Annotated in this window: 50 protein-coding genes and 1 pseudogene (1 of these 51 only partly in view); 25 read left to right on the plus strand and 26 right to left on the minus strand. The window is 72.8% G+C overall.

All coding sequences use genetic code 11. The features are described from left to right. Positions 1-240: 240 nt before the first annotated feature. Complete coding sequence (locus tag ACZ4VT_RS28575) at positions 241-759, minus strand: EF-hand domain-containing protein (protein WP_467953891.1); 519 nt, start codon at positions 757-759, stop codon at positions 241-243. A gap of 302 nt (positions 760-1,061) precedes the next feature. Between ACZ4VT_RS28575 and ACZ4VT_RS28580 the strand changes: the two genes are divergently transcribed. Further along, positions 1,062-1,625 carry a sigma-70 family RNA polymerase sigma factor gene (locus tag ACZ4VT_RS28580; protein ID WP_361771257.1) on the plus strand — a complete coding sequence of 188 codons (564 nt, stop codon included), beginning with the start codon at positions 1,062-1,064 and terminating at the stop codon, positions 1,623-1,625. Then, positions 1,622-2,899 carry a maleylpyruvate isomerase N-terminal domain-containing protein gene (locus ACZ4VT_RS28585; RefSeq protein ID WP_467953893.1) on the plus strand — a complete coding sequence of 426 codons (1,278 nt, stop codon included), beginning with the start codon at positions 1,622-1,624 and terminating at the stop codon, positions 2,897-2,899. Before ACZ4VT_RS28580 ends, ACZ4VT_RS28585 begins: the two co-directional genes overlap by 4 nt. Positions 2,900-3,400: 501 nt before the next feature. Here ACZ4VT_RS28585 and ACZ4VT_RS28590 read toward each other — a convergent pair. The 3 genes from ACZ4VT_RS28590 to tgmA are packed head-to-tail and all read right to left on the minus strand — an operon-like array spanning position 3,401 to position 5,552. Continuing rightward, positions 3,401-4,297: a methyltransferase domain-containing protein gene (locus ACZ4VT_RS28590; RefSeq protein ID WP_467953895.1), complete on the minus strand. Its 897-nt coding sequence runs from the start codon at positions 4,295-4,297 to the stop codon at positions 3,401-3,403. After that, entirely contained in the window at positions 4,294-5,244 is a 951-nt protein-coding gene (gene tgmB / locus ACZ4VT_RS28595; RefSeq protein ID WP_467953897.1) for an ATP-grasp ribosomal peptide maturase, read from the minus strand. The genes ACZ4VT_RS28590 and tgmB overlap by 4 nt, the downstream gene beginning before the upstream one ends. Further along, complete coding sequence (gene tgmA / locus ACZ4VT_RS28600; protein ID WP_467954037.1) at positions 5,241-5,552, minus strand: putative ATP-grasp-modified RiPP; 312 nt, start codon at positions 5,550-5,552, stop codon at positions 5,241-5,243. Before tgmA ends, tgmB begins: the two co-directional genes overlap by 4 nt. A gap of 442 nt (positions 5,553-5,994) precedes the next feature. Between tgmA and ACZ4VT_RS28605 the strand changes: the two genes are divergently transcribed. Continuing rightward, complete coding sequence (locus tag ACZ4VT_RS28605; RefSeq protein ID WP_467953899.1) at positions 5,995-7,239, plus strand: XRE family transcriptional regulator; 1,245 nt, start codon at positions 5,995-5,997, stop codon at positions 7,237-7,239. Between the two features lie 7 nt (positions 7,240-7,246). Next, positions 7,247-7,792 carry a GNAT family N-acetyltransferase gene (locus ACZ4VT_RS28610; protein WP_467953901.1) on the plus strand — a complete coding sequence of 182 codons (546 nt, stop codon included), beginning with the start codon at positions 7,247-7,249 and terminating at the stop codon, positions 7,790-7,792. 21 nt (positions 7,793-7,813) lie between these two features. Here ACZ4VT_RS28610 and ACZ4VT_RS28615 read toward each other — a convergent pair whose 3' ends face one another. Next, complete coding sequence (locus ACZ4VT_RS28615) at positions 7,814-9,367, minus strand: AMP-binding protein (protein WP_467953903.1); 1,554 nt, start codon at positions 9,365-9,367, stop codon at positions 7,814-7,816. Positions 9,368-9,503: 136 nt separating this feature from the next. On the opposite strand from ACZ4VT_RS28615, the gene ACZ4VT_RS28620 reads away from it, so the two are divergent. From ACZ4VT_RS28620 to ACZ4VT_RS28640, 5 genes are all read left to right on the plus strand, one after another. Beyond that, positions 9,504-10,697 (plus strand): amidohydrolase family protein, encoded by a 1,194-nt coding sequence (locus tag ACZ4VT_RS28620; RefSeq protein WP_030706750.1) that lies wholly within the window; start codon positions 9,504-9,506, stop codon positions 10,695-10,697. After that, entirely contained in the window at positions 10,697-11,851 is a 1,155-nt protein-coding gene (locus tag ACZ4VT_RS28625) for an acyl-CoA dehydrogenase family protein (RefSeq protein WP_467953905.1), read from the plus strand. Before ACZ4VT_RS28620 ends, ACZ4VT_RS28625 begins: the two co-directional genes overlap by 1 nt. A gap of 4 nt (positions 11,852-11,855) precedes the next feature. Further along, on the plus strand, positions 11,856-12,779 hold the full coding sequence (locus ACZ4VT_RS28630; RefSeq protein WP_467953907.1) for an acyl-CoA dehydrogenase family protein: 924 nt from the start codon (positions 11,856-11,858) through the stop codon (positions 12,777-12,779). 345 nt (positions 12,780-13,124) lie between these two features. Then, positions 13,125-13,589 carry an ATP-binding protein gene (locus ACZ4VT_RS28635; protein WP_030706753.1) on the plus strand — a complete coding sequence of 155 codons (465 nt, stop codon included), beginning with the start codon at positions 13,125-13,127 and terminating at the stop codon, positions 13,587-13,589. A 287-nt stretch (positions 13,590-13,876) separates the two neighbouring features. Continuing rightward, complete coding sequence (locus ACZ4VT_RS28640) at positions 13,877-15,517, plus strand: alpha/beta hydrolase (protein WP_467953910.1); 1,641 nt, start codon at positions 13,877-13,879, stop codon at positions 15,515-15,517. A gap of 92 nt (positions 15,518-15,609) precedes the next feature. Here the strand turns inward: ACZ4VT_RS28640 and ACZ4VT_RS28645 are convergent, their stop codons facing one another. Beyond that, positions 15,610-16,299, minus strand: a complete 690-nt coding sequence (locus ACZ4VT_RS28645; protein ID WP_467953912.1) for a hypothetical protein — start codon at positions 16,297-16,299, stop codon at positions 15,610-15,612. Between the two features lie 110 nt (positions 16,300-16,409). After that, a complete protein-coding gene (locus ACZ4VT_RS28650) occupies positions 16,410-17,336 on the minus strand; it encodes a cyclase family protein (protein WP_467953914.1) in 927 nt (308 codons plus the stop codon). 117 nt (positions 17,337-17,453) lie between these two features. Between ACZ4VT_RS28650 and ACZ4VT_RS28655 the strand changes: the two genes are divergently transcribed. Genes ACZ4VT_RS28655 through ACZ4VT_RS28665 form a run of 3 tightly spaced genes read left to right on the plus strand, consistent with a single transcriptional unit; the run spans position 17,454 to position 20,727 of the window. Further along, entirely contained in the window at positions 17,454-18,365 is a 912-nt protein-coding gene (locus ACZ4VT_RS28655) for an SDR family oxidoreductase (RefSeq protein WP_467953916.1), read from the plus strand. A gap of 14 nt (positions 18,366-18,379) precedes the next feature. Beyond that, positions 18,380-19,663, plus strand: coding sequence for an acyl-CoA dehydrogenase family protein (locus ACZ4VT_RS28660; RefSeq protein WP_467953918.1), 1,284 nt, complete (start codon positions 18,380-18,382; stop codon positions 19,661-19,663). Then, the gene (locus ACZ4VT_RS28665) at positions 19,660-20,727 is read left to right on the plus strand and encodes a Zn-dependent alcohol dehydrogenase (protein ID WP_467953920.1); all 1,068 of its coding nucleotides are present in this window, start codon (positions 19,660-19,662) and stop codon (positions 20,725-20,727) included. The genes ACZ4VT_RS28660 and ACZ4VT_RS28665 overlap by 4 nt, the downstream gene beginning before the upstream one ends. Before the next feature lie 68 nt (positions 20,728-20,795). Here ACZ4VT_RS28665 and ACZ4VT_RS28670 read toward each other — a convergent pair whose 3' ends face one another. After that, entirely contained in the window at positions 20,796-21,413 is a 618-nt protein-coding gene (locus ACZ4VT_RS28670) for a flavin reductase family protein (RefSeq protein ID WP_467954039.1), read from the minus strand. A gap of 72 nt (positions 21,414-21,485) precedes the next feature. On the opposite strand from ACZ4VT_RS28670, the gene ACZ4VT_RS28675 reads away from it, so the two are divergent. Continuing rightward, the gene (locus ACZ4VT_RS28675) at positions 21,486-21,932 is read left to right on the plus strand and encodes a hypothetical protein (RefSeq protein ID WP_467953922.1); all 447 of its coding nucleotides are present in this window, start codon (positions 21,486-21,488) and stop codon (positions 21,930-21,932) included. 152 nt (positions 21,933-22,084) lie between these two features. Next, entirely contained in the window at positions 22,085-22,876 is a 792-nt protein-coding gene (locus ACZ4VT_RS28680) for a VOC family protein (protein ID WP_467953924.1), read from the plus strand. A 1-nt stretch (position 22,877) separates the two neighbouring features. On the opposite strand, the gene ACZ4VT_RS28685 is transcribed toward ACZ4VT_RS28680, so the two are convergent. The 5 genes from ACZ4VT_RS28685 to ACZ4VT_RS28705 all read right to left on the minus strand — a co-directional run bounded on the left by ACZ4VT_RS28685 (position 22,878) and on the right by ACZ4VT_RS28705 (position 29,677). Continuing rightward, positions 22,878-23,681, minus strand: coding sequence for an enoyl-CoA hydratase/isomerase family protein (locus ACZ4VT_RS28685; protein ID WP_467953926.1), 804 nt, complete (start codon positions 23,679-23,681; stop codon positions 22,878-22,880). A 166-nt stretch (positions 23,682-23,847) separates the two neighbouring features. After that, positions 23,848-26,082 (minus strand): acetate--CoA ligase family protein, encoded by a 2,235-nt coding sequence (locus ACZ4VT_RS28690; protein WP_467953928.1) that lies wholly within the window; start codon positions 26,080-26,082, stop codon positions 23,848-23,850. A gap of 153 nt (positions 26,083-26,235) precedes the next feature. Continuing rightward, the gene (locus ACZ4VT_RS28695) at positions 26,236-27,768 is read right to left on the minus strand and encodes an MFS transporter (RefSeq protein WP_467953930.1); all 1,533 of its coding nucleotides are present in this window, start codon (positions 27,766-27,768) and stop codon (positions 26,236-26,238) included. Between the two features lie 101 nt (positions 27,769-27,869). Continuing rightward, entirely contained in the window at positions 27,870-28,361 is a 492-nt protein-coding gene (locus ACZ4VT_RS28700) for a MarR family winged helix-turn-helix transcriptional regulator (RefSeq protein WP_467953932.1), read from the minus strand. Between the two features lie 125 nt (positions 28,362-28,486). Beyond that, a complete protein-coding gene (locus tag ACZ4VT_RS28705) occupies positions 28,487-29,677 on the minus strand; it encodes a flavin-containing monooxygenase (protein WP_467953934.1) in 1,191 nt (396 codons plus the stop codon). A 237-nt stretch (positions 29,678-29,914) separates the two neighbouring features. On the opposite strand from ACZ4VT_RS28705, the gene ACZ4VT_RS28710 reads away from it, so the two are divergent. Together ACZ4VT_RS28710 and ACZ4VT_RS28715 are read left to right on the plus strand one after the other, a co-directional pair. Then, positions 29,915-30,367: a DoxX family protein gene (locus ACZ4VT_RS28710; RefSeq protein ID WP_319726867.1), complete on the plus strand. Its 453-nt coding sequence runs from the start codon at positions 29,915-29,917 to the stop codon at positions 30,365-30,367. Further along, positions 30,364-30,837 carry a Zn-ribbon domain-containing OB-fold protein gene (locus ACZ4VT_RS28715; RefSeq protein WP_467953936.1) on the plus strand — a complete coding sequence of 158 codons (474 nt, stop codon included), beginning with the start codon at positions 30,364-30,366 and terminating at the stop codon, positions 30,835-30,837. The genes ACZ4VT_RS28710 and ACZ4VT_RS28715 overlap by 4 nt, the downstream gene beginning before the upstream one ends. Here the strand turns inward: ACZ4VT_RS28715 and ACZ4VT_RS28720 are convergent. Next, positions 30,780-31,448, minus strand: coding sequence for a pyridoxine/pyridoxamine 5'-phosphate oxidase (locus ACZ4VT_RS28720; protein ID WP_467953938.1), 669 nt, complete (start codon positions 31,446-31,448; stop codon positions 30,780-30,782). The two genes, ACZ4VT_RS28715 and ACZ4VT_RS28720, sit on opposite strands and share 58 nt — an antisense overlap. 93 nt (positions 31,449-31,541) lie before the next feature. Between ACZ4VT_RS28720 and ACZ4VT_RS28725 the strand changes: the two genes are divergently transcribed. Then, on the plus strand, positions 31,542-31,739 hold the full coding sequence (locus ACZ4VT_RS28725) for a DUF4287 domain-containing protein (RefSeq protein WP_467953940.1): 198 nt from the start codon (positions 31,542-31,544) through the stop codon (positions 31,737-31,739). Between the two features lie 468 nt (positions 31,740-32,207). On the opposite strand, the gene ACZ4VT_RS28730 is transcribed toward ACZ4VT_RS28725, so the two are convergent. After that, positions 32,208-33,401, minus strand: a complete 1,194-nt coding sequence (locus tag ACZ4VT_RS28730; protein WP_467953942.1) for a thiolase C-terminal domain-containing protein — start codon at positions 33,399-33,401, stop codon at positions 32,208-32,210. Between the two features lie 172 nt (positions 33,402-33,573). Here ACZ4VT_RS28730 and ACZ4VT_RS28735 point away from each other — a divergent pair, with 172 nt between their 5' ends. Then, positions 33,574-34,836, plus strand: a complete 1,263-nt coding sequence (locus ACZ4VT_RS28735; RefSeq protein ID WP_467953943.1) for an acyl-CoA dehydrogenase family protein — start codon at positions 33,574-33,576, stop codon at positions 34,834-34,836. Then, positions 34,836-35,318 (plus strand): nitroreductase family deazaflavin-dependent oxidoreductase, encoded by a 483-nt coding sequence (locus tag ACZ4VT_RS28740; RefSeq protein WP_467953944.1) that lies wholly within the window; start codon positions 34,836-34,838, stop codon positions 35,316-35,318. Before ACZ4VT_RS28735 ends, ACZ4VT_RS28740 begins: the two co-directional genes overlap by 1 nt. Positions 35,319-35,412: 94 nt before the next feature. Here ACZ4VT_RS28740 and ACZ4VT_RS28745 read toward each other — a convergent pair whose 3' ends face one another. Then, positions 35,413-36,060, minus strand: a complete 648-nt coding sequence (locus ACZ4VT_RS28745) for a TetR family transcriptional regulator (protein ID WP_467953946.1) — start codon at positions 36,058-36,060, stop codon at positions 35,413-35,415. Positions 36,061-36,356: 296 nt separating this feature from the next. On the opposite strand from ACZ4VT_RS28745, the gene ACZ4VT_RS28750 reads away from it, so the two are divergent. From ACZ4VT_RS28750 to ACZ4VT_RS28760, 3 genes are all read left to right on the plus strand, one after another. Further along, entirely contained in the window at positions 36,357-37,151 is a 795-nt protein-coding gene (locus ACZ4VT_RS28750; RefSeq protein WP_467953948.1) for a VOC family protein, read from the plus strand. Between the two features lie 207 nt (positions 37,152-37,358). After that, positions 37,359-39,755, plus strand: coding sequence for a protein serine/threonine kinase AfsK (gene afsK, locus ACZ4VT_RS28755; RefSeq protein ID WP_467953950.1), 2,397 nt, complete (start codon positions 37,359-37,361; stop codon positions 39,753-39,755). Positions 39,756-39,823: 68 nt separating this feature from the next. Next, positions 39,824-40,321, plus strand: a complete 498-nt coding sequence (locus tag ACZ4VT_RS28760) for a peptidylprolyl isomerase (protein WP_467953952.1) — start codon at positions 39,824-39,826, stop codon at positions 40,319-40,321. An 87-nt stretch (positions 40,322-40,408) separates the two neighbouring features. Here ACZ4VT_RS28760 and ACZ4VT_RS28765 read toward each other — a convergent pair whose 3' ends face one another. Then, positions 40,409-40,924 carry a hypothetical protein gene (locus ACZ4VT_RS28765; RefSeq protein WP_467953954.1) on the minus strand — a complete coding sequence of 172 codons (516 nt, stop codon included), beginning with the start codon at positions 40,922-40,924 and terminating at the stop codon, positions 40,409-40,411. A gap of 283 nt (positions 40,925-41,207) precedes the next feature. Between ACZ4VT_RS28765 and ACZ4VT_RS28770 the strand changes: the two genes are divergently transcribed. Continuing rightward, complete coding sequence (locus ACZ4VT_RS28770; RefSeq protein ID WP_467953956.1) at positions 41,208-41,705, plus strand: hypothetical protein; 498 nt, start codon at positions 41,208-41,210, stop codon at positions 41,703-41,705. A gap of 33 nt (positions 41,706-41,738) precedes the next feature. On the opposite strand, the gene ACZ4VT_RS28775 is transcribed toward ACZ4VT_RS28770, so the two are convergent. The 3 genes from ACZ4VT_RS28775 to ACZ4VT_RS28785 are packed head-to-tail and all read right to left on the minus strand — an operon-like array spanning position 41,739 to position 44,138. After that, entirely contained in the window at positions 41,739-42,515 is a 777-nt protein-coding gene (locus tag ACZ4VT_RS28775; RefSeq protein WP_467953957.1) for an enoyl-CoA hydratase/isomerase family protein, read from the minus strand. After that, positions 42,512-42,979, minus strand: a complete 468-nt coding sequence (locus ACZ4VT_RS28780; RefSeq protein ID WP_467953958.1) for a Zn-ribbon domain-containing OB-fold protein — start codon at positions 42,977-42,979, stop codon at positions 42,512-42,514. Before ACZ4VT_RS28780 ends, ACZ4VT_RS28775 begins: the two co-directional genes overlap by 4 nt. A 7-nt stretch (positions 42,980-42,986) precedes the next feature. Then, a complete protein-coding gene (locus ACZ4VT_RS28785; RefSeq protein WP_467953960.1) occupies positions 42,987-44,138 on the minus strand; it encodes a lipid-transfer protein in 1,152 nt (383 codons plus the stop codon). Positions 44,139-44,232: 94 nt separating this feature from the next. Here ACZ4VT_RS28785 and ACZ4VT_RS28790 point away from each other — a divergent pair, with 94 nt between their 5' ends. Continuing rightward, entirely contained in the window at positions 44,233-45,843 is a 1,611-nt protein-coding gene (locus ACZ4VT_RS28790) for a FadD3 family acyl-CoA ligase (RefSeq protein ID WP_467953961.1), read from the plus strand. Between the two features lie 14 nt (positions 45,844-45,857). On the opposite strand, the gene ACZ4VT_RS28795 is transcribed toward ACZ4VT_RS28790, so the two are convergent. From ACZ4VT_RS28795 to afsR, 4 genes are all read right to left on the minus strand, one after another. Continuing rightward, positions 45,858-46,679: an LppU/SCO3897 family protein gene (locus tag ACZ4VT_RS28795; protein WP_467953963.1), complete on the minus strand. Its 822-nt coding sequence runs from the start codon at positions 46,677-46,679 to the stop codon at positions 45,858-45,860. Positions 46,680-46,775: 96 nt separating this feature from the next. Continuing rightward, the gene (locus ACZ4VT_RS28800) at positions 46,776-47,504 is read right to left on the minus strand and encodes a class I SAM-dependent methyltransferase (protein WP_467953965.1); all 729 of its coding nucleotides are present in this window, start codon (positions 47,502-47,504) and stop codon (positions 46,776-46,778) included. A 180-nt stretch (positions 47,505-47,684) separates the two neighbouring features. After that, positions 47,685-47,903 carry a hypothetical protein gene (locus ACZ4VT_RS28805; protein ID WP_467953966.1) on the minus strand — a complete coding sequence of 73 codons (219 nt, stop codon included), beginning with the start codon at positions 47,901-47,903 and terminating at the stop codon, positions 47,685-47,687. Positions 47,904-48,075: 172 nt separating this feature from the next. Beyond that, positions 48,076-51,192, minus strand: a complete 3,117-nt coding sequence (afsR, locus tag ACZ4VT_RS28810) for an SARP-family global regulator AfsR (RefSeq protein WP_467953968.1) — start codon at positions 51,190-51,192, stop codon at positions 48,076-48,078. A 132-nt stretch (positions 51,193-51,324) separates the two neighbouring features. Between afsR and ACZ4VT_RS28815 the strand changes: the two genes are divergently transcribed. Beyond that, positions 51,325-52,563 carry an amidohydrolase family protein gene (locus tag ACZ4VT_RS28815; protein ID WP_467953970.1) on the plus strand — a complete coding sequence of 413 codons (1,239 nt, stop codon included), beginning with the start codon at positions 51,325-51,327 and terminating at the stop codon, positions 52,561-52,563. A 233-nt stretch (positions 52,564-52,796) separates the two neighbouring features. Here ACZ4VT_RS28815 and ACZ4VT_RS28820 read toward each other — a convergent pair. Together ACZ4VT_RS28820 and ACZ4VT_RS28825 are read right to left on the minus strand one after the other, a co-directional pair. Next, positions 52,797-53,813: pseudogene (locus ACZ4VT_RS28820) on the minus strand (MFS transporter); the annotation flags it as partial. Between the two features lie 126 nt (positions 53,814-53,939). Next, positions 53,940-55,086, minus strand: partial view of a ricin-type beta-trefoil lectin domain protein gene (locus ACZ4VT_RS28825; RefSeq protein WP_467953972.1) — the 3' portion only. It continues 224 nt past the right edge of the window; the window shows 1,147 of its 1,371 coding nt (coding positions 225-1,371); the start codon falls outside the window, past its right edge — the gene reads right to left on this strand; its stop codon occupies positions 53,940-53,942.

The following is a 55,086-nucleotide window of genomic DNA, read 5'->3' on the forward strand; positions in this document are numbered from 1 at the left end:
CCCCCCCCCCCCCCCCCCCCCCCCCCCCCCCCCCCCCCCCCCCCCCCCCCCCCCCCCCCCCCCCCCCCCCCCCCCCCCCCCCCCCCCCCCCCCGAAGCCGGTCCGCAGGGCCGGATACCGGTGAGGCACAGTGGGCCCGTGCGGCGCCGTTGCGGGGGCGCCGCCCCCGGACCCCCGCGCCTCAAACGCCGGCGGGGCTGAACGTGCGCGGCCATGCCGGAGGACCAGGCCGGGTTCGCGCTACGCGTCAGGGGCTTCCACCCCGCAGTACGACGCGAACGCCGACAGGATCTCGTCCTCCGAGATGCGGCCGTCGCCGTCGGCGTCGAGGGCGGTGGCCAGCCGGGGGGCCAGGTCCGGCGCGGTGCCCAGGACGCGCAGGACGCGGGCGGCGGCCTGCGGGGTCGCCCCCGCGCCGTCCTCGTCCGCCACCGCGATCACGGCCCGCAGGAACGGCCGCGCGATCTCCGCGAACCGCTCCGGGTTGTCCCGCAGCCGCTTCGCCGCCCCGGTGATGAACTCCTCGCGGGACACCCGCTGGTCCCCGTCGACGTCCGCGATGCCGGCCATCCCCTGCCAGAACGCCTCGGCCCCCGCGAAGACGGCCTGGCCCCGGTCCGACCGGGCGGCGGTGCCGAATTCGGCCAGGACGGCCTTCGCGGCCGCGCTGAAGTCCTCCCGGTCGATATACCCGGACCCGTCCTGGTCGAAGGTGGCGAATCGGGCGGCGATCTTGCGCTCGTATTCTGCGCTGTCCATGTTCGGCGTTCCGCCTTCACGTATGCGATGGGGTTCAGTTCAAGACAAGGCAGGAGCGTAAGGCCTACGTGGCCAGCGCGTTAAGCGAAGTGGTCAAGGAGGCTGCCGCATCGAACCCGCGCACGGGGAGCGCGGTGGGGCGCGTACGCCTGTCCCCATGTGCCGTCGGCCGTACCACCGTTCACGCCCTGCCACGCCTCTATCACGGAGGGCGCACTTCCAGGGTGAGCTTCTCCCAAAAGGGGCGCGATCCACCATGTGCCCACTACATTCGTTGGGTCGACACACGGCTGGGGGCACTTATGCCGAAGGACGTACCACCGCGCTGGGACCGCCGCATGCAGCAACGCCTGGCCCGCGGCGAGGCCGCCGCGCTCGGAGAGCTGTACGACCGCTTCGCCTCGCTCGTGCACAGCCTGGCGCACCGGGTGCTGGGCGACGAGAAGGCGGCGGACCGGATCACCCGCGAGGTCTTCGGCTACATCTGGGAGAACCCGGACGCCTACGACCCCAAGCAGGGCTCCATGCGCTCCTGGGTCGCCCGGATCACCCAGGGCCAGGCGGTGGCCCGGCTGCGCCAGGCCGAACTGGGCCGGGGCTCCCGCGAGGAGCTGGAGCAGAAGGTGCGCAGCGCCAACGCGGCCGCCCGCGCGGACTACATCGTCACCTCCATGCCCGCGCCGCTGCGCGCCGCGCTCGAACTCGCGTACTTCAAGCGGCGGGACTACCGGCAGGCCGCCGCCGACCTGCAGATCAGCGAGGACGAGGCGCGCCGCCGGCTGCGCCTCGGCCTGCAGCTGCTGTCGACCGCCAACGCCCTCCCGCAGGAGGACACCGCCCAGTCCGGATACGGAACGCCCCGATGAACGGACCTGCCGAGTCGCCCGACGACGGATACGAGCGTCCCGGCGGCCAGGCGCGGATACCGGGTCCGCGCGGCGCCGCCGACGACCTGGACCCGGGGTACGCGCCGCAGCCGACGCGTACGCCGAGGCCGGTGCCGGAACCCGTGCCCGAGCCGTTCCCCGAGCCGGTGGCGCCGCCCTCGCACGCCGTGCTGAAGTCCCTGCTCGGCGCGTGGGCGCTGGCGGCCTGCTCCGCCGAGGAGACCCAGGCGGTCGAGGACCACCTCACCGAGTGCGCCCCCTGCGCGGAGGAGGCGTTGCGGCTGCGGGACGCGGTGGGGCTGCTCCACCCGGAGGAGACCCTCGACCTGAAACCGCTGTTGCGCTCGCGCGTCCTGGAGGACTGCCTGGGCAAGCGGCCGGCGCGCATCCCGGTTCCGGTGTGGGCGAGCCCGTACGACACCGAGACCGCGCGGCTCGACGCGCTGCTGCAGGACTTCGGGGACTCGGAGTGGCACACCCCGGTGCGCCTGAAGTGGTTCGAGGAGGAGCGGCGCCGCTCACAGCGGACGACGGTGGCGGGGGTCATCGGGCACCTGATGACGGTGGACGGGCTGATCGCCAACGCGCTGGGGCTGGACGACCCGCTGGGCCCGGACGCGCCGCCGGGCGGTCCGACCGCGCGGACGGAGCACTTCTGGAACGCGTCGGCGTACCCGCCGACGCGGCAGGTCCGCGACCCGTGGCGGGAGCAGGGGCACACGCTGGTGCGTACGGTGTCCTTCGCCGGCCGGGGCGTCGCCGAGCTGGCCGTGGACTACGGAAGCTTCGCACTGCCGCTCGGGGACGCGTTCCTGGAGCGGGCCTTCGAGTGCTGGGTGCACGCGTGGGACATCGCGGAGGCGGTGGACTATCCGTACGAGCCGCCGTCCGGGCCGCACCTGCACGGGATGATCGACCTGGCGGCGCGGCTGCTGCCGGGTGCGCTGGCGCAGCGGCGGCGCGCGGGCCTGGCGGCGCCGGCGCGGGGCCTGGTCGCGGCGGGCGCGCCCGGGCGGACCCTGCACCTGGAGATCGAGGGCGCGGGTGGCGGAGGCTGGGACATCGCCCTGGACTCGCCGGCGGCGAAGCCGTCGCCGGAGCGCACGGTGGCGGAGATCGCCCTGGACGGCATCGAGTTCTGCCAGCTGGCGGCCGGCCACATCTCCCCGCAGGAGGCGGCGGTGGGCCAGCACGGCGACCGCGAGGCGATCCGCGACGTCCTCTTCGCGGCGGCGTCCCTGAGCCGCCTGTAGCGGGGCGCCCGGGGCACGACTCGCGCGCGTCGGGTACGGGGCCCCGCGTGCGGGGTTTCCGCCCCCTAGCCCCCCACTCGCGTGCGGTGGTTGCCCACCCGCCCCCTCGGCGGCAGGGCGGGGGCTGAGGCTTGCCAGCCGGGATCGGGGGCGGGTGGATTGCGCTTCGGCGGTGCGGGCCTGTGCGGCTTCGCCTTCGGGGCGGCCCTTCGGGCGAGATCAGAGGTGCTCATGGGTTTCCCCGGCGGGCTGGTTGCAACCAGTGCAGTCAGGGGCGCCACGTGATGGTTTGGGCCTCAGGCGTGACGGTGATGGCAAACCTGTCGAGAGAGGGTGATCCGTCGTCATGCCAGCGGGTGACGTATTCAGCGATCCGGTCCCACAGGTTGTCCGGTCCACCCTGCCGTACAAGCCATCGGCCTCCGTCCCGCCGCAGTGCTGCCCACCCGCCCGCTTCGACGTCGAGGAGGAGGTGTTCCGTTCGGCCGTCGCGGTCCAGGGTCATGCGCTGAGTGCGGGGAGCCGCGAGCTGGGCGACGAACCGTGTGTCCCAGTCGTCGAGTACGTGGGGGCCGAGGTCCGTGGGCTGTTCGTCGGCTTGGTCGAGGCCGGGGAGGAGGCCGAGCGGCGGAGGTGTCTGCGGGCGGGCGAGCATAAAGGAGTTCCGGCCGTCGAGAAACCGGCCCACAGCGGTGCCGTCTTCGCCAACTGTGAGGCAAGCGAGTTCTGAGGAGTACATCCAGCCGCCGACGGCGGTGAGGATGATGCCGCAGGCGTGGTCTGATCCACCCACTCGTACGGAATGGTGACCGTTCCGCAGTAGGCGATTGTCCTGTCGTACGGTCCGCCGTCCTTCCACCCGGAGAGACCGTCGCCGACGACCACGGTGGGCGCGTAGCCACAGCGGCCCAGGGCGTTGCGGGCGCGGGCGGCGATGTCCGGGTCGATCTCCACGGCGGTGACGTGGTCGCTGCCGAGACGGTGGCAGGCGAGGCCGCTGGAGTAGCCTGTGCCGATGCCGACGAGGAGAAGCCGGTGCCCTGCCTCCACCTGTAGGTCTTCGAACATTCGCACCACCAGGGACGGCAGAGTGCTCGACGACGTCGGCAGTCGTGTGATTTCCCCGCGCAGGTCCCCGGGGACGATCGTGCCTGCGATCTGTGTGACGAGGGAGCTGTCCGCGTAGCAGGACGTCAGCCACGACGGAGTTTCAGGCATCACCGGCGCCCACGCAGTGGGGCGGCCGGGTACATCGATGCGTTCGAAGTACCCGCCGCTCAGGAACTCGTGACGTGGGACCGTCTCGACCGCCGTCCGCCAGGGGGTCGTACGCAAGTGGCCGGCTCTGGCGAGCCGTTCGGCGAGCTGGAGCCGCAGTTCTGCGGCGTCTTCGTTCATGCGCTGTTCCTTTCCAGGAGATCAGCCATGGCCGCGACCATGGGCAAGCCGGTTTCGGGCTCCAGCCATGCCCACTGTCCGGACGGGTTGCATTCGAGGAACCACCACGTCCCGGCGTGATCGATGGCGAAGTCGAAAGCGCCGAAGACCAGCCCGAACAACGACATGTAGCGGAACAGTGCTGTGGTGACTTGGGGAGGGGGCTGTACGACGCTGTAGGTCAGCTGGTCGTAGTCGGTGCGCCAGTCCAACAGGTCGGAGTCGATGCGGACCGCGAAGACCCGGTCGCCGATCACGGTCACCCGCATGTCGGCCACTTTGTGGACGCGCTGTTGAAACAGGTGGGCTGTGCCGGACACCCGGCCGTCGATCTCGTCGGCCGTCACTTCCTTCACCTCGACCGTGCATGAGACTCTGTCGATGCGGTAGAGCGGCGTCGACAGAGGTTTGTAGATCACCGGCCCCTCTTCCTCGATGAAGCCGCGGGCGGCGTCCGGGTCGGATGTGATGAGCGTGGCCGGGACTCGGAACCCGGCCGTGACGGCGGCCGCGAGACCAGAGGGCTTGAACTCGGCGTCGCCGATGCGGTGCGGGTGATTGACGTACAGGCAGCCTGACAAGGAGGCGATCACGCCACCGAGGCCGTACCGGGCTTGGGTGAGCGCGAACCGCGCGTCGTGCTCGGGCAGGTGGGGGAAGGCGAATCCGGACGGCCGTCGGTAGTAGAGGGACCGGATCCGTGTCAGGTCCACTGTCCGGGTCGGGGTGGTCAGGGACCCCTCAATGCCATCAGATGTGATGTATGCCGCGAACGACAAGGTGGCGGGAAACTGCCCGGAGTCGAGCCGCACGACAGGGACGCCCCGGTCGTGGAGCTCGCGAATCACCAGGTCGGCCGTGGGGTCGTCGTTTATGGTGACGACCATCACCGGGCCGGAATGGCTCACTGGTCGTTGTCATTCCCGGTGTCCTGGTCGCCGCCGCCGGAACCGCCACCGCTGCTGCCGTCGGATGGGTTTCCGGTGTTGGTCGCGGGGTTGGTGCCGGTGCTGGTCCCGTGCGCGGGCATCGCCATCGGCCGGCCATCCGCTCCGTAATAGCGGGCGGTCTGCGTGTCTGCGTCGATCGCGACGCGTCCGTAGGCGGTGGTCGCGGCGGGGTACGGGGTCATGCGCCGGACACCCCAGGGGACGGGCGTGGCATGTCCCGTGGGCAGAGCATCACTGGAGGGCATGCGGTCTACGTGATTGAACACCGTCTTCTCCTTCATGTCCTGGGAACCGTCCTGAGGACGGGCTGGTGAACGTCCATGCCGCGCTGTGCACGCGTTTTGAGGACGACGAGGCTTGCGGGATCGGTGGTGATCCACTGGTCTGCGAGGAGGACGTCAGCGGGGCGGAGGATCCATACGGCGCCTGATGCGACGTCGGTGACAATCGCCTCCCGGCCGTCTTCGTCCCTGACCAGATCCCCGACCCATGCCCGGCCCCGAGTGACGACAGGGTCGTTGTTTGCGTGATCGTTCCTCACTGTGTCCAGGCCTCCTGCCAAATCAGCGGCTGTGCTGGATTCAGTGAACCGTTCTCTCGATGGCTCTGAGTAGGACGATCCATGGAGATCAACAACGCTGCAGCTAGGGCGATTTGACGTTCCGTTGACCTGACGTGACACCAGCGCCGGGGCTACCGTGAGCCGACATGGACGCAGTGCCGAACCACGCGTTGGCGGCATGGATGAAGGAGCAGGGTTACAGCTCCCGGGAGCTTGCCGATCGGGTCAATCGTGCGGTGGGTGAGCTGACCGGGAAGCTGGGTGGGCTGGATGATTCCAGCATCCGGGCATGGCGGTCGGGCCGTGTTCGCTGCCCGAAGGGGGCGCAGCGCGCGGCGTTGGAGTTGATCAGCGGACGCAGTGCCCTGGCTTTGGGATTCGTGTGCCGTACTCGCACCAAGGACCAGGAGCCACCCGTGGACCGCCGTACCTTCATTGCCGCCGCCGCCGCGACAGCTGTGTTGGGCGGGGCCGTCCCACGGCGGGTGGGCATGGCGGATGTGGCGCTGATTCAGCAGCGGTTCTCCGACATCATCGCGTCCGATCACCGGCATGGCGGGCAGCTCGGTATCGAGAATCAGGCAGCGAGGCTCGCCGACGAGGCGCTGGCGCTTCAGGCGATCGGAACGGCATCGCAGCGTGTCAGGGCCAGCCTGTACGCGTCGGCGGCGAGCTTTCGTTCTTCTGCGATGTGGGCGGCGATCGATGGGCGTCGGTTCGGTGACGCGGCAAACCACATGCGGGAGGCTCAGTCACTGGCGGAGTTGTCGGGTGATCCGGCGATCAAGTTCCGGATCTGGTCACATGCGGGAACGATGTATCGGCACTTGGGGCGGCCGGCGGAAGCGGCGGCAGCGAATGACGTTGGCCGCGGTCTGGGCCTCACTCGCCGGGATCCGATGTTCGCATCGCTCGGGCTGGCCAGGCATGCGGCGATCCAGGCAGCGGTCGGGGACCGGGCCGCGGCGCGACGGTCGTTCGGGCAAGCCAAGGAAGCCATGGACCGGGCCGACCCGGGTGAGGTTCGGCCTGTGTGGCTGACCGCTTTCTACGATGCGGCCGAGATCGATTCGCTGGCTCTGTCCGCGTACTCCTCGCTCGGAGACTGGGCGGCGGCGGAGGCCTGCGGGCACCGGTGCCTTGCCGTACTGCGGCCACACATGGTTCGGTCGAGGGCGATCACCACCGCCCGCCTCGCGCGGGCGCAGCTTGAGCAGAGGGAGGTTGAATCGGCTGTGACGACCGCGGTGGGCGTTGCCGCCGATGCGGCCGCCGGTCACCCCCGGGTGTCGGCGATGCTCGTGGCTTTCGGCAACCGGCTGAACCAGATCGCCCCCGGAAGCAGCCACGCGGATGCGTGGCGGTCCCACACGGTCCGATTGAAGGTGTGAGTCCACGATGACTGTTCCGGAGTCCCGCATACGCCGACACGGCACGTTGACGCCCGATCTGCGGGCGGCGCTCGCCGACGTGTACGCGCAGGTGCGCGCGGACCTTCTCGACCACCCGAACTACCGGGTGGATGTCTTCGTTGAGCGGCTGGAGCGGCATGCCGCCGAACCGGGGTGGGCCGTGGCCGTGGCGTACGAGCTGGGCGGCGCGGCCGTCGGGTACGCCTACGCGAACACGGTTGGCCCCAGGGACCGCTGGTGGAAGCGGATGGCCGTTCCCGTTACCCCGCGCTTCACCGCGCGGGACACCGTCGCGGTGAAGGAGATCGGCGTGACCCCCGCACACCGTGGCGTCGGGCTGGCCCGCCGGATGCATGACGCCCTCCTTGCCGGGCGGGCGGAGCCCTACGCCACGCTGATGGTGAATCCGGCTGCCGGGGACGGGAAGGTCATGAGGTTGTACGAGGGCTGGGGGTATCGCGAGATCGGCGCGGTGCAGCCGGGCCCGGACGCACCGTGGCTGGTGTGCATGGGGCGCTCCCTCCGCGTGTGAGACGAGCCGCCCCGCCTCCCGTCAGGCGTAGCGTTCGCGGAGTTTGTACTTGAGGATCTTGCGCAGGGCCTCGTTGCGGGGGAGGGAGTCCAGGAGCTCCAGCTGTTCCGGGAGCTTGTGGGTGGCCAGGCCTTCCGCGCGGAGGTACGCCGTCAGCTGGGGCAGGGTCAAGGGGGCGGTGCCCGGGCGCTGTTCGATCACCGCGCAGACGCGCTCGCCGCGGGCCGGGTCGGGGAGGCCGATGACCGCGACGTCCGCGACGCCCGGGAGGCGGTGGAGCAGGTCCTCGATCTCCTTCGCCGAGATGTTCTCGCCCTTGCGGATGATGACGTCCTTGCTGCGGCCGGTGAGGACCAGGTAGCCCTCGTGGGTCAGGTGGCCGAGGTCGCCCGTGATCAGGTAGCCGTCGGTGTCGAATGCCTCCGCCGACTGGTCGCGGTTCAGGTAGCCCTGGCAGACGGCCTCGCCCCGGAGCCGGACCTCGCCGTCCGTGTTCGGGGGGAGCGGGGTGCCGTCGGGGGTGGTGATGCGGATGGACATGCCCGCCGGGGGGCGGCCCTCGGTGGTCGCCAGGTGGTCGGGGGTGTCGTCCGGGGAGCCCATGGTGATCATGGGGACCTCGGTCATGCCGTAGCCGTGGGTCAGCTGGCAGCCCATTTCGCGGACGACGGCGTGGTAGATCTCCGGCGGCTTCGGGGCGCCGCCGCCCGCGAGGAGGCGGAGGGTGGGGACGGGCTTCGACGAGGGGTCCTTGCGCTGTTCGGTCAGGAACAGGGAGTAGAAGGCGGTCGATCCGCCGGCCACCGTGACCCCGTGGCGGCGGTAGCCGTCCAGCGCGTCGGGCATCGCGAACTTCTCGAAGAGGACCGCGGGGAAGCCGTACAGGAGCAGCATCACCAGGTAGTCCGGGCCGCCTATGTGCGCGTACGGGAAGGCCATCGAGCCGACGTCGTACGGGGTCAGGTGCAGGGCGTGCGCGAGGCAGGAGCCGCCCGCGATGAGGGAGCGGTCGGTGTGCAGGACGCCCTTGGGGTCGGAGGTGGTGCCGGAGGTCCAGTAGATCCACCGGACGTCCGTGCCGGAGGGCGGCGGCGCGGGGAGTACGGAGGGGTCGCCGTCCGGGAGGCCGGCGTAGGCCTCGAACACGCCGCGCGCGCCGAGCCGGCGCGCCATCGCGGGGTGGTCGAAGCCGCGCCAGACCCCGGGGACGGCGAGGAACTCGGCCTTGGACTCGCGGAGCGCGAAGCCGACCTCGCGGTCGCGGTAGAAGGGGATGACCGGGCTCTGGACGGCGCCGATCCGGGCGAGGGCGACGGAGAGCAGCACGGTCTCGATGCGGGTGGGGAGCTGCCAGGCGACGACCGTGCCGGGGCGGACGCCCATGCCGTGGAGGCCGGCGGCGACGCGGTCGGAGCGGTCGCGCAGTTCCCCGAAGGTCAGCCGGCGGTCGTGCGCCGGGTCCTCGGCGGCCTCGATCAGGACGGTGGCGTCCGGGGTCAGTGCGGCCCGGCGGGTGATCAGTTCCCACAGGGTGCGGGAGCGGCTCAGTTCTGTCGCGGTCGCGGTGTCCGTCATCCCAGACCTCCCCATAGCTGACGGTTAGTCAGATCAAGCGCAGAGCGTAGGGCTCCGGCGCTTGTCGGTCCAGGGGTGGCGGGGCTAGCTTGTTTCTGACGATCCATCAGATTGGCACGCGATTGGGGAGACGGCCATGGGACTGGAACTGCCTCGGATCATCAGCGTCGACGACCACGTGATCGAACCCGCACACCTCTTCGACGTCTGGCTGCCCGCCAAGTACCGCGACCGCGGACCCAAGGCACTCACCGCCGGCATCGGCGAGCTGGCGTACACGGGCGGCAAGTACGTGATCACCATGGATCCCGACGGCCCGCCGACCGACTGGTGGATCTACGAGGACCTGAAGTTCCCGTACAAGCGCAACATCGCCGCCGTCGGCTTCGACCGCGACGACATGACCCTGGAGGGGATCACCCGCGAGGAGATGCGCCGCGGCTGCTGGGACCCGAAGGCGCGCCTCGCCGACATGGACCTCAACCACGTCGAGGCCTCGCTCTGCTTCCCCACCTTCCCGCGCTTCTGCGGGCAGACCTTCGCCGAGGCCCACGACAAGGAGGTGGCCCTCGCCTGCGTGCGCGCCTACAACGACTGGATGGTCGAGGAGTGGTGCGGCGACAGCGGCGGCCGGCTGATCCCGCTGTGCATCATCCCGCTCTGGGACATCGACCTGGCCGTCGCGGAGATCCGGCGCAACGCCGCACGCGGGGTGCGCGCCGTGACCTTCTCCGAGATCCCCACCCACCTGGGCCTGCCGTCGATCCACTCCGGCTACTGGGACCCCTTCTTCGCCGTCTGCCAGGAGACCGGCACGGTGGTCAACATGCACATCGGGTCCAGCTCCCAGATGCCCGCCGCCTCCCCCGACGCGCCGCCCGCCGTCCAGGCCTCGCTCAGCTTCAACAACGCCATGGCCTCGATGATGGACTTCCTCTTCAGCGGCGTCCTGGTGAAGTTCCCGACGCTCAAGCTCGCCTACAGCGAGGGCCAGATGGGCTGGATCCCGTACGCCCTGGAGCGCGCCGACGACGTCTGGGAGGAGCACCGGGCCTGGGGCGGCGTCCGCGACCTGATCCCCGAGCCGCCGTCCACCTACTACTACCGGCAGATCTTCTGCTGCTTCTTCCGCGACAAGCACGGGATCGCCTCGATCGACGTCGTCGGACGCGACAACGCCACCTTCGAGACCGACTACCCGCACGTGGACTCGACCTTCCCGCACACCAAGGAGGTCGCCCTCGACCACGTGAAGGGACTCGACGAGCTGACGATCCACAAGCTGATGCGCGGCAACGCCATCCGCATGCTCGGCCTGGACCTCGTCTGATGGATCTGACCTGCACCGAGGAGGAAGAGGACTTCCGGGCACGGCTGCGCGCATGGCTCGGCAAGGTGCTGCCCGAGCTGCCCGCCAAGCCGTCCCCGGACGACTGGCCCGGCCGGCGGGCGTACGACCTCGGCTGGCAGCGCAGGCTGTACGAGGCCGGGTACGCGGGCCTGCACTGGCCGGTGGACGCCGGCGGGCGCGGGGCCACCCCGACCCAGCACCTGATCTTCCTGGAGGAGACGGAGCGCGCCGGCGCCCCGTACGTCGGCGCGAACTTCGTCGGGCTGCTGCACGCCGGTCCGACGATCGCCGCCGAGGGCAGCGCCGGGCAGCGGGCACGCTGGCTGCCGCCCGTGCTGCGCGGGGACGAGGTGTGGTGCCAGGGGTTCAGCGAGCCGGACGCGGGCTCGGACCTCGCCTCCCTGCGCACGCGGGCGGTCCGCGACGGCGACGACTACGTGGTCACCGGGTCGAAGATCTGGACCTCGCACGCGGAGGTCGCCGACTGGTGCGAGCTGCTGGTGCGGACGGACCCGCAGGCCCCCAAGCACCGCGGGATCTCCTGGCTGGCCATGCCGATGGACGCGCCGGGGGTCACCGTACGGCCGCTGCGCACGCTCGCCGGGTCGACCGAGTTCGCGGAGGTGTTCCTCGACGAGGTGCGGGTCCCGGTCGCGAACCGGGTCGGGGCCGAGAACGACGGCTGGCGCGTCACCATGGTCACCCTCTCCTTCGAGCGGGGCACCGCCTTCGTCGGCGAGGTCGTCGCCTGCCGCCGCACCCTGGGCGAGCTGGCGCGCACGGCGAAGGCGAACGGCCGCTGGGACGATCCGGTGCTGCGGCGCAGGCTGGGGCGGCTGTACGGGGAGTTCGGCGCGCTGTGGCGGCTCACGCAGTGGAACGTCAGCGAGTCGGAGGGCTCCGGCGGGGTCCCCGGCATCGGCGGCTCGGTCTTCAAGCTCGCGTACTCGCACGCGCGGCAGGACCTGTACGAGGTGGCGGCGGAGGTGCTGGGCGCCGGCTCCCTCTCCCTGGAGGAGGAATGGACGCTGGACCGGCTCTCCTCGCTCTCGTACACGATCGCGGCGGGCACCTCGCAGATCCAGCAGAACATCGTCGCCGAGCGGATCCTCGGCCTCCCGAAGGGCCGGTGAGGGCATGCACTTCCAGCCGACGGAGGAGCAGCGGGACCTGCGGGCGGGCGTACGGGAACTGCTGGCGGGGCGGTACGGGCGTGAGGCGCTGCGGGCTTCGGTGGACACGGGCGTCGCCGTGGACCGCGGGCTGTGGCGGGAGCTGGGCGAGGCGGGCTTCTTCGCGCTGCGGCTGCCCGAGTCCGCCGGGGGCGTCGGCCTCGGTCTCCCGGAGGCGGTGCTCGTCTTCGAGGAGGCCGGGCGGGCGCTGCTGCCGGGGCCGCTGGTGGCCACGCACCTGGCCGCCGGGGTGGTCCCGGGGGCAGCGGTGGGGACGGCGGTGGTGACCGCCTTCGACCTGGGCGGCGGCCCGGGGGGCGGCCCGGGAGGCGGCCTGGTCGCGCACCTGGGGGAGGCGGACGCGGTGCTGGGGGCTTCCGGGATGCCGGCCGGGTCACCGGTGCGCTCGGTGGACCCGCTGACGCCGCTGCACCGGGTGGCGTCGCCGCCCGGGGACGTGTCGGAGTACCGCTCGGCGGGCGCGCTGCTGACGGCGGCGCTACAGGTCGGCAGCGCGCTGCGGACGGTGGAGCTGGCGGTCCGGTACGCGGGCGAGCGCGAGCAGTTCGGGCAGCCGATCGGGGCGTTCCAGGCGGTCAAGCACCTGTGCGCGCGGATGCTGGTGCGGGCGGAGGTGGCCCGTACGGCGGTCTACGCGGCGGCGGTGACCGGTGATCCGGGGGAAGTGGCGGCGGCCAAGCTGCTGGCGGACGGCGCGGCGGTACGGGGTGCCCGGGACTGTCTGCAGGTGCACGGGGGGATGGGCTTCACGTGGGAGGCGGACGTGCACCTGCACCTGAAGCGGGCGTGGGTGCGGGCCGAGCAGTGGCGCACGGCGGGGGAGGCGGAGGAACTGCTGGCGGCGGAGCTGCTGGACGCGGCGGAGTAGCCGTTCGCGGTCGTCGCGGGGTACGGGAGGGACGGCGCGGGGCACGGGAGGGACGCTGCGGGACGCATGTCCGATTACAGAGAGTTGATATCGGTTTGTGTCCTTCGCCCCCGCCGTTACGGACCGGAGTCGGGGGCCTGCTCCGGTACGCTCCCACAGATGCGAGCGGTTGAGCGGCGCGAGCGTCGCACAGTATGCACCACGCCCACTCCTTCGCGCGGGAATATGCCCGAAGCGCTTGTTGTGGTGACTGTATGTCAACCATGCTGCTCCGCAAGGGGATCACAGTGGGTGATCCCATCCTGTCGCGAGGCGAAGTGTCCGCCGGTTCGGATGGTGTGAGCGGTGCAGGTGCTTCAGGTTCAGCTGGAGGTAGGCGCGGACCCAGCCGAGGTCGGCCGGGCCCGCCGATGGGCACGGTCCCGGTTGGCGGGGTCGGGCATAGGGGATGACGAGCCGCTCGCCGAGACGCTGATCCTGCTGATCTCCGAGCTGGTCACCAACGCCGTCGTGCACACGGGCTGCCCGGCGGTGCTGCGGATGCTGTTCGGGGGACCCGGGGTGCGGGTCGAGGTGGCCGACGCGAGCGACCGGGCGCCGGCCCGCCGGCGGGCGGCCGGTGACGACACCGGCGGCCGCGGCCTGGAGCTGGTGGACGGCCTGGCGGACCGCTGGGGCTGGCAGCGCGAGGGTGCGGGCAAACGCATCTGGTGCGAGATCGACCGCGCGGAGAAGGCGGCGTCGGACTGCGCCTCCGACGGCCCGTCGGAAGTTCACCCCCCGACCCGGGAACCACGCTTGTACCTCTAACGAGGTGTTGACGTTCCGTCACATCTTGATCACCCTGGTGTGGAGCGATTCGACGCGAGGGGACGCCAAGGACACGCCTTGACGAGTGCGGGTCGCGGGGTGGCGGCTGCCGTGCCGCGCTCGGGGCGTGCATGCGCGCCGCCGCCACCCGCAGAACCTGCCGCGCCTCCTCCTGGGGGAGGAGGCCGGACCGGGCCGCGGGTCCCGGGCGCCGGGGGAGGGCGGGACCCGCGACCTCGTGCCCGTGGCAGATGTGCCGTGCCGGCGCCGGTTCCTAGCCTCGGGGCATGCGATCACACGAAGCGGCCGATGCGCCGCCCACCGCCGACCGAACCCTCGGCCCCGCCGCTCGTCGCGCGTTCTCCGTGGGTCTCGTCCTCGCCGCCTGCCTCGCCACCACCCCCGCCCTCGCCGTCGCTGCCGAGGCCGCGTCCGCCGGGGCCGCGCCCGCGTCCGCGTCCGCCGCGAACCGTTCCGGCGCGGGGCTCGACCGGTACTACCAGCAGCGGCCGGCCTGGGGCAGCTGCGTCACGGGCCCCGACGACACCACGGGCCCTGATCTGGACAAGGCGGGTGTGCAGTGCGCGGACGTGACCGTGCCGCTGGACTACGCCGCCCCCCGGGGCCGCACGATCACCGTGGCGATATCCCGGCTCAAGGCCACCGACACCCGTCACCGCATCGGCGCGATCCTGCTGAACACGGGCGGCCCCGGCGGCCCCGCACGGGCATACCCGCCGACGGCCCGCGCGGCGATGAAGGAAGTCGGGGCCCGCTACGACATCGTCGGCTTCGACCCGCGCTTCGTCGGGCGCAGCACCCCGCTGGACTGCGGCTGGCCCCTCGGTATGACCTGGCTGTCGGCCGGCTCCGACCGGGCGGGCTTCGACCGGCAGGTCGCCCTGCAGAAGAGCCTGGCCGACAAGTGCCGGGCCACCGGTGCCTCCGTGCTCCCGCACATCAGCACCCGCAACACCGCCCGCGACATGGACGTCATCCGCGGCGCGCTCGGCGAGCGGAAGATCTCCTACCTGGGCTACTCCTACGGCACCTACCTGGGCACGGTCTACACCCAGATGTTCCCCGGCCGCCACGACCGGATGGTGCTCGACGGGGCGATCGACCCGGGCGACTACCGCCCCCGACTGCTGGAAGGCACGGAGCGCGAGAACGAGAAGGCACTGTCCGACTGGGCGGGCTGGGCGGCGGAGCGCCACGGCACCTACGGCCTCGGCCGCACCCGCGCCGAGGTGCTCGCCTCCGTCGACCGCGTCGTCGCGGCGGCCGCGCGCGGCCCGCTGACCATCGGTTCGGGCGCCGACGCCTTCCGGATCGACGACAGTCAGGTGCCGCTCCTGCTGTTCTCGGGCATCGCGGACGACACCGAGCCCGCGCGGGCGTCCTTCGGCGAGCTGCTGTCCGTACTGGTCGAGGCCGCCGGCGGGGCGCCCACCACGCTGCCCGCGGGGTTCGCCGGGGAGCTCCGGTACGTGCTGCGCGGGGAGGGCGAGCCCACGGGAGCGCAGTCCGCGATCATCTGCGGGGACGTGGCCGCCGGGCGCGATCCCGAGCAGTACTGGCGGGACATCGAGCGCAGCCGCGCCGCGCATCCCCTGTTCGGCCCGCTGACCCGCAACATCAACCCGTGCGCCTTCTGGGACCGGCCGCGCGAGGAGCCCACCCGGGTGCGGCATGACGCCTCCGTGCTGATCGTGGCCGCCACCGGCGATCCGCGCACCACGTACAAGGGCAGCGTCGAGCTGCGCCGGCAGCTGCCGAGCTCCAGGCTGATCACCCTGGAGGGCGCGAACCGGCATGCTCTCTACGGGAGTTACGCCAACGCCTGCGTGGACGACCAGGTCAACAGGTACCTGGCCACCGGCAAACTGCCGGCGAAGGACCGGACCTGCGTCAAGGAGACCGACTGAGACCGACTGAGACCGACTGAGGCCGGCGTCGGCGGCCACGGCCACCCGCTGTCCCGGGCATCGCGCCGGGACAGCGGGCAGGCAGACAGCTGCTAGCCGTCCGTGCAGATGACGTCGTACGGGCGGCCGATGGCCATGGTGAGTTCGATGGGGTCGGTGGTGCCGGAGGGGCACTCGGCCTTGGTCTTGACGAGGCCGAGGACCTTCTGGGCGCCCGAGCCGCCGCAGGCGACCTCCTTGGCCTGGTTGGTCACGCAGTCGCCCTTCACCAGCTGGCCGCCGCCGGCGCCCGCGTCACCAGGGTGGTCGTTCGACAGGTTGCGGCCGCAGACGGTGTTGGTGGGGATGCCGCTCGACTTGGAGCTGCCGTAGGAGATGCTCACGTCGATCATCAGGTCCGTGCCGGGCGGGCACTGGATCGCGCCCGGGAGGATGCTCGCCTCCTTGATGTCGATGGCCTTGAAGGTGGCGCCGGAGTCGGAGCAGCCCGTCCGCTTGTACCCGTCGGGGGCCTTGGCCGGGTCGGGTCCGCCGCAGTCGCCGACCTTCCACGCGCTGGAGGTGTCGGAGGAGGACTCGGGGGAACCGGGGTCCTTGGCCGTGGGCTTGGCGGAGGGGGACGCCGAGGTGGACGCCGACGGCTTGCCGTCGTCCTTGCGGAACGTCTGCAAGGCGAAGTAGCCGCCGATGACGATCACGGCGAGGACGATGACGGCGACGGCGTTGCCGCCCGAGCGGCGCCTGGGGGCGGGCGGTGGCGTTACCTGGTACGGGTTGGCCATGCGGGCTTCTCCTGCGGGGAAGGTGGTGGGGACGGGTGTGACGCGCGCGTACGGGGACGCGTCATGTCCACCTCATGGTTCCACTGCGCACGGCACCCGCGCGGCCGGGGTCAGAGGACGGCCACCGGGGCCACCGGGGTGCCCGTACCGCCGACGAAGGGTTCCGGCATCGCGGAGAGGAGGAAGGAGTACCGGTTTTCTTCTGCACAGGCTGTGGACAACTTTTCGAGGTCCCAGTTCTGGCCCTGGTGCATGCCCATCTCGACCAGGTCGAGGGCGTGCACCGGCAGCCACAGGTCGTCGATCTCCGGCGGGAAGATCTCGAAGGTGAGGGTGTCGTTGGCGACGGCCGCCACGTCCCGGGCGTGGAACCACTCCGGGGTGCGCACCGAGAGGCCGGGCGAGGGGAAGCCGTAGCCGTGTCTGTCACCCGCCAGGTAGACCTGGATCTGGCCGGTGCGGACCAGGACGATGTCGCCCGCGCGGACCGTGACCCCGCCGAACTCCTCGGCCTCCGCCAGGTCTTCCGGGGTCACCGCGTGGCCCCCCTCCAGCCGGTCCAGGCCCTTCGCTCGGGCCACGTCCAGGAGGACCCCGCGCGAGACGATGGGGCCGGCCTTGTCGATGCCGCTGTACTCGGCGCGGCCGTGCGCCGTGATGGTGCCGGCCGGGCGGCCGTTGTAGATCTTCCCCGAGTGCGAGACGTGAGTGAGGGCGTCCCAGTGGGTGCCCGCCTGGAGGCCCATGCTCACGGCGTCGTCGCTGCACGCCACCGTGCCCGGGCCGAAGATCTCCTGGTTGATCTGCACCATCGTGTGCAGCGGGTTGATCCGGCCCGGGATCATGCCGACCTGCACCCCGTCCTCCTTGAGGGGGAGGGCGAGCGGGATGCGGCGGCCGCTGCGGATCTCCGCCGCGGCGGCCCGGACGACCTCGTCCGTGATCAGGTTCAGGGTGCCGATCTCGTCGTCGGCGCCCCATCGTCCCCAGTTGTTGACGCGCTTGGCGATGTCGTGGAAGGCGGCGGGCAGGGTCATGGGCGTCGACAGCTCCTTGCGTGGATACGGCAACGACGGCAACGAGGGCTTGTGCAGGTGCGTCTGACTACCCATAGAATCTAACGGTCCGTCAGAAAACGCGGGAAGGGGCCGGACGTGGGGAACTTCTTGGCAGGCAAGGTCGTCGCCGTCACCGGCGCCGGCCGGGGCATCGGGCGGGCCGTGGCACTCGCCGCGGCCGCCGAGGGCGCCAAGGTCGTCGTCAACGACTACGGCGTGGGGATCGGGGGCGGCGAACCGACCAGCGAGGTCGCCGACGGCGTGGTGAAGGAGATCCAGGCCGCCGGCGGCGGGGCCGTCGCCGTCGCCGACGACATCTCCACCATGGCGGGCGGCCAGCGCATCGTCGACACCGCGCTCACCGAGTTCGGCCGCATCGACGGCGTCGTGTGCGTGGCCGGCATCCTGCGCGAACGGATGCTGTTCAACATGTCCGAGGAGGAGTGGGACCCGGTGGTCGCCACCCACCTCAAGGGCACCTTCACCGTCTTCCGCGCCGCCTCCGCCGTCATGCGCAGGCAGGGCTCGGGCACCCTGATCGGCTTCACCAGCGGCAACCACCAGGGCTCGGTCGCCCAGGCCAACTACAGCGCGGCCAAGGGCGGGATCATCTCCCTCGTCCGGTCCGCGGCACTGGGCCTGGCCAAGTACGGGGTGACGGCCAACGCCGTCGCACCCGTCGCCCGTACCCGCATGTCGGCGAACGTGCCCATGGAGCTCAAGGAGATCGGCGAGCCGGAGGACGTGGCCGCGCTGGTCATCTACCTGCTCAGCGACCGCGCCAAGGCCGAGGACATCACCGGGCAGGTCTACACGATCGCCGGGCCGAAGATCGCCGTCTGGGCGCAGCCGCGCGAGCTGCGCGCCGCGTACGCCGAGGGCTCCTGGACCCCCGAGAAGATCGCCGACTTCCTGCCCGGGACGGTGGGCACCGACCCGATGCCGATGCTGGCGCAGCTGGAGGCCATGGCCAGGGCGGCGGCCGCCAAGGACCGCCCCAACGCGTAGGGGGCCTGAGCGGGATGGACTTCAGCTTCGGGGCCGAGGACGAGGAGCTGCGCGGGCACGCCCGGGCGTGGCTGACGGAGCACCTCGTGGGCCCGTACGCGCAAGTGCTCGGCCTCGGCGGGCCGGGCAGCGAACACGAGGGGGTCGAGGCGCGGCGCGCGTGGGAGCGCGAGCTGGGCCGCGGCGGCTGGATCGGGCAGGGCTGGGAGGTCCCGGCCGGGGCGTACGGGCAGCGGCGGCTCACGCTGACCGGCCAGGTGGTGTGGGCCGAGGAGTACGCGGCGCTGCGCGCGCCCGGCCGGGTCGGCCACATCGGGGAGAACCTCCTCGCGCCCACGCTGATCGCGTACGGCAGCCAGGAGCAGCGGGACCGCTTCCTGCCCGGCATCGCGCGGGGCGAGGAGCTGTGGTGCCAGGGCTACAGCGAGCCGGGGGCCGGCTCCGACCTCGCGGGGATCCGTACGGCCGCGGTACGGGACCCGGCCGACGGGCTGTACCGGGTCACCGGGCAGAAGATCTGGACCTCCCTGGCCCGGGACGCCGACTGGTGCTTCGTCCTGGCCCGCACCGAGCCCGGATCGCGGCGCCACCGGGGGCTGTCGTTCCTGCTCGTACGGATGGACCAGCCGGGGCGGGTCGAGGTACGGCCGATCCGGCAGATGTCGGGGACCTCGGAGTTCAACGAGGTGTTCTTCGACGGGGCGGTGGCGGCGGAGGCCGTCGGCGGGGAGGGCGACGGCTGGAGCGTGGCCATGGGCCTGCTCGCCCTGGAACGCGGGGTCTCGACGCTGGTGCAGCAGATCGGCTTCGCGGCCGAACTGGAGCGGGTGCTGGCGGCGTACGCGGCGCGGGCGGCTCCGGGCACGCGGGCTCCGGGCACGGCGGCTCCGGGCACGCGGGCTCCGGGCACGGCGGTTCCGGGCACGGCGGTTCCGGGCACGGCGGATCCCGTTTTGCGGGACCGGCTCGTGCGGCAGTGGGCCGAGCTGCGCACCATGCGGTGGAACGCCCTCCGCACGCTCGGCGCCACCGACGACGCGGGCGCGCCCAGCGTGGCCAAGCTGCTGTGGGGCGGCTGGCACCGGCGGCTCGGGGAGCTGGCTGTGGAGGTCCGCGGTGCGGCGGCCACCGCCGGGCCGGCGGCCTGGGCGCCCGGGCTCCCGTACGAACTCGGACTCGACGAGGAACAGCGGCTCTTCCTGTTCACCCGCGCCGACACGATCTACGGCGGCTCGGACGAGATCCAGCGGAACATCATCGCCGAGCGCGTGCTCGGCCTGCCTAAGGAGTCCAGGTGAGAGGCGTCGTATTCGACGGCAAGCAGGCCCAGGTGGTCGACGACCTGGAGATCCGGGACCCGGGACCGGGCGAGGTGCTGGTCGCGATCGGCGCGGCCGGGCTGTGCCACAGCGACCTGTCCGTCATCGACGGGACGATCCCGTTCCCGCCGCCGGTGGTGCTCGGGCACGAGGGCGCGGGCATCGTGGAGGCCGTGGGCGCGGGGGTCACCCACGTGGCGCCGGGCGATCACGTGTCGCTGTCCACCCTGGCCAACTGCGGGGCGTGCGCGGACTGCGACCGGGGCCGGCCGACGATGTGCCGCAAGGCGATCGGGATGCCCGGGCAGCCGTTCTCGCGGGGCGGGAAGCCACTGTTCCAGTTCGCCTCCAACTCCGCTTTCGCGGAGCACACGATCGTCAAGGCCGTCCAGGCCGTGAAGATCCCCGCCGACATCCCGCTGACCTCGGCGGCGCTCATCGGCTGCGGGGTCCTCACGGGAGTGGGCGCGGTGCTGAACCGGGCCCGCGTCGACCGCGGCGAGTCGGTGGTCGTCATCGGCACCGGCGGCATCGGGCTGAACGTGCTCCAGGGGGCCCGGATAGCGGGGGCCACGACGATCGTCGCCGTGGACGCGAACCCGGCGAAGGAGGCGGTGGCCCGCCAGTTCGGGGCCACGCACTTCATCGACGCGTCCGCGGTGGCCGACTCCCCGGCGGCGGTGCGCGAGATCCTGCCGACCGGCGCCGACCACGCCTTCGAGTGCGTGGGCAACGTCAAGCTGATCCGGCAGGCCGTGGACCTCCTGGACCGGCACGGTCAGGCGATCCTGCTGGGCGTGCCCGGATTCACGGAGGAGGCGTCCTTCCTCGTCTCCTCCATGTACCTGGACAAGACGATCATGGGTTGCCGGTACGGGTCCTCCCGCCCGCAGCGTGACATCGCGCTGTACGCCGAGCTCTACCGGCAGGGCCGGCTGCTGCTGGACGAGCTGGTGACGGAGGTCTACCCGGTGGAGGACTTCGCCAAGGCCGTCGACGACGCCCACCACGGGCGGGTGGCGCGCGGGGTGCTCACCTTCTGACCGCGGAAAGGGTGGCTCCGGGCCGCGCCCGGAGCCACCCTTTCGCGTCTTCGCGCCCGATCGCCGTGTCAGTCGGCCAGGCGGCCGAAGCGGCCCTTGTGGAAGAGGAGCGGGTCGCCCTCGCCGGCCGCGCCCATGGCGACGACCCGGCCCACGACGATGAGGTGGTCCCCGCCGGTGTGCACGGCCTGGACGCGGCAGTCGATCCAGGCGGGCACGGCGTCGAGCTGCGGTGATCCGGTGACGGGGGCGGGGGTGTGGCCCACCCCGGCGAACTTGTCCGCGCCGCTGACCGCGAAGGACCGGCACAGCTCGCCCTGCTCGGCGCCGAGGATGTTGACGCAGAACACCCCGGCGCGGGCGATCCGCGGCCAGGTGGTCGACGTACGGGCCACCATGAAGGTGACCAGGGGCGGGTCGAGGGACAGCGAGGCGAAGGACTGGCAGGCGAAGCCGGCCGGGCCGTCCTCGTCCTCGCCGGGCGGCGCGGTGATGACGGTGACCCCGCTGGCGAAGTTCCCGAGCACGGCCCGGAACTCGGCGGGGCTGACCGGGGCGCGCTCGTCCTCGCCGACGGCGCGCAGATCGGGGCGCGGCAGGGCGTCGACGGGCTCGGGTTCCCGCTCCGCCGCGGCGGAGGTGGGGGAGCCGACTGACCTGAGGTATCGGACGACGGTGGCCGCCATCCCTGCATGTCCCATCACACCGACGATTGAAGCTGACGGTTCGTCAGATAGGAAGAGGCGGGCGCCGGCGCGTTGACGGATCGCGCTGACCTCGGGCCTTCACGCCGGGCGCCAACGACCCTCGTCGAGGACACCTTCGCCCTCATCGCCGACGCGGGCGATCACGGCCACGCCGACCTCAGGCTGTTGACGGTCCTGCGCCTCTGGGGCGAGATCCTGGTCTCCGCCGAGTACGGGCGGCTGTGGGGGCGCATGGAGCCCCTGCTGGTGCGCGACGGCGAGAACCACTCGCGCTTCTACTACCCGCACCACCATCACGATGCCAAGAAGCACGCGCTGGAGACCGTGAACATGCTGGTCACCAGCCACTGCGACCGGCTGGGCAACCGGCTGCGGCAGTTGATCGGCGACGGCGCGGCCACCGCCGACTGCTTCAGGGAGGCGGAGCTGCGCGCGCTGCGGCTCAAGGTCAGCTTCTACGACCAGTTCCTGCCGGCGCTGGAGCGGGTCGGCAGCTGAAGCGGGAGCCTGGCGCGAGCCGCCCCGGCCCCTTTTTCCCCCACACGAGTGAAACCCCCCGCCCCCGTGGGTCCGTACGCCGGGCCGGGGGTGGAGGCTCGGCATCGTGGCAGCGAACCTCGTACCGCTGCCGTACTCCCGGGAGGACCCCCATGCTCGGCACCGACTTCCGTACCGGATCACCCAACTGGCTCGACCTCGGCAGCCCCGACACGACCGCGGCGGCCGCCTTCTACGGCGCCGTCCTCGGCTGGGACTTCGCCTCCGCCGGGCCCGAGGCCGGTGGCTACGGCTTCTTCCAGGTGAACGGGAAGACCGTCGCCGCGCTCGGACCGCTCACCGAGGAAGGGGCCACGTCCGCCTGGATGCACCACTTCATGACCCCCGACATCGAGGCCACCGCCGCGGCCGTCCGCGACGGCGGCGGCACGGTCCGGATGGAGCCCGGCGACGTCATGGGGGAGGGCCGGCTCGCGCACTTCACCGACCCGCAGGGCGCGGAGTTCGCCTGCTGGCAACCCGGGAACACCGCCGGGTTCGAGGTTGCCTCCGACGAGAACACGCTGGTGTGGGCGGAGCTCCACGTGCCGGACCCGGTCGCGGACATCGGCTTCTATGCCGAGCTGTTCGGGTGGCGGTACGCCGAGATGGAGGTGCCCGGGATGACGTACCGCGTCCTGAGCACCGCCGACGGGGACCAGGAGGACGCCTCCTTCGGCGGGGTCGCCCCGCTCGGCGAGGGCGCGGGCAGCGGGGAGGAGAAGGCGCGCTGGGTGCCGTACTTCCACGTGGCGGACGTCGACGAGACCATCGCGAAGGCGCAGAAGAACGGCGGGTCGGTACTCATGCCGGCGGCGGACGTACCGGACGTCGGGCGACTCGCGTGGCTGGCCGACCCCTTCGGCGCGGTGTTCGCGCTGCTCAAGCCCACCCCCGGGATGTAGCTCACCGGCCCAGGTACTTGGGCGTGCGGCGCTCCACGAAGCTCGCCACGCCCTCGTTCGCGTCGGCCGTGGTCATGTTGACCTCCTGAGCGGTGGCCTCGGCGGCCAGGGCCGTCGCCCGGTCACCGTCCAGGGAGGCGTTGACCAGCTGTTTCGTCAGGGCGAGGGCCCGGGTGGGGCCCTGCGCGAGCCGCTCCGCCCACGCGCGGGCGGTCGCCTCCAGCTCCTCGGCCGGCACCACCTTGTTGACCAGGCCGAGGCGCTCGGCGTCGGCCGCCGGGAGGGCGTCGCCGAAGAACATCAGCTCCTTGGCCTTCTGCGGCCCGACGAGACGGGGCAGCAGGTACGCGCCGCCGCCGTCGGGGACCAGGCCGCGGCGGACGAACACCTCGATGAACCGGGCGGGTTCGGCGGCGATGACGAGGTCGCAGGCGAGGGCGAGGTGCGCGCCGATGCCGGCGGCCGTGCCGTTGACGGCCGCGAGGACGGGCTTCTCGCAGTCCAGCACCGCGGTGATCAGGCGCTGCGCGCCGAGGCGGATCATGCGGGCCACGTCGCCGGCGACGCGCTCGGCGGCGGGGGCGCCGCCGCCGCGGAGGTCCGCGCCCGCGCAGAAGCCCTTGCCGGTGGCGGTGAGGACGACGGCGCGCACCGCCGGGTCGGCGGAGGCTTCGGCGAGCAGCGCGATGACGCGCTCGCGCTGGTCCCAGGTGACCGCGTTCATGGCCGCGGGGCGGTTGAGGGTGATCCACGAGACGTTGTTCTCGGTGCGGTGGAGGACTTCGTCCTCCGTGATGCCGGTCATGGGTGAGCTCCCGTTCGTCTTGAGCCCCGCCGGCGATCGAGGCGCGGGGTCTGGGGCGGAGCCCCGGGAAACGGCGGGGCTGGATCTTTCAGCCCCGCCGGCGTTTGAGGAGCGGCTCCGGGCGGAGCCCGGCGGGGTCTGGGGCGGAGCCCCGGGAGACGGCGGGTCAGCGGCAGATGGCGAGGGCGTCCAGGGCCACCGCCCCCTGGCCGCGGGGGAGGACCATCAGGGGGTTGATGTCCAGCTCGGAGAGCGCGTCCCCGAGTTCCAGCGCCATCCGCTGGATCCGCAGGACGACCTCCACCAGCGCGTCCACGTCGGCCGGGGGCGCCCCCCGTACGCCTTCCAGCAGGGCGTGCCCGCGCAGTTCCGTGAGCATCGCGCGGGCCTGGTCCTCGCCGAACGGCGGGACGCGGACCGCCGCGTCGTGCAGGACCTCGACCAGGACCCCGCCGAGGCCCACCGTCACCGTCGGGCCGAAGAGGTCGTCCTGGGTGACGCCGACGACCATTTCGACCCCCCGCTCCACCATCTGGCAGACCAGGATCCCGTCGAGCGGCACGTTCTCGTACCGCGCGATGTCGGTCAGCTCCCGGTACGCGTCGCGGATCTGGCTCGCGGAGGTCAGGCCGATCTTCACCAGGCCGAGTTCCGTCTTGTGCCCCAGCTGCGGGCCCGAGGCCTTCATCACCACCGGGTAGCCGACCAGGCCGGCCGCGCGGACGGCCGCCGCCGCGCTCGTCACGAGCTGCTCGCGGGGGACCCGTATCCCGTAGGCGCGCAGCAGCTGTTTCGCCGCGTGCTCGCTGAGCTGCTGGCCGGGCCGCATGAGGGCCTGCGCCTTGCGGTACGAGGGTGAGGGCGTGCGTGGTGCGTCCTCGAAGGGGGAGCGGTAGCCGGCGGTGAAGCGGTGGTGGCCGAGGTAGGCGCGCACGGCGGTGATGCAGTTGCCGAAGGTGCGGAAGGTGGCCACGCGGGAGGAGCCGAGGAGGGTGGTGCGGTAGGCCTCCTCGGTGCCGACGGGAGAGCCCCAGATCACGCAGATCAGCTTGTCCGAGGTTTCCGCCGCGTCCACCAGGTCCTGGGCGAGCTTGTCGCTCATCGGGGGGAAGGGGCCCGTGATGGGGCAGATCAGGACGCCGACGGACGGGTCGGCGAGGATCGCGTCGATGATCTTGCGGCCGCGCCAGTCGCCGACCGGGTGGCCGCCGTTGTCGACGGGGTTGGCGACGTTCAGGTACTCCGGGATCCACTGGTGGAGTTCCTGCTGCCTGGCCTCGGAGAGGGTGGGCAGGCTCAGGCCCGCCTCCGTCGCCAGGTCGGAGAAGTGGGCTCCGGTGCCGCCGGAGATGGAGTAGACGACGACTCCGTCGGCCTGCGGTTTGCGGGCCCGGGCGAGCAGGGCGGCGGTGTCCTGGAGCTCGTCCAGGCCGTCGACGCGGATCACGCCGAACTGGCGCATGGCGGCGTCCACGACGGTGTCGGCGCCGGTCAGCTTTCCGGTGTGGGAGGCGGCCATGCGGGCGCCGGTCTCGGTGCGGCCGACCTTGACGGCGACGACGGGGACGCCGTTGCGCGCGGCGCGGTCGGCGGCGAGGAGGAAGGACCGGCCGTCCTTGAGGCCTTCGACGTAGCAGGCGATGGCTCCGACCTCGGGCTGCTCGGCGAAGTAGGAGATGAAGTCGGAGGTCTCCAGGTCGGCCTCGTTGCCGGTGGGTGCCCAGTGGGAGAGGCGGATGCCGAGCTCCTGGAGGGTGTAGACGGGCCGGCCCTGGTGGCCGGACTGGGTGATCAGGGCGATGGCCGGGCCGTCGAGGTCGTCGCGGAACTCCTCGAAGGCGTTGAGGTTGGTGTTGGGGCCGAGGAGGCGCAGGCCGGAGCGCTGGACGGCGGCGCCGAGCCGGTCCTGGGCGGCGGCGCCCGCGTCGCCGGTCTCGGCGAAGCCGGAGGCGAAGGCGACGGCGAACTTCACCTTGGTCTCGGCCAGTTCCTCGATGACGGGGAGCGGGTCGGCGACGAGGAGGACGGCGAGGTCCACCTGTTCGGGCAGGTCGGCCACGGAGGGGTGGCAGGTCAGCCCGAAGACGGTGGGGCGGGTGGGGTGCACGGGGTGGATCCGGGCGCCGACGCGTTCCGCCCAGGCGATGAGCTGGCGGGTGATGCCGGTGTTAGGTCTGCCCTCGGCGTCGGAGGCGCCGATGACGGCCACGGACTCGGGCCGGAAGAACCGGTCCAGGTCGGGCACGTCGGCGTGCAGCGGCCGGCCGCTGACGTCGACGGCGACCGCGTCGTCGGCGGAGGGGGCCGCCGACGAGTGGACGGCCGTCCTGGGGGACTCCCCGCAGGCCTCGACACGTGCGCGGAAGTCGGTGGTGAGGGTGCCGTGAGTAGATCCAAGCATCGTTCCGCCCGCTCCTGCTCGATGAACCTTGATGGAACACTGGAACTCAATAACTGACGTGTAGTCAGATTACTGAACTGACGTGCCGTCAGGAACAGGGCTGCGCAGGAAAGCTGGTGGAGGTGATGTGGTGAACGGTGTCAGATCACGGTGTCAGATCCCCGCGGGGTCGGTCCAGGGCGCGGTTCGGCCAACGGCGTCCTGCCCGGCGGTCGCCTCCCGCGGGGCGTCCTTCGGGCGGTGCAGGACCGTGAAGGCGATGGCCAGGGCGGCGACGAGGAGGGCCGCCCCGACCGCGAAGGCCAGGTGGTAGCCGCCGGTCAGGGCCTCGGGGGCGGGGCGTCCGGCCTCGGTGAGGGCCTCGGTGCGGGAGGCGGCGAGGGTGGAGAGGACCGCGATGCCGAGGGCCATGCCGATCTGCTGGGTGGTGTTGAAGAGCCCGGAGGCGAGGCCCGCGTCCTCCTCCTTGGCGCCGGACATGCCCAGGGAGGTCAAGGCGGGCAGGGCGAGGCCGAATCCGGCGGCCAGAAGCATCACGGGCAGCAGGTCGGTGAGGTAGTCCGCCTGTTCGGCCCGGCCGGGCACGCGGATCAGCAGGCCGAGTGCGCCGATCAGGAGCGCCAGACCGGCCAGCAGGACGGCGCGCTCGCCGAACCGGGCGTTGAGGCGGGCCGAGACGGTCAGGGAGACGAGGCCGATGACGGCCGCGGCCGGCAGCATCGCGAGACCCGTCTCGCCGGCGCTGTAGCCGAGGACGTTCTGCATGTAGAGGGCGACGAGGATCTGGAAGGAGAAGAGGGCGGCGACCATCAGCATCTGGACCAGGTTGGCGCCGGAGACGCTGCGCGAGCGGAGGATCCGCAGGGGCATGAGCGGGTTCGCGGCGGTGGCCTGGCGCAGGAGGAAGCCGGCGAGCAGGGCGAGCGCGAGGGCGCCGGAGCCGAGGGTGTGGGGCGAGGTCGCCCCGTACTCCTCGATCTTGACGACCGTGTAGATGCCGAGCATCAGGCCGGCGGTGACGAGCAGCGCGCCGAGGGTGTCCGCGCCGGCCTTCAGGCCGAGCCCGCGGTCGCCGGGCAGGGCGGGAAGGGCGAGGAGGAGGGTCGCGACGCCGATGGGCAGGTTGATGAAGAAGATCCAGTTCCAGGTGAGCGCGTCGGTGAGCACACCGCCGAGGACCTGCCCGATCGATGCGCCGGCCGCTCCGGTGAAGCTGAACACGGCGATGGCCTTGGCCCGTTCGCGCGGTTCGGTGAAGAGCGTGACCAGGATGCCGAGGCTGACGGCGGAGGCCATCGCGCTGCCGGCGCCCTGGAGGAAGCGGGCGGCGATCAGGAGGCCGGGGGAGGTGGCGGCGCCGGCGAGGAGCGAGGCCGCGGTGAAGGCCCCGGTGCCCGCGAGGAACATCCGCTTGCGGCCGATCAGGTCGCCGAGGCGGCCGGCCAGGAGCAGCAGCGAACCGAAGGCGATGAGGTAGGCGTTGACGACCCAGCTCAGCCCGGCCGGGGTGAAGTCCAGATCGCTCTGGATGGCCGGCATGGCGACGGTCACGATGCTGCCGTCGAGGACCGTCATCAGCATGCCGGTGGCCAGGACGCCGAGGGCGAGCCGGCGTGAGCGCGAGGCGGTGGGTGCGGCCGCGGAGGTGGGTGCGGCCGCGGAGGTGGTGGAGGTGGTCGAGGGCATTGCGGTCTCTCCTGTCGTTGGGAGGCAACAGGAAGGACCGTAGCAGATAGTTTTGTTGCAGACTATCTCTTACGGATCGGAGTGTGCGGGGTGGTGTGGTGTCAGCCCTTCTGGCGTGCCCGCCGGGCCGGCCGCGGCCCCTCCTCGGGTGTCTGCAGGTGCCCCGCGACCAGGCGGTTCAGCGCGCGGAGCAGCACGTCGCGCTCGTCGTCCGGCAGGGCGCCGAGGGCGCTCCCGTGGACCCGGTCGACGATCTTCTGGCTCTCCTTCGCGACCTTGGCCCCCTCCTCGGTCACCGCGATGATCCGCGCCCGCCGGTCCGTGCCGGACGGCCTGCGCTCGGCCAGGCCGGCCTTCTCCAGCGCGTCCACCGTCACCACCATCGTGGTCTTGTCCATGTCCCCGATCTCGGCGAGCTGCGCCTGGGTGCGCTCCTCCTCCAGCGCATGGACGAGCACGCAGTGCATGCGCGGGGTGAGCCCGATCTCGCCGAGCCGCGCGCTCATCTGGGTCCGCAGCACGTGGCTGGTGTGGTCCAGGAGGAACGACAGGTCCGGTTCGGTGCGGGTGCGGGTGCGCGTCATGGCGGTCATGTCCGTCAGGGTAACGAAAGTCGATCCGTCGCGGATTATCGACAAACGGACGACTGGGTTCTGGCGGCCGGCGCCATCGGCCGGCCCCATCGGTCGGCCCCATCGGTCGGCCCCATCGACGGGCTCTATCGGGGCGGTGCCTGGTGACGCGACTGCTTGACCACGGCCTTGGCGATCTTCTTCGCGTCCAGGGCCATCTCCCGGAACATCCCGCTGATGGGATTGGTGAAGCCGGTGAAGTACAGCCCGCGCGCCTGCCGTGCGGTGCGGGCGCCGTGCGTACGGGGCCGCCCGCGCTCGTCGAGCACCCCGAGGCCGCCGACCAGCCCCTCCAGGGCGCGGCGGTACCCGGTGGCCGCGATCACCGCGTCCGGGCTGATCCGCGAGCCGTCCGCGAGCACCACCTCGGCGCCGTCGAAGGACGCGACGGCGGCCACCGGCTCCACCTTGCCGCTGCGGACCGCGTCGACCAGGCCGACGTCCTGGACCGGGATCGACCCCTCCTTGACCCTGCTGTACAGGCCGGTCTCCGGGCGCGGGAGTCCGAACGCCGACAGGTCCGGGACCGAGGTCCTGGCGACGAGCGCGGACAGCCGGTCCACGAGCCCCACGGGCAGCTGGCGCACGAGGATCCCGCTGCGCTGGGCCGGCCAGCCGGCGGTGGAGCGGCGCATGATGTGCGGGACGGTGCGCACGGCGAGCCGCACGCGGGCCGCGCCGCCCTCGACGAGGTCGACGGCTATCTCGGCGCCGGTGTTGCCGACGCCGACGACGAGGACGTCCTGGCCGGCGTACGGCTGGGGATTGCGGTAGTCGGCGGCGTGCAGCAGCCGGCCTGCGTACGCGTCCCGGCCCGGCCAGTCGGGGATCGCCGGGGTGTGGTTGTACCCGGTGGCGACGACGACGGCCGCGGCGGCCAGCACCCGCCCGCCGCTGGCGTGCAGGGTCCAGCCGTCCTCGCCCTCCGGGGCGGGCTCGATCCGGGTCACCTCGACGCCGGTCACGAGCTCCAGCTCGTGGAACTCGACGTACTTCTCCAGGTAGCGCACGACGTTGTCCCGGGAGACCCAGCGCCCGAAGCGGCGCGGCATCGGCAGGCCGGGGAGGGCGGAGAGGCGGCGCGTGGTGTGCAGGTGCAGCCGGTCGTAGTGCCGCCGCCAGGACGTGCCGACCGCGTCGGACTTCTCGACGACCACCGCGCGGACCCCGCGGGCGCGCAGTGCGGCGGCCGCGGCGAGGCCGCCGGGGCCGGCCCCGATGACGTACACGGGGCGGGGCTGGGTGGTCATGTCGGGTGCTGCGGGGACTCCAGGCATGAGGTGTGATCGTATCGCCACGCTGAGTTGATGGGTCTCGGACAAGGAGGGAATCGATTGCGGAACGGTCACGGCCGGCGTGCGTCGGACCGGAATCGGGAAACGCGGCCCGATGTACCCGCCGGGCCGGATGGCGGCCTTGGCTCCTGCCGAGGTCGCCGGGGCCTTGCGGGATCGCCTCGCATCCGCTGAACTGACGTACCGTCAGGTCAATGATGAGAGGGGTGGGGGCTGCCGATGCAGACCATCTGGCTCAGTGGGGCCGAATGGCTCGCCGTACTCCGGATAGGCCTCGGCCTGTGGTGGCTGGAGAGCTGGCGGCACAAGGACAAGAAGGGCTGGTTCGAACGCGGCACCGGCATCGCGTGGGCCGCCGACGTCGCGAACAAGCACCGCTGGACCTTCGTCAAGGGCGGCTTCGAACTCGTCGTCGCACCCCGCCCGAAGGCGATGGCGTACATCGTCGTCTATGCGGAACTGGCGCTCGGGCTGGGCCTGGTGCTCGGTTTCCTGACCCCGGTCGCCCTGGTCGGCGGGCTGCTGCTGAACCTGCTCTACCTGGTGCTGATGATCCACGACTGGGCCGAGCAGGGCCAGAACGCGATGATGGCGCTCATCTCGCTCGTCGCGCTCCTCGCCATGTCCTGGCAGACCTGGTCCCTCGACGCGGCGATCGGACTCTTCCTGTGAGCGGCGGCGCGGCGCGCTACGACCTCCCCGAGGCCGACGACTTCACCCGCCCCTACTGGGACGCGGCGGCCGAGGGCCGGCTCCTGCTGCGCCGCTGCGGGCACTGCGGGCGGGCGCACCACTACCCGCGCGAGTTCTGCCCGTACTGCTGGGCCGGCGAGGACCGCGTGACGTGGGAGACGGCGAGCGGCCGGGCGACCCTCTACACCTGGTCGGTGATCCACCGCAACGACCTCCCGCCCTTCGGCACGCGCGTCCCCTACACGGCGGCGGTGGTCGACCTGGCGGAGGGCCCGCGGATGATGACCGAGGTGGTGTCCTGCGAGGCGGCGGACCTGCGCATCGGCATGCCGCTGACGGTCACCTTCCGGGAGGCGGCGGACGGGGTGTGGGTCGCGGTCTTCCGGCCGGATCAGGGCCAGAGCAGCTCGCGGACCCAGGAGCCGTCGGCGGCGTCGGTGCGGCGGTAGCGCAGGCGGGTGTGGCGGCGGGCGGGGTCGCCCTGGAAGAACTCCACCTCGTCGGCGTCCAGCACGTACCGGGTCCAGGTCGGAGCCGGTGCGTCCGGCTCGGCCCCGGCCCGATCCCAGGCCCGCTCCGAGGCCCGGACCAGATCCTCGGCCGACTCCAGCACCTCGCTCTGCCGGCCCGTGAGCGCGGCGGCGAGCGCCCCGCGCGAGCGGACCGCCAGGTCCGCGCGGCTCTCCTCGGGCCCGCACGCGCTGACCCGGCCCCGGATCCGCACCTGCCGGGCCACGGTCGGCCAGTAGAACCCGAGCGCCGCCCGCGGCTGCCCGGCCAGCTGCACGCACTTGGTGCTGGTGGCGTGCGAGGCGAAGTGCCAGCCGCGCGCGTCGGCGTCGTGCAGCATCAGCGTCCGCACATCGGGCCGCCCCGCGGCGTCCACCGTCGCCAGGCTCATCGTGTGCGGCTCCAACTGCCCCGCCCGGGCGGCGTGCACGAACCACTCCCGGAACAGCGGAAGCGGCTCGCGGGGCGCGGCCCCGGTGTCGAACCCGGGGAGCGGAGAGTCCCACACGCGCAGGGAGTGCAGGGTGGCGTGGAAGTCGTCACTGGTCATGCCCCCAGGCTAGGCCGTCTCGAAAATTCCTCCGCGGGACCGATGAGTTCGACGTTCGACCGCGGTCATATACGTAAACGAAGGAGAGACATCATGACCGAGACAGTCAAGGGCCCCGCGAGCTACTTCCCCTCGATCGAGAAGAAGTACGGGCGGCCGATCACCGAGTGGAAGGAGCTCATCAGGTCCTCGCCGCTGACCCGGCACATGGAGCTCGTCACGTGGCTCAAGACCGAGCACGGCATGGGCCACGGCCACGCCAACGCCCTCGTCGCACACACCCTCGCCTAGCCGCTCCCGCCTGGGGATGCCGCCGTCTCCGGGTGCGGCGCCGTTGCCGGGGCTCCGCCCCGCACCCCGCGCCTCAAACGCCGGCGAGGCTGGAGTAGTGCGGCGAGGCTGAATATGGTGCGGAGCGGTCGCAGGTTCTGGGGTAGCAGCCGGGCCGGTTGGGCCGGGGTCGGGTGTGTGCCGGGGTGATCCCCGCAGGGCGCCGAACACAACAGGGCCGATCTCTCCGACCCCTCGACACGTTCGGCGCCCGAGGAGACGCCCCGGCGCGCGCCCGGCCCCGGCCCGAGCGGCCCCCCAAGCCCGGCCCCGGCGTGATCGGCCCCCCAAGCCCGGGCCCGGCGTGATCGGCCCCATGACCGGCCCGAGCGGCGCAGCCACCCGGCCCGGCCCCGGCACAACCGGCCCCTGCCCGAGCGGCGCAGCCAACCGGCCCGCACCCCTGCCGAACCGCCGGAGGCAACCGGCTCAGGACCGGCCCAGCAGGACCGTGCCCGAGGAGCAGAACCAGCCGCCCGTGCCCGAGGCCAGGGCCACCTCCGGGAGGCGGCCGCCGCGTTTGGTGACCTGGCCCGGGCCCGCCTCGCCGCGGAGTTGGCGGACCGCCTCGACCAGCAGGAACAGGCCGCGCATGCCGGGGTGGCAGGCCGAGAGGCCGCCGCCGTCGGTGTTGACGGGGAGTTCCCCGTCGCGCAGCAGGCGGCCCTTCTCCACGAAGGCCCCGCCCTCGCCCTTCGCGCAGAAGCCGAGGTCCTCCAGGGTCACCAGGGTCATGTAGGTGAAGGCGTCGTAGATCTCCGCGAGGTCCACGTCCGCCGGGGTGAGGCCGGCCCGCTCGAAGGCGATGCGGCCCGAGACCGCCGCCGGGGACACCGTGAAGTCCTCCCACTCCGACATGGTGGTGTGGGAGACGGAGGTGCCCGAGCCGAGGATCCACACCGGGGCTTTCGCCGTGTCCGGTACGTACTCCTCCGCGGCCAGCAGCACCGCGCAGCCGCCGTCCGAGCGGATGCAGCAGTGCAGCTTCGTGAAGGGGTCGGCGATCATCTCGCCTGACAGGACCTCGTCGACCGTGACCGGGTCCCGGAACATCGCGTCCGGGTTCGTGGCGGCGTTCGCCCGGGCCTGTACGGCGACCGCGGCGAGCTGTTCCGGCGTGGTCCCGTACTCGTGCATGTGCCGGCGGGCGGCCATCGCGTACTTGGAGATCAGCGTGTGCCCGTACGGGACCTCGAACTGGAGTGGTCCCCGCGCGCCGAAGGAGAGGTTCGAGGTGCGCCGGCGCGCCTTGATGTCGGCGCGCGCGGTGGAGCCGTAGACGAGCAGGACCGCGTTGGCGTGCCCCGCGGCGATGGCGTCCGCCGCGTGGGCGGCCATGACCTCCCAGGTCGAGCCGCCCACCGAGGTGGAGTCGACCCAGGTGGGGCGCAGGCCGAGGTACTCGGCCACCTCGACGGGCGCGAGCGTGCCGAGGCCGGCGGAGGCGAGGCCGTCGATGACGGAGCGGTCCAGGCCGGAGTCGGCGAGGGCGCGCCGGGCGGCCTGCGCGTGCAGGGCGTAGGGGGTGGGGCCGTCCACCCGCCCGCAGTCCGAGAGGGCGACGCCGACCACCGCGACCCTCCGGCGGGCGCGGGAGGCGGTTCCAGGTGTGAGTCCAGGCATGGGAAGGACGGTACATCTGACGTATCGTCAGATACTAGGGGGCAAGGTCCCGCCCCGCCCGCAACCCGCCCTCGCCGCCCCCTGTGCATCTGCCGCCGCCGGGCCTAACATGACGGCCCGTCAGATACGCCCCCGGCCGCCGCCGGGAGGTGCCCCCAGGAGGAGCCAGACGATGGATGCCGCCTTCACCGCGGAGCAGGCCGAGATACGCCGCACCCTGCGCGAGATCCTGGGCAAACGCTGTGGCCCCGACGAGGTCAAGGCCGCGGTGGGCACCGCCGCCGGACACGACCGCGAGCTGTGGCAGCAGCTCGCCGAGCGGCTCGGGCTGCCCGGCCTCGCCATCGCCGAGGAGTACGGCGGCGTCGGCTGCACCCCCGCCGACCTGGCCCTGGCCTGCGAGGAGACGGGGCGGGCGCTGCTGCCCTCGCCGCTGCTGGCCACCGCCGCACTCTGCGCGCCCCTGATCACCGCCCTCGGCACCGAGGCCCAGCGTTCCGCGCTGCTCCCGCCGCTCGCGGCCGGCGGGCTGACCGCCGCCCTCGCCGTACCGGGCCCGGCGCTGGCGACCGCACTCGCGCTGACCGGCGACGACAGCGCCGGGCACTGGTCCGGCGGCGGCCGCGCGGGCGGGATCCAGGCCCGCGCCGACGCCACGGGGGCCGGCTGGCGGCTGTACGGGGAGGCCGCCCAGGTGCTCGACGGGCACAGCGCCCCGCTGCTGCTGGTCGCCGCGCACACCGGGGGCTTCGCCCGCAGCCGTACGCTGCTGTTCCTCGTACGGGAGGACGCGCCCGGGCTCGTACGGTCCCGGCAGGCCGTCCTGGACGAGACCCGCCCGCAGGCCAGGGTCCAACTGCGCGACGCCCCCGCGGAGTTGCTCGGTAGCGAGGAAGGCGACGTGGTGGGCGCCCTCGCCGCCACCGGACGCACCGCCTCCGCGGTGCTCGCCGCCGAGGCGGTCGGCGCGGCCGGGCAGGCCCTCGCCCGCACCGTGGAGTACGTACGCCGGCGCGAGCAGTTCGGCCGGGCGATCGGCTCCTTCCAGGCGGTCAAGCACCGGCTCGCCGACCTGTACGTCCAGGTGCAGGCGGCCCGCTCGGCGGCCTACTACGCCGCCTGGGACGCGGACCAGGGCGGCCTCGCCCTCGCCCAGGCGCTGGAAGCCCTGCGGGTGACCGCCGGCGAGGCGATCCAGCTGCACGGCGGCATCGGCTTCACCTGGGAACACGACGCACACCTCTACTTCAAGCGCGCGGCGGCCGACGAACTGCTCTTCGGCCCGGTCCACCGGCTGCGGGCGCACGCCGCGGACCGCGCGGGCCTGTTCGCGGCCCCGGACGCGGACCCTGCCGCGCCTGCGGCGGCCCCGGCCCCGGCGCCCGCCGCGGCCGCTCCGCACGTCCCGCCCGCCCAAGAGAAGGTGGCCGTCTGATGGCTCCCGCGGCACCCGGCGTCAAGCTGATGCAGAAGGTCTCCTCGACCATGCTCTTCGCCAAGATCGCACCGCACTTCATCCCCGCCCTGGACAGGGCGGTGCACAAGCTCACCCGCGGCAAGGTCATGCTCAGCGCCCAGATGCTGCCGGGCGTGATCCTCACCGCCAAGGGCGCCAAGACGGGCGAGCCGCGCACCACCCCGCTCGCCTGCATGCCGGAGAACGGCGGCACGAGCTGGATCCTGATCGGCTCCAACTTCGGCCGGCCCGGGCACCCGGCATGGACCGGGAACCTGCTCAAGCACCCGGACGCGGACGTGAGTTGGCAAGGCCGGGACATTCCCGTACGGGCCCGGCTGCTGGCGGGAGAGGAACGCGCCGCGGCATGGCAGGCGGTGCTGAGGTTCTGGCCGCCGTACGCGACGTACCAGGCGCGCATCGAGCGCGAGATCCGGTTGTTCCGCCTGGAGCGCCGCTGATCCCAGGCGGTCGTGCACGCCCGCGCGGGGCACGGGCAGGGGAGGTGCCGGCGCGAGGCCGCCCAAGGCGGCGGACCCCGGAAGGGATCCGCCGTTACTTGGCCGGCTTCTTGCCCGTGATGCCGAGGTGGACGAGCAGCGCCAGGTTCGGCTTGAGCTCGGCCTGCTTGACACCCCAGGTCTGGAAGCCCTTCTGGTGCGAGGCGACCGCGGCCAGCATCGCGACCAGCGAACCGGCCATCGCCGCGGGGCTGACGTCCTTGTCGACCTTGCCCTTGGCCTGGAGGTCCTTCATCGACTCCGTCAGGGAGTTGGTGACCGAGTTCAGGATCTTCATGCGGATCTTGTAGAAGCGCTTGTCGCCCTCGGCCGCGCCGAGGTCGACGACCCGCAGGATCGCGTCGTTGCGGCGCCAGAACTCCAGGAAACCCTCGACGAGTTCCTCGGCGGCGGACCAACCGGACTTGCCGACCCAGGTCCGGCCCTCGACGAGCGACGTCAACTGCGCGCCCTCGGTGGCCATTTGTTCGGCGATCTCCAGGACGGCGCCCTCGACGTCCGGGAAGTACTGGTAGAAGGTCGCGGGGGAGGTACCGGCCTTGCGGGCGACGTCGATCACTTTGACGTCGCGGTACGGCGAGGAGCTGAGCATCTCGCTGAGGCAGTCGAGCAGCTTCTGCCGCGTCGCCTGGCCGCGCCGGCCGGCGACACGCCCGTCGACGGTGCGTACTTGTCCTGTCATGCCGTCAGCTTACCGAGGGGTGATCGGCGCGCTATTCGGCCGCCTGCAAATGGGGTTACGGGGTCCCTGGCCTGGGCGGGAGGCGGTCCGAAGCGTTCCGGCGGCGGATTTTCGGACGGCCCGGCCCCGGCCGCGCCCCGCGTGCGCCCCGTAGTCGCGGCCCGGGCGTGTCGCCCGGATCCGCGAGGTTTCCCCCGAATAGTCTTATCAACAGGCTGTGGACAAGTTTTCGGACGGATCATGGCTGAGAGGGTGGGAAGGGTACACACCCCCGCACAACGGAAGGAACCGGGCCCATGGCCGCATTCGCGGAAGGCGCACCCTGCTGGGTGGACGCCTCGCTTCCGGACGTCGAGGCGGGCAAGCGCTTCTACGGCGAGCTGTTCGGGTGGACCTTCGCGGACAGTGCGGGCGCCGAGTACGGCCACTACACGCAGGCGTACAGCCGCGGCCGCAACGTCGCCGCCCTCGCCCCCAAACCGGACGGCCGGATGCCCACCGTCTGGGGGGTCTACCTCTACACGACCGACGCCTACGCCTGCGCCCAGCGCATCCGCGCCGCCGGCGGCCAGATGGTGATGGACCCGATGCCGGTGGGCCCGTACGGCACCGCCGCGATGGCCGCCGACCCCGGCGGGGCCGTCTTCGGCCTGTGGCAGCCCGGCACCCACCACGGCTTCGAGGCCCAGCAGGAGCCGTACACGTACTGCTGGAGCGAGGTCTACACGCGGGCCCGCGACGCCGTCGACGTCTTCTACGCCAAGGTCTTCGGCTACGTCCCGCAGGACCAGGACGACGCCGGAGTCGAATACCGCATCTGGTCCCCGCCCGGCAAGGCGCCCGGCACCGACACCGCCGTCCTCGGGCGCAGCCTGATCACCGACGCCTTCCCGGAGATCATGCCCGCGCACTTCCTCGCCTACTTCGCCGTCCCGGACTGCGACCAGTCCGTCGCGATGGTCCAGCGGCTCGGCGGCCGGGTCACCGCCGATCCCTTCGACACCCCCTACGGACGGATCGCGGTCGTCGCCGACAACCAGGGGGCCGTCTTCGGGCTGCTCTCGGAGCCCCGCACGAAGCCGGACGCATAGCCCCAGCGGCGACCCCGCAGCCCCTTCGCCGAGCAGATCACACCGCGCTGCTCGACGTGCCGGGGCCGGACCAGGCCCGGGCCTGACAGAATCGGGGTTGCGCGACCCGGGCGGCGCCCGGAGTGAGACGCTGCACGGGGCCCAGGGCCCCGTGCCGGTGGGAGCGGGCCCGGCGAGGGCCCGTACGGGGAGGTGTGGAGGCGAGTGGTGGAGCAGCTGACGCAGCACGACCCGAGACGGATCGGCCCCTTCGAGGTGCTGGGACGGCTCGGCGCCGGCGGCATGGGGCTGGTCTATCTCGCGCGGTCCGCGTCCGGACGGCGGGTCGCGATCAAGACGGTGCGCACCGAGCTCGCCGAGGACCAGCTGTTCCGGGTCCGCTTCACCCGCGAGGTGGAGGCGGCCCGCGCCGTGTCCGGTTTCTACACCGCGGCCGTGGTCGACGCCGACCCGCGCGCCGCCGTGCCGTGGCTGGCCACCGCGTACGTCCCGGCGCCCTCCCTGGAGGAGATCGTCAACGAGTGCGGGCCCATGCCCGCCCAGGCCGTACGGTGGCTCGCGGCCGGCATCGCCGAGGCCCTGCAGTCCATCCACGGAGCCGGTCTCGTCCACCGCGACCTGAAGCCATCGAACGTGCTCGTCGTCGAGGACGGCCCGCGCGTGATCGACTTCGGCATCGCGAGCGGGGTCTCCAACACCCGCCTGACCATGACGAACGTCGCCGTCGGCACCCCCGCCTACATGTCGCCCGAGCAGGCGAAGGACTCGCGCAGCGTCAAGGGCGCCAGCGACGTCTTCTCGCTCGGCTCCACCCTCGTCTTCGCCGCCACCGGACACCCGCCGTACCACGGGGCGAACCCGGTGGAGACGGTCTTCATGCTGCTGCGCGAGGGGCCCAACCTGGAGGGGCTCCCCGAGGAGCTGCGGCCGCTGATCGACTCCTGCATGCAGATGGACGCCACGCAGCGGCCGACCCCGGCCGACCTGCAGGCGCAGCTCGCCCCGCACCTGTTCGACGGCGGCGACGACAGCGGCACCGCCTCGGCGTGGCTGCCCGCGCGGGCCGTCGCGATGATCGAGGCCCGGCGCGCGGGCAACCGTACGCCCGCCGCCGCCGTGGTGCCCGCGCCCGCCCCCGGCCGGGACGCCGGCTCCGGCGGCCCCGCCTCCGGGGCCGCCACGCACCGCCGCCAGCGCGGCGGCGCCGACCCGTGGGTGGACCCGCGTACCGGGCAGGCCGTACCGCCGCGCCCGCACCGCCCGCCGATGTCCCCGGCGCCCTCCGGCGAGCCGGTGCGCCTGGGCGGCTCGCCGGTGCCGATCGGGCCGGGTCCGCGCGCGACCGCCGCGGCCCAGGCCGTCCACGCCCCCGCCGCGGACTCGGCGACCGGCTGGGTCCGCCCGCCCGGCGGGGCGGCGGTCGTCACCCCCTCCGCGGTGGCGGTGCCGAGCCCCGGCCCGGCCCCGGACAGCGGCCGCTGGCGCCCGTGGCGCTTCCGCATGTCCAACGAGGTCTGGGGCACCCCGACCGTCGCCGGCAACCTGCTCTACGTCACCTCCTTCGAGGTCCACGCGCTGGACGTGGCGAGCGGCCGCCGCCAGTTCAAGACCCGCGACGTGGCCTGGTCGATGGCGGTCTCCGACGGCCGGATCCACGCCTCCGACGGCCCCTCCCTCTACGCGCTCGACGCCTCCGACGGCTCCGAGCGGTGGCGGCTGTCCGCCGACGCCTGGGTGTACGCGCTGCGCGCCGACCGCGGCACGGTCGTCACCGCCACCCGCGGCGGCGGCGTACAGGGCTGGGAGGCCTCCAGCGGCCAGAAGCTGTGGGAGCTGACCGGAGCACAGAGCGACTTCGAGACCCCGGAGGCGGCCCCCGTCCTCCACGACGGCACCGTGTACGTGTGGCAGGACGCCCGGCTGCGCGCGCTCGACGCCCGCAGCGGCCGCGAGTCCTGGTCGTACCCGGTCGGCGACGCGGCCTCCTGCGGGAACGTGCCCGTGCGGGTCACCCCCGCCCCCGACGGCAACGTCTACATCGCGGCCGGCACCCGGGTGCTCTCCGTGGACCGGGCCTCGGGCCGGGTCCGCTGGCACTTCGAGGCCCCCGCGGTCTTCCTGGCCGCCCCGGCCTTCGCACCGGGCGCGGCCGTCACCGGCGGCGGGGTCTACCTCGTGGACTACCTGGGCACCGTCTACGCCCTCGACGCGGCCACCGGCCACGACCGCTGGCGGATCGCGACCGAGTCCCGGCAGTCCTCGGACCCGGTGGTCGTCGCGAACGGCAACGTGCACCTGGGCGCGGGCAGCGCGCTCTACACGCTCGACGCGGTCACCGGCACCCCGAAGTGGCGGTTCGCGGCGGGCGGCGAGATCACCGGCCTGCCGGCGGTCGCGGACGGCCGCGTGCACTTCGGCTCCGCCGACCACTGCCTCTACACCCTGGACGCGGCGGGCGGCCAGCTCCGCTGGAAGCTGGCCACGGGCGGAGAGATCACCGGCGCGCCGGTGGCGGAGGCGGGCGTGGTGTACGCGTGCAGCAAGGACCGCTGTGTGTACGCCCTGGACGCGGCGAAGGGGACGGGCACCCGGACGAGCGGCTGACCTGCCCGGAGGCGGGGCTGCGGCCCCGCCGGGTAGCGCACCGCACCGGGAGTGACAGGATGGACCCCATGAGCGACAACGTCTACTTCGACATCACCATCAACGGCGCCCCCGCCGGCCGCATCGTCTTCAGCCTCTTCGACGAGGTCGTCCCGAAGACGGCGCGCAACTTCCGTGAGCTGGCCACCGGCCAGAACGGCTACGGCTACGCCGGCTCGGGCTTCCACCGCGTCATTCCCCAGTTCATGCTGCAGGGCGGTGACTTCACCAACCACAACGGCACCGGCGGCAAGTCCATCTACGGCGAGAAGTTCGAGGACGAGAACTTCCAGCTGAAGCACGACCGCCCGTACCTGCTGTCGATGGCGAACGCCGGCAAGAACACCAACGGCTCGCAGTTCTTCATCACCACCGTCGTCACCGGGTGGCTCGACGGCAAGCACGTCGTCTTCGGCGAGGTCGTCGAGGGCAAGGAGCTCGTCGACCAGATCGAGGCCCTGGGCACCCAGTCCGGCGCCCCCAAGGGCAAGGTCGAGATCGCGTCCTCGGGCGTCGTCGAGGCCTGATCCCCACCCGCCATTCCGGCCGGCCGGCCCCGCCCCCACCCGGGGGCCGGGGCCGCCGCCATGTCCACCCCGTGCGGGCCGCCCGTCCTACGGGTGGTCCCGGGGCGGGGCCGGCGGCCCGGGTTCGTCCACCGGGTACGGATCCGGGGCGGTGGTCGTCGGGGGGAGGGGGCGGGCGCGGCGCGTGGGGCGGCCGCGCATGACGGCGGCGCCCAGGAGGATCAGCGCGCCGGCGCCGAAGGCGTTGGCGAGGCCGTCACCGAGGCCCTGGCCTTCGCCGCCCACCGAGAGGCTTCCGGCGGCCTGGCCCTGGCGGACCATCCACAGGACGGCGAAGCCGAGGACGATGACCCCGGCCAGCGCCATGAGCAGCCGCGAGCGCAGTACGACCGCGACCAGAGTCAGGGCGGCCGCGAAGACGAAGGGGAGCAGGAGCGAGCCCAACAGGGCGGCCTTGTGATCGGTGATCCCGGCGGCGGTGAAGAGCTCCTGGACGCGGTAGTCGCGCCCGTGACGGCCGTCGTACCAGGCACGGAAGGGGCTCCAGACGGCGGCCGCCGCTCCGATCAGACCCATCAGCGAGCCGAGTACGTTGCGGATCATGCCCGGCCCTTCGAGCTAGGGGTCTTGATCCCGACGCTACGCCCGGGGCCCTCGCCGCGCACGCGGGGGCGGTCGGACGGAGTCCGGCGCAGCGGCCCGAAGCCGCTGAGGCCCCCCGGGGCCGAGGGGTGCGAGGGGTGCGTTGAGGAGAGGTCGCTACGCCCGGGGCCCTCGCCGCGCACGCGGGGGTGGGGAGACGGAGGCGATCTGTTCCCGGCCGGTTACCGGGGCGGCGGTGCACTGATAGCGTGGCCCGCCGTTGTCCAGGGGAGGGGTTCGGGCCATGGTGGCTGGGCGTCGTATCAGGTTCACCGCGGTGCTCGTGGCCGTCGTGTTCGCACTCACCGGGTTCTCGTCGCACGGCGGAAGCAGCAGCGGGAGCAGCGGGAGCAGCGGCAAGAGCAAGAGCAAGAGCAGTAGCAGCGGGGGCGGCTGCTCCAGCTCCAAGAGCAAGAAGAAGAAGAGCCACGGCAGCGGGAGCAGCAGCAGCCCGACGCCCTCGGCGAGCGCGACGTCGGCGCCCGCGCGGGCCGTGCTCGTCAGCTGCGCCGGCGCGGACGCCAAGGGGGCCACCGTCCAGGTCACCTCCACCGTGAACGCCGAGCGCACCGTGCGCGTGCCGGTGACCTTCAGCGGTGCGAACGGTGCGACCCTCGACGCCGGCTCCGTGAAGGTCACGCTCAAGGCGCGCGAGAGCCGGACCGTCGTGGTCCCGATGACGGTCCCGGGCAAGGCCGCGGACGTGAAGAACTGCCTGGTGGGAACGGTCGACCGGGCGTAGGCCCTGCCCGCCCCTGCCCGGCCCTGTCCGGCCTCACCGCACCCGCGGCTCCGGTGCCCCGCGCCGCCCCGTGAACAGCTCCGCCTGCCGCTCCGGTGCCAGGTTCCCCAGCGCGATCAGCGCCGGGGCCTGGGCCAGGGCCTGCTGGAGCGCGGCCTGCTTCGCCGACCACAGGGCCCGTACGGTGCCCTGCACGGCCTCGGTCGGGAAGCCGGCCAGGGTCTGCGCCGCCCGCAGGGCCGCCGGGAGCAGCCCGTCGGGCGCGGTCAGCTCCGAGACGAGCCCGATCTCTTGGGCCCGGCGCGCCGAGAGCCGTTCGGCGGTGCCCATCAGGGACATCCGGGCGGCCTCGCCGAAGGGCATGCGCTGCGCCATGTAGACGGCCTCGTAGGCGCTGACCATGCCGTACGTCGTGTGCGGGTCGAAGAACGTCGCCGTATCGGAGGCGATCAGGAACTCCGCCTCGCCCAGCAGGTAGAAGGCCCCGCCGCAGGCCATGCCGTTGACGGCGGCGATGACCGGCTTCCACAGGTCGCCGGCCTTGGGGCCGATCGCGATCAGCGGATCGTCGGTCGAGTACGGGGACCCGGGCTGCGGCACCTCCACGCCGCGGTCGATGCCGGTGCAGAAGGCGGCCGTCCCGGCGCCCGTGAGCACCACCGCCCGCACCTCCTCCGCGAACCGGAACTCCCGCCACACCGCGCTCAGTTCGGCCGCCGTCTCCAGGTCGATCGCATTGTGCCGGCGCTCCCGGTCCAGGGTGACGACCGCGACCCCGGTCGCCTTGTCCCGTTCCACCCGCACGGTCATGACTTCTCCAGGAGCCAGCGCGGCACGGCCATCCCGCCGATCTCGGTGAAGGCCACCTGGACCCGTGCGCCGATGCGCAGCCGGGCCGGGTCCATCGAGTCCAGCGGGGCGTCGGCCGAGGTCACCAGGTTCCCGGCGAGCCGGATGTGCGGGGCGTCGGCGAGCTCCACGAGGACCACGTTGTACGGGGCCTGCGCGGCGTACGCGGGCAGCAGCGGCGGATGCGGGCGGACGTACGACCAGATCCGGCCGCGGCCGCTCATCCGGCGCCACTCGCTGTCGAAGGATCCGCAGTGCGGGCAGCAGGGGCGGGGCGGGAAGCGCAGCCGCCCGCAGGCGGCGCAGGCCTGGACGCGGAGCTCGCCCTGCGCGGCGTACTCCCAGAAGGGGGCGCCGTCCTCGTCGGGGACGGGCAGGAGCAGTTCGGCCGCGGCCTCGGCGGCGGCTTCGGATGCGGTGGTCATCGGTCGGTCAGCTCCTCAGCAGGATCGCGGACGTCGGGACACCCTCGCCCGCCGTCACCAGGCAGGTCGCGGCGTCCGGCACCTGGGCGGTGGAGATGCCGCGCAGCTGTTTGACGCCCTCGTTGATCAGGTTGAAGCCGTGCACGTACGCCTCGGACAGGCCGCCGCCCCCGGTGTTGAGGGGGAGCCGGCCGCCCATCTCCAGGGCTCCGCCCTCGGTGAAGGCGGCGCCCTCGCCGCGCCCGCAGAAGCCGTAGCCCTCCAGTGAGAGCGGGATCAGCGGGGTGAAGGCGTCGTAGATCTGGGCGACGTCCACGTCCTGCGGCCCGAAGTCGGCCTGCTTCCACAGGTGGCGGGCGGCGGTCCAGGCGGGCCCGGAGAGCGGGTCGTCGTTCCAGTAGTTGACCATGCCGTGGTGCTGGGCGGGCAGGCCCTGGGCGACGGAGTGCACGTAGACGGGCTTCTGGCGGCAGTCCCGGGCCCGCTCGGCGGAGACGATCACGCAGGCCAGCGCCCCGTCGGTCTCCAGGCAGTTGTCGAAGAGGCAGAGCGGGTCGCTGATCATGCGGGAGGTCATGTACATCTCGCGGGTCAGCGGGCGTTCGTACATCATCGCGGCCGGGTTGGCGTTGGCCCGGTTGCGGCAGGCCATGGCCACGTTGAAGAGGTGGTCGCGGGTGGCGCCGTACTCGTGCATGTAGCGGCGGGCCAGCATGCCGATCTCGTCGGCGGGGCGCAGCAGCCCGAAGGGGCGGGTCCACTGGCCGGGGGTGGGCAGCTGGACGGCGGTGTTCTTCCAGGGGCGCGGGCCGGAGCCGCGTTTGCGGGAGCGCCAGGCGACGCCGACGGTGGCCTGGCCGGTGGCGACGGCGGAGGCGAGGTGGCCGACGGTGGCGCAGGAACCGCCGCCGCCGTAGCCGATCTTGGAGAAGAAGGTGACGTCGCCGGCGCCGATGGCCTTGGCGACCTCGACCTCGTCGGTCTCCTCCATGGTGTAGGAGGAGAAGGCGTCGACCTCGGAGGGCTCGATGCCGGCGTCGGCGAGGGCGGCCAGGATCGCCCGGCAGGCCAGTTTCTTTTCGGACTGCGGCAGTCGTTTGGCAAAGGCGGTCTGCCCGATGCCCACTATCGCCGTAGCGTCCTTGAGCGTTGCCGCCATCGCCACCTCCGGGGTGCGCCAGTACTGACAGCCGCGAAGGCTACAGCTAATCTGACGGTTAGTCAGCTACTGGGTTCGCGGGAGGATGACACGCATGGGCGACGACGCACGCGCAGACCTGCGCTGGGGCAGCATCGCGGGGCTCGTCCGGGCGGCGGCGGTACGGTACGCCGACCAGGAGGCCGTCGTCGACGGCCGCGTCCGCATCGGCTACGCGCAGCTCGGCGAGCGCGTCGAGCGCGCCGCGGCCGCCTGCATGGCCGCCGGGGTCGAGCCCGGCGACAGAGTCGCCGTCTGGGCCCCCAACACCCTGGAGTGGATCGTCTCCGCGCTCGGGGCCGTCTCGGCGGGCGCGGTGCTCGTGCCCCTCAACACCCGCTTCAAGGGCGCGGAGGCGGCGTACGTCCTCCAGCGCAGCCGGGCCCGGCTGCTCTTCGTCACCGGCACCTTCCTCGGCACCTCCTACGTCGCCTCCCTGCGCCGGGCCGCCGGCGAGGGCCCCGGCTCCGGGCCGCTGCGCGGACTGCCGCACCTGGAACAGGTCGTCGTCCTCGCCGAGGACGCCCCCGAGTCCTTCCGCACCTGGAAGGACTTCCTGGCGGGCGGGGACCGCGTACCGGCCGAAGCCGTCCGCGAACGCGCCGAGGCGATCCCCTCCGACGCCCCCTCCGACATCATCTTCACCTCCGGCACCACCGGCAGCCCCAAGGGCGCCGTCATCACCCACGCCCAGTCCCTGCGCTGCTACGACGTGTGGTGCGAGCTCGCCGGACTGCGCGAGGGCGACCGCTACCTGATCGTGAACCCCTTCTTCCACACCTTCGGATACAAGGCCGGGATCATCGCCTGCCTGATGCGCGGGGCCACGATGGTCCCGCAGCCCGTCTTCAACGTGGACACCGTCCTCGCCAACGTGGCCGCCGAGCGGATCTCCGTACTCCCCGGGCCGCCCACCCTCCACCAGTCCCTCCTCGACCACCCCCAGCGCGACCAGCACGACCTCTCCGCCCTGCGCCTGGTCGTCACCGGCGCCGCCGTGGTCCCGCTCCGGCTCGTCGAGCGGCTGCGCGGCGAGCTGCACATCGCCACCGTCCTCACCGCGTACGGGCTCTCCGAGGCCAGCGGCATCGTCACCATGTGCCGGCGGGGCGACCCCGCGGAGATCATCTCCGAGACCTCCGGAGGGGCCATCCCGGACACCGAGGTGATGATCGTCGGCGCGGACGGGACGGCGCGGCCGGCCGGCGAGGCCGGCGAGATCCTGGTCCGCGGCTACCACGTCATGCAGGGCTACTTCGAGGACCCCGAGGAGACCGCCAAGGCGATCACCCCGGACGGCTGGCTGCACACCGGCGACGTCGGGTTCCAGGACGCGCACGGCAACCTGCGCATCACCGACCGGATCAAGGACATGTTCATCGTCGGCGGCTTCAACGCCTACCCCGCCGAGATCGAGCAACTCCTCGGCCTGCACCCGGACATCGCCGACATCGCGGTCGTCGGGATCCCCGATCCGCGGCTGGGTGAGGTCGGCAAGGCGTACGCGGTCCGCCGCCCCGGCTCCACGCTCACCGCCGACGACCTGATCGCCTGGTCCCGGCGGGAGATGGCCAACTACAAGGTGCCGCGCGCGGTGGAGTTCGTCTCCGAGCTGCCGCGCAACGCGAGCGGCAAAGTGCTCAAGCGCGAGCTGCGGGCCCGCTAGGCCGTCGGCGCCGCTCAGCGCGCGTACGAGCCGAGGCCGATCAGGCAGTACACGTACTGGTTGAGGACGGCGGCGCCCCGCGTGTAGCGGTAGGAGAACGCGTACTGCGTCTTGGGGTTGGAGTTGCACCGGTCCATGTCCGAGGTGCCGGGGATGCTCTCGATCACCTTGTAGTGCGCGTCGGACGCCGAGCAGGAGACCTCGTCCACACCTGTGACGGTCGTCGGGGTCGTCGAGTCCGGCAACTGTCCGTTGAGGCAGGTGCCCCGGTCGAACGGGCTCGGCTCCGGGGTGGGTTCCGGAGCGGGTGCCGCGCTGTACCGGGTGGGCACCGGGTTCGGGGCGGTGGTGGGTTCCGCGGTCCACGGCGTGGAGGAGGGAGGGGACAGCGCGCCGGACGAATAGGTCGGGGTGGGGGAGGCGGAGTTCTTGCCGTTGTCGTCCTGGTCGTTGTTCACCGCGAAGAAGACGACGACGATCACGGCGGCGACCAGGAACGCCGCGAGGCACCCGCGGCCGTTCGCCATGGCGGACGGGCCCGGCTGCGGCACGCCCGCACCCGCACCCGCGCCGCCGGTCGCGCTGACGGCACCGGTCGCGAACGCGGCTCCCACCCCGGCTGCCGCTCCGGTTCCCACCGAGGTTGCCGCGCCGGCCCGGGAGACGCGGATGCGCAGCAGTAACTCCTGGTCCCCGACGCGGGCCCGGACGAGGTCGCCGTCGCGGCAGGACGGGATGCGCAGCCGGGCCGGGCCGGACGGCAGCAGCACGGGAAGGATGACCCCGTGGGAGGCCTGCTCAGGGGTGATCGTTATGGGCATTTCCTGCGACGACACCGGCTGCTCCAAAGGGTGAGGGTGGTGCGGTGGCGCGCTGCCTGACGAACCCTCGTCGATTGTGTCCCGTGCACCGGTGGTGACGCAGCGATTCCGCTAGGTACGGCGGCGGGCCAGCACCAGCCGCCAGCGGGGAGCGCCCCCGGGCTGCCGCCCGAAGTGCTCCAGCGGCACGGTCTCCACGGTGAAGCCGGCGGCCTCCAGGTCGCGGCGGACCCCGCTGAGCGGGAAGGTCCGGTAGTACATGACGAAGGACGGCCGCCACACCGCGTTGCGCACGCGCATCGCCGCGTCGAAGGCCGCCGCCACCCACCACACCGGGGAGCTCGCCGGGATCGGGGCGCCGATCGGGAAGGCGAAGACGCCGCCGGGGCGCAGGGCGCGGTGCACCCCGGAGAAGAGGGCGGGCCGCTCCGACGGGAGGAAGTGGCCGAAGGCGCCGAAGCTGACCGCCAGGTCGTACGAGTCCCCGAGCGCGGGCGGCAGCGCCCGCGCGTCGGCCCGTACGAAGTCCACGCGCTCCTCCGGATGGGCGCGCCCGGCCTCGGCCAGCATGCCGGCGCTGAGGTCCACCCCGGTCACGCGGTCCCGGCACAGCCTCCGCAGCATGCCGATCGCGGCGCCGGTGCCGCAGCAGACGTCGAGCCCGGAGCCGAAGGAGCCCTCCCGCTGGGCGAGGGTCTCCTCCACGGCGTCGAGCATCCGGTCGGGGGTGCGGAAGGGCGTGTGGTCGAACTTCGGCGCCAGCAGGTCGTAGCCGCGCTCGATCGAGGAGAGGCCCTGCACGGCGAGTTCGCGGACGCTCGGTCCGTGGGAGGAAAACACACCCCCAGCCTATGCCGCGGTCCGGAACCCGGTGCGGACCCGGACGCACGGGTGCGGCGGTCGCGGTGGCTCCCCCTCCGGGCCACCGCGACCGCCGTTCCCCCGTTGAATCCCCCGTACGTCTTGCGTTCTTGCGTGGTGCGTCCTGCGTCGTGCCGTGTGCCGTGTGCCGCGTACGTGTTACGGGCGCGGGCCGGACGCGTGGTTGTCCAGCGTCTGGATCTCCTCGGCCGGCGTCGGCGGAACGGGAACCGGAGCGGGAGCGGGAGTCGGGTCGAGCGGCTTGATCTCGATGCCCGAAGCGTGGTTGTCCAGGGTCTCGACGTCGACGCCCGGGGCGTGGTTGTCGAGCGACTTGCCGTTGCCGTCGGTCGGCAGGATGTTCTCGTTCGTCGTCATCGGTTCTCCTGGTGGATGGGTGGGGCCCGCTCGGCGATTCCCCCGATGACCGCCGAGCGGGTAGTCCTCCAACCGACCCGGGTGCCCCCCGACGCGCCGGGTCGATGCACCTATCGTGCCGACCGGCGATAAACGAACGATGAACGCCTCGTTCAACGGGCGTCGTCGCAGGTCAGGCCGCGATCTCCGAGGCTAGCAGGGCCTGCACCTCGGCCAGTTCCGCGGACCCCAGCTGACGGAAGACGCTCTCCGCGTCACGCCAGCACGCCCGCGCCCGGTCCGTCTGGCCCAGCCGCCGCAGCGCCTTGCCCAGCACCGTCAGCACGGTGGCCCGGCGCCACTCCCCGCCGATGCCGCGCAGGGCGATCGCCTGCTCGGCGTGCGAGGCGGCCAGGGTGGGCCGGCGCGCCGCCAAGTGGGCCACGGCGAGCCGGAAGTGGGTCACGCCCTCCCACAGCGGCTGCCGGTTCTCGTGGAAGAGGGACAGTGCCTCGGTGAGCTGGGCGAGGGCCTCGCCGAGCCGGCCGGCCTGGGTGAGCGCGATGCCCAGCGCGTAGCGGCCGTTGGCCAGGCGCAGGGTCAGGCCCATCCGGTCGTAGATGGCGATGCCCTGTCGGGCGAGGTCTATGGCGCTGGAGAGGCGGCCCAGTTCCACGTGGATGCGGGAGAGGTTGCACAGGGCGCTGGCCTCGCCCACGTTGTTGGCGTCGGCGCGGAAGCCGTCGATGGCCTCCAGCAGGTACCGCTCGCCGTCCGCGTGCCGGCCCTGGTAGAGGGCGATGATCCCGCGGTCGTTGGGCGCCCAGCAGCTGGGCAGCGGGTCGCCGGCCTCGCGGGCGAGGACGGTGGCCCGGGCGGCCTCGTCGTCGGCCTCGGCGAAGCGGCCCGCGACCAGGTGCACGTTGGTGAGCGTGGTGCGGGCGCGGCCCTCGGCGTACGGGTCCTTGGCGGCCTGGGCGGCGTCGCGCAGGGCGACGGCGGCCGATTCGTACTGCCGGGAGTTGGCCCCGGACTCGGCCAGGTCCTTCGCCGCCCACAGCAGGTCCACTGCCCGCCGCAGGACCAGCGTCTCGCCGCCGCGTACGGAGGCCTGCCGTACGCACGCCAGCAGCGGGTCGGCCTCGGCGTACAGCCAGTCAAGGGCGGCCCGCGACTCGGCGAAGACCAGCCCGGGGTAGTGGGTGTCGGAGAGGTGGGCGGGGAGCCGGTCGCCGGGGCGTTCCAGGGCGTACACCCCGGAGGCGGTGGCCAGGTAGAAGTCCAGCAGCCGGTCCAGGGCCGCCTCGCGCCCGCTCGGCGGCTGCTCGTCGCGTTCGGCGCAGGCACGCGCGTAGAGGCGTACGAGGTCGTGGAAGCGGTAGCGGCCGGGGGCGGCGGATTCGAGCAGGGAGCAGTCGACCAAGGCTTCCAGGAGGTCCTCGGTGTCGTACTCGGGGAGGTCGAGTACGGCGGCCGCCGCCGAGAGGGAGATGTCGGGGCCGTCGGCGAGGCCGAGGAGGCGGAAGGCACGCTGCTGGGCGGGTTCCAGCTGGCCGTAGCCGAGCTCGAAGGTGGCTTTGACGGCGAGGTCGCCGGCCTGGAGCTCGTCGAGGCGGCGGCGCTCGTCGCCCAGCTTGGCGGCGAGGACGGAGACGGTCCAGGTGCGGCGGGCGGCGAGCCGGGAGGCGGCGATGCGGATGGCGAGCGGCAGGAAGCCGCAGGCGCCGACGACGTCGAGGGCGGCCTGGCGTTCGGCGCGCACGCGCTCCTCGCCGACGATCCGGGTGAACAGCTGGAGGGCCTCCTCGGGGCTCATCACGTCGAGGTCGACGAGATGGGCGCCGGCGAGGCCCGCCATGCGGACGCGGCTGGTGACGAGGGCGGCGCAGCCGGCGGTGCCGGGCAGCAGCGGGCGGACCTGGGCGGCGTCGCGGGCGTTGTCGAGCAGGACCAGGACGCGGCGGCCGTCGAGGGTGGAGCGGTAGAGCGCGGCGCGGTCGGCGGGGGAGTCGGGGATGGCGGTGTCGGGGGTGCCGAGCGCGCGCAGGAAGGAGCCGAGGACGGCCTCCGCTTCCGCGGGGCGGGCCTCGGTGCCCTGGAGGTCGACGTAGAGCTGGCCGTCGGGGAAGTGCGGGCGGGCGGCGTGGGCGACGTGCACGGCGAGGGTGGTCTTGCCGACGCCGCCGATGCCGGCGAGCGCGGAGACGGCCATGACCTGGCCTTGGGTGCCGCCGGACAGGATGGCGCCGAGTTCGTCGACGAAGCTGGAGCGGCCGGTGAAGTCGGGCACGGTCGCGGGCAATTGGGCGGGCCTCACGTGGACGGTCGCGGCGGCCGGGGCCGGGTCCTCCGCGCGGGCGAGATCGGCGTCGGCGTTCAGGATGCGCTGCTGGAGCGCGGCCAGTTCGGGGCGCGGGTCGACGCCGAGTTCGTCGGCGAGGAGCCGTCGGGTGTCGGCGTAGACGGCGAGGGCCTCGGCCTGCCGGCCGCTGCGGTACAGGGCGAGCATCAGCAGCTCGCGCAATCGTTCCTGGAGCGGGTGGGCGGCGGTGAGGGCGGTGAGCTCGGAGACGGCCTCGGCGTGGTGGCCGACCTCCAGGTCGAGGTCGAGGCGGGTCTCCAGCAGCTGGAGGCGCCATTCGGCGAGCCGGGCGCGCTCGGTCTCGGCGTGCGGGCCGGGGATCCCGGCGAGGGGCTCGCCCTCCCACAGGTCGAGGGCGCGGGCGAGGAGCGTACGGGCGAGGGAGCGGTCGCCGGCGGCGCGGGCGGTGTCGGCGTCGGCGGCGAGGCTGCGGGCGACGCCGAGGTCGAGGGTGGCGGCGGAGCGCAGCCGGATGGCGTAGCCGCCGGACTCGGTGACGAGCAGCCCGGGGGCGACGACCTTGCGCAGGCGGGAGGCGTACGTGCGAATGGTGGCGAGGGCCTGCTGAGGCGGGTCCTCGCCCCAGATGGCGTCGATGAGCTCGGGCGCGGTGGCGGTGCGGCCCTCGCGCAGCAGGAGGACGGCGAGCAGGGCGCGCTGCTGGGGGGTGCCGGAGGGCAGCAGCTCGGCGCCGCGCCAGGCGCGGACGGGGCCGAGGACGGCGAAGCGGGACTCGGCGGGGGAGACGGGGGTGACCGGAGCGGCGGGAGTGGCCGGAGCGGCAGGGGTGGCCCGAGCAGCGGGAGCAGCGGGAGCGGCAGGGGTGGCTGCCGTGGCTGCCGTGGCGGCGTCCGGGGTCGGGCGCGGGGCCGGGTGTTTGGACGTGGTGGTGGGCCGGGCTCCCTCGGGGTGCTTCCGCGGGTGCGGGATGGCCGGTACGCCGTCCATCTGTCGTCCCCCTGCCTTCCGTTCGGTGTAAGGGTCAGTCTGCCCTGTCTTGCGCGTACACGTCAGCCCGTCCATGGCCGATCACGAACCAACTAGCTGACGGTTCGTCAGATCGGCGCTACGGTATGAGCCATGGAGACCTTCCCGAAGATCATCTCGGTGGACGACCACACGGTTGAGCCCCCCCACGTCTGGCGGGACCGGCTCCCGTCCAAGTACCAGGACACCGGCCCCCGCGTCGTCCGCGCCCCCTTGAAGGAAATGACCTTCCTCGGCGGCAAGTTCACCCCCGTCATGGGGGCCAAGGGCGACGACGGCCCGATCGGCGACTGGTGGGTGTACGAGGACCTGCACCGGCCGCTCACCCGCCTCGACACGGCCGTCGGGTACGACCGCGACGAGATCAAACTGGAAGTCATCACCTACGAGCAGATGCGCCCCGGGTCCTTCTCGGTTCCCGACCGCCTCGCCGACATGGACGTCAACCACGTCCAGTCGGCCCTGTGCTTCCCGACCTTCCCCCGCTTCTGCGGCCAGACGTTCACCGAGGCCAAGGACCGTGAGCTGGGACTGCTCGGCGTACGGGCCTACAACGACTGGATGGTCGAGGAGTGGTGCGGCCCCGACGCCGGCGGCCGCCTCATCCCCCTCACCCTGATCCCGCTCTGGGACGCCCGCCTGGCCGCCGCGGAGGTCCGCCGCAACGCGGCGCGCGGCGTGCGCGCGGTCGCCTTCTCGGAGATACCCCCGCACCTCGGCCTGCCGTCCGTCCACACCGACGAATGGGACCCCTTCCTGGAGGCGTGCAACGAGACCGGCACGGTCATCGCCATGCACATCGGCTCCTCCTCCCGGATGCCGTCCACGTCCGCGGACGCCCCGCCGGCGGTCGGCTCCACCATCACCTTCGCCAACTGCTGCTTCTCGATGGTCGACTGGCTGATGAGTGGCAAGTTCGAGCGCTTCCCCCACCTGAAGATCATGTACGCGGAGGGCCAGATCGGCTGGATCCCGTACATCCTCGAACGGGCGAACGTGGTCTGGGAGGAGAACCGGGGCTGGGGCGGGGTCGCCGACAAGGTGCTGCGCCCGCCGTCGGAGCTCTTCGCGGAGCACGTCTTCGGCTGCTTCTTCGACGACGCCTTCGGCCTGAAGAACCTCGACTCGATCGGCGTCGGCAACGTCCTCTACGAGACGGACTACCCCCACTCCGACTCGACCTGGCCGAAGTCCCGCGAGGTCGGCGAGGCCCAGATGGGCCACCTGGCACCGGACGTGGTGGACCGCATCGTGCGCGGCAACGCGATCGACCTGCTGGGACTCACGGCGGACGGGCTGTGGGCGGCAGCGGGAGCCCACGGCCAGGGGTAGAACCCCCTACGGGCGCCCGGCCGCGCGGCGCGCACCGGCGCCGCGCGGCTCCGCCGCCCCGCCCCCCCCGGGGAGGCCGCGAGCAGCAGCGCCACGGCCAGGCCCGCCACCGTGAGCACCGGCAGCAGCACCCGTACGTCCACGAGAGCCACCAGTGCGGCCCCCAGCGCCAGGGCCAGCGCGTTCGGTACGAAGATCAGCGTGTTGGCCGTGGCGGCCGCCCGGCCCAGGACGGCGCCCGGCACCTCGCGCTGCACCGCGGTCAGCGCGGCGATCAGCACGCACGGCAGCCCCGCGCCGATCGCCACGCTGCCGGCCAGGGCCGCCGCGTCGTACGGCAGCGCCCTCGCCCCGACGCCCAGCGCGAACAGGGCCGCGCCCCCGGCCGTGAACACCCGGTCCGGCAGCCGCCGCAGGAGCGGTCCCGCCGCGAGCCCGCTCAGCACGGAACCCGCGCCCTGCACCGCGTACAGCACGCCCACGTAGGTGGGCGCGTGCCCGAGCACGCCGTCGGCGACCGCGTAGACCACCGCGCCGTTCAGACCGGCCAGGAACATCACGGCGGCTCCGGTCAGCACCAGCGGCCGCAGCGCCGGCGAGGCCCACAGCTGCCGCCCGCCCTCCAGCACGTGCTGGAGACCGCGCGCCGGCGCGGTCCGGGCCGGCGGCTCCTCGCGGACCCGCAGCAGGGCGAAGATCCCCGCCGCCAGTGCGAAGGTCAGCGCGTCGAGCAGGGCCACGGCCGCCCCGCCGTACCGGACGAACAGGCCCGCGCCCACCAGCGGCGCGATCAGCTTCACGCCCTCGCTGGCCGTCAGCCGCAGCCCGTTGAAGTCCCCGAGCAGCCGCCCGTCGACGGCCTGCGGCACCAGGGCCGCCTCCGCCGCCCCGTGGACGGTGCCGCAGACCCCGTACACCAGCAGGACGGCGAACAGCAGCCACACCCGGTCCGCCGAATCGAGCAGGAGCAGTACGGGCAGCAGCGCGGCCATCACGAGGCCGACGCCGACGAGCACCGGCCGCCGCGGCAGCCGGTCGGCGAGCGCCCCCAGCGCCGGCCCGGCCGGCACGGGCGCCCACAGGGCGAACACCGTGAGCGCCGCGAGGGAGTCCGACCCGGTCAGCGACTTCACCCAGATCCCGGCCACCAGCCACATCGCGGTCGTGCCGACCCCCGACACCACCACCCCGCCGAGGTAGAGCCCCGCATTGCGGTCCCGCAGGACCCGCCCCGTTCCCCAATCGGTCATCCGACCAGCGTGCGTCTGAGAAGGGCCCCCCGGGATCGGGCAACCGCCTTATTCCCGTGCCGCTTCCGCGCCACGGGCCGCCCCCGGCGGGACGGGGGCGGCCCGTCGTGAGCGGACGGGGCGGGTCTACTTCGGGGTGATCCAGACCTGCCGCTTGTTCGTGTTCGCCGTGTAGAGCTGGACCACCGTGCCGTTGGCGGTCGCGCCGCCCGTCACGTCGAGGACCTTGCCGGAGGCCACGTGGACGATCTGGCCCTTGGCGTTCACGGACCAGCGCTGGGCCGCCGAACCGTTGCAGTCGAAGAGGCTGATCTTGTTGCCGTTGGTGCTCGCGTTGCGCGCGTTGTCCAGGCACTTGCCGAAGGCGCGGAACGTGCCGTCCTTGCCCAGGATCCACGACTGCGCGGCGGAGCCGTTGCACGTGTAGAGCTGGACCTGGGCGCCGTTGACCGCCTTCCCGGCCTTGACGTCCAGGCACTTGGCGCCGATTCCGGTCACCCGGCCCTGCGGGGACAACGTGGCGCCGCCGCCGGCCGCGAGGAGGCGCAGACCCTGGACGTCGAACTGCTGGACGTAGGTGCCCGCCCGCTTGTCCTGGTAGGCGTACGTGGGCGAGCACATGACGGGGAACTGGCCCGAGTCGGTGCCCTTCACGCAGTCGCTCTTGTTCAGGCTGCGGTTGGCGTGGGTGAGGCCCAGCGTGTGCCCGAGCTCATGGCTGACGTGGTTGCGCATGTACGTCTCGCCCATGGCGGCGGTCGGCTTGCCGGCGGGGGTGAAGAACGAGTCGTCGATGTAGGCGTGGCCGCTGGTGACGGTCTCGGCCACGGAGGAGCTGGTGAAGCCGCAGCTGAGGTTGGCGGTGCCCGTTCCGTCCCGGACGATCTTCCAGCCCGTACTGCCCATGCTGCCCTCGCCGGCCGGCGGAACGCACGGGCGGTGCAGCACGCCCACGATGACCTCGCCCTTGGGCCGTAGGTAGTCCCAGCCCACCGGCTTGGTGTCGACGGTGACCGGCAGGTTCGTGATGCGGCGCAGGTCCGCGGCGGAGGCCTGGACGTACGGAGCCAGCCAGTCGGCGGACTTCTGGTCGTAGAACTTGATCGTGTAGCCGGTCGGCAGCCACTTGGTGGCGCCGCTCAGCTTCCAGCCCTCGCCCTGCGGCGGCGTGGGAGCGGCCGCGGCGGCTGCCGCGGCCGACCGCGTGCCGGTCTTCGCCGGCTGCGCGCCGAGCGACATCACGCCGTCCCTGAAGACGGTGCCGTCGGAGCCG

The organism is Streptomyces sp. NPDC029164, from assembly GCF_055563995.1.

Bases quoted from the DNA above. Each gene is read 5' to 3' on its own strand.
- ACZ4VT_RS28705 (WP_467953934.1), bottom strand. From the start codon at position 29,677: ATGCCTGGAGTCCCCGCAGCACCCGACATGACCACCCAGCCCCGCCCC.
- ACZ4VT_RS28605 (WP_467953899.1), top strand. From the start codon at position 5,995: ATGGACGCAGTGCCGAACCACGCGTTGGCGGCATGGATGAAGGAGCAG.
- ACZ4VT_RS28575 (WP_467953891.1), bottom strand. From the start codon at position 759: ATGGACAGCGCAGAATACGAGCGCAAGATCGCCGCCCGATTCGCCACC.
- ACZ4VT_RS28725 (WP_467953940.1), top strand. From the start codon at position 31,542: ATGACCGAGACAGTCAAGGGCCCCGCGAGCTACTTCCCCTCGATCGAG.
- ACZ4VT_RS28690 (WP_467953928.1), bottom strand. From the start codon at position 26,082: ATGCTTGGATCTACTCACGGCACCCTCACCACCGACTTCCGCGCACGT.
- ACZ4VT_RS28815 (WP_467953970.1), top strand. From the start codon at position 51,325: ATGGAGACCTTCCCGAAGATCATCTCGGTGGACGACCACACGGTTGAG.
- ACZ4VT_RS28700 (WP_467953932.1), bottom strand. From the start codon at position 28,361: ATGACCGCCATGACGCGCACCCGCACCCGCACCGAACCGGACCTGTCG.
- ACZ4VT_RS28580 (WP_361771257.1), top strand. From the start codon at position 1,062: ATGCCGAAGGACGTACCACCGCGCTGGGACCGCCGCATGCAGCAACGC.
- ACZ4VT_RS28670 (WP_467954039.1), bottom strand. From the start codon at position 21,413: ATGGCGGCCACCGTCGTCCGATACCTCAGGTCAGTCGGCTCCCCCACC.
- ACZ4VT_RS28645 (WP_467953912.1), bottom strand. From the start codon at position 16,299: ATGGCCAACCCGTACCAGGTAACGCCACCGCCCGCCCCCAGGCGCCGC.
- ACZ4VT_RS28745 (WP_467953946.1), bottom strand. From the start codon at position 36,060: ATGACAGGACAAGTACGCACCGTCGACGGGCGTGTCGCCGGCCGGCGC.
- ACZ4VT_RS28740 (WP_467953944.1), top strand. From the start codon at position 34,836: ATGGCTCCCGCGGCACCCGGCGTCAAGCTGATGCAGAAGGTCTCCTCG.
- ACZ4VT_RS28685 (WP_467953926.1), bottom strand. From the start codon at position 23,681: ATGACCGGCATCACGGAGGACGAAGTCCTCCACCGCACCGAGAACAAC.
- ACZ4VT_RS28710 (WP_319726867.1), top strand. From the start codon at position 29,915: ATGCAGACCATCTGGCTCAGTGGGGCCGAATGGCTCGCCGTACTCCGG.
- ACZ4VT_RS28680 (WP_467953924.1), top strand. From the start codon at position 22,085: ATGCTCGGCACCGACTTCCGTACCGGATCACCCAACTGGCTCGACCTC.
- ACZ4VT_RS28760 (WP_467953952.1), top strand. From the start codon at position 39,824: ATGAGCGACAACGTCTACTTCGACATCACCATCAACGGCGCCCCCGCC.
- ACZ4VT_RS28590 (WP_467953895.1), bottom strand. From the start codon at position 4,297: ATGAACGAAGACGCCGCAGAACTGCGGCTCCAGCTCGCCGAACGGCTC.
- ACZ4VT_RS28630 (WP_467953907.1), top strand. From the start codon at position 11,856: ATGCACTTCCAGCCGACGGAGGAGCAGCGGGACCTGCGGGCGGGCGTA.
- ACZ4VT_RS28650 (WP_467953914.1), bottom strand. From the start codon at position 17,336: ATGACCCTGCCCGCCGCCTTCCACGACATCGCCAAGCGCGTCAACAAC.
- ACZ4VT_RS28615 (WP_467953903.1), bottom strand. From the start codon at position 9,367: ATGACGGACACCGCGACCGCGACAGAACTGAGCCGCTCCCGCACCCTG.
- ACZ4VT_RS28695 (WP_467953930.1), bottom strand. From the start codon at position 27,768: ATGCCCTCGACCACCTCCACCACCTCCGCGGCCGCACCCACCTCCGCG.
- ACZ4VT_RS28750 (WP_467953948.1), top strand. From the start codon at position 36,357: ATGGCCGCATTCGCGGAAGGCGCACCCTGCTGGGTGGACGCCTCGCTT.
- ACZ4VT_RS28770 (WP_467953956.1), top strand. From the start codon at position 41,208: ATGGTGGCTGGGCGTCGTATCAGGTTCACCGCGGTGCTCGTGGCCGTC.
- ACZ4VT_RS28730 (WP_467953942.1), bottom strand. From the start codon at position 33,401: ATGCCTGGACTCACACCTGGAACCGCCTCCCGCGCCCGCCGGAGGGTC.
- ACZ4VT_RS28720 (WP_467953938.1), bottom strand. From the start codon at position 31,448: ATGACCAGTGACGACTTCCACGCCACCCTGCACTCCCTGCGCGTGTGG.
- ACZ4VT_RS28735 (WP_467953943.1), top strand. From the start codon at position 33,574: ATGGATGCCGCCTTCACCGCGGAGCAGGCCGAGATACGCCGCACCCTG.
- ACZ4VT_RS28640 (WP_467953910.1), top strand. From the start codon at position 13,877: ATGCGATCACACGAAGCGGCCGATGCGCCGCCCACCGCCGACCGAACC.
- ACZ4VT_RS28610 (WP_467953901.1), top strand. From the start codon at position 7,247: ATGACTGTTCCGGAGTCCCGCATACGCCGACACGGCACGTTGACGCCC.
- ACZ4VT_RS28790 (WP_467953961.1), top strand. From the start codon at position 44,233: ATGGGCGACGACGCACGCGCAGACCTGCGCTGGGGCAGCATCGCGGGG.
- ACZ4VT_RS28620 (WP_030706750.1), top strand. From the start codon at position 9,504: ATGGGACTGGAACTGCCTCGGATCATCAGCGTCGACGACCACGTGATC.
- ACZ4VT_RS28780 (WP_467953958.1), bottom strand. From the start codon at position 42,979: ATGACCACCGCATCCGAAGCCGCCGCCGAGGCCGCGGCCGAACTGCTC.
- afsR (WP_467953968.1), bottom strand. From the start codon at position 51,192: ATGGACGGCGTACCGGCCATCCCGCACCCGCGGAAGCACCCCGAGGGA.
- ACZ4VT_RS28805 (WP_467953966.1), bottom strand. From the start codon at position 47,903: ATGACGACGAACGAGAACATCCTGCCGACCGACGGCAACGGCAAGTCG.
- ACZ4VT_RS28785 (WP_467953960.1), bottom strand. From the start codon at position 44,138: ATGGCGGCAACGCTCAAGGACGCTACGGCGATAGTGGGCATCGGGCAG.
- ACZ4VT_RS28585 (WP_467953893.1), top strand. From the start codon at position 1,622: ATGAACGGACCTGCCGAGTCGCCCGACGACGGATACGAGCGTCCCGGC.
- ACZ4VT_RS28660 (WP_467953918.1), top strand. From the start codon at position 18,380: ATGGACTTCAGCTTCGGGGCCGAGGACGAGGAGCTGCGCGGGCACGCC.
- ACZ4VT_RS28765 (WP_467953954.1), bottom strand. From the start codon at position 40,924: ATGATCCGCAACGTACTCGGCTCGCTGATGGGTCTGATCGGAGCGGCG.
- ACZ4VT_RS28775 (WP_467953957.1), bottom strand. From the start codon at position 42,515: ATGACCGTGCGGGTGGAACGGGACAAGGCGACCGGGGTCGCGGTCGTC.
- ACZ4VT_RS28625 (WP_467953905.1), top strand. From the start codon at position 10,697: ATGGATCTGACCTGCACCGAGGAGGAAGAGGACTTCCGGGCACGGCTG.